General features: G+C 49.2%; 48 protein-coding genes (2 of these 48 only partly in view). 29 read left to right on the forward strand and 19 right to left on the reverse strand.

The annotated features are described in order from the left end of the window. The 3 genes from H164_RS0103890 to H164_RS0103900 form a co-directional block, all read left to right on the forward strand. A protein-coding gene (locus H164_RS0103890) for an RNA polymerase sigma-70 factor (RefSeq protein ID WP_019967406.1) crosses the window boundary here: on the forward strand, positions 1-443 show its 3' portion. The gene continues 256 nt to the left of window position 1, outside the view; only the last 443 of its 699 coding nucleotides appear in the window; its start codon lies off the left edge, out of view; its stop codon occupies positions 441-443. A gap of 113 nt (positions 444-556) precedes the next feature. Next, positions 557-2,311, forward strand: a complete 1,755-nt coding sequence (locus tag H164_RS0103895; RefSeq protein ID WP_025830331.1) for an ABC transporter ATP-binding protein — start codon at positions 557-559, stop codon at positions 2,309-2,311. Positions 2,312-2,332: 21 nt separating this feature from the next. Beyond that, entirely contained in the window at positions 2,333-4,057 is a 1,725-nt protein-coding gene (locus tag H164_RS0103900) for an ABC transporter ATP-binding protein (protein WP_026356226.1), read from the forward strand. Between the two features lie 539 nt (positions 4,058-4,596). Here H164_RS0103900 and pheS read toward each other — a convergent pair. Continuing rightward, a complete protein-coding gene (gene pheS / locus H164_RS0103905; RefSeq protein WP_019967409.1) occupies positions 4,597-5,637 on the reverse strand; it encodes a phenylalanine--tRNA ligase subunit alpha in 1,041 nt (346 codons plus the stop codon). 176 nt (positions 5,638-5,813) lie between these two features. On the opposite strand from pheS, the gene H164_RS0103910 reads away from it, so the two are divergent. Genes H164_RS0103910 through H164_RS0103920 form a run of 3 tightly spaced genes read left to right on the forward strand, consistent with a single transcriptional unit; the run spans position 5,814 to position 8,467 of the window. Further along, a complete protein-coding gene (locus tag H164_RS0103910) occupies positions 5,814-6,668 on the forward strand; it encodes a DUF4348 domain-containing protein (RefSeq protein WP_019967410.1) in 855 nt (284 codons plus the stop codon). Positions 6,669-6,686: 18 nt separating this feature from the next. Beyond that, positions 6,687-7,703: a UDP-N-acetylmuramate dehydrogenase gene (gene murB, locus H164_RS0103915; protein WP_019967411.1), complete on the forward strand. Its 1,017-nt coding sequence runs from the start codon at positions 6,687-6,689 to the stop codon at positions 7,701-7,703. Further along, positions 7,700-8,467, forward strand: a complete 768-nt coding sequence (locus H164_RS0103920; RefSeq protein WP_019967412.1) for an MBL fold metallo-hydrolase — start codon at positions 7,700-7,702, stop codon at positions 8,465-8,467. Before murB ends, H164_RS0103920 begins: the two co-directional genes overlap by 4 nt. Here H164_RS0103920 and H164_RS0103925 read toward each other — a convergent pair. From H164_RS0103925 to H164_RS0103935, 3 genes are read right to left on the reverse strand one after another with little or no spacing between them, the layout of a single operon-like run. Beyond that, positions 8,457-8,702, reverse strand: a complete 246-nt coding sequence (locus H164_RS0103925; RefSeq protein ID WP_019967413.1) for a hypothetical protein — start codon at positions 8,700-8,702, stop codon at positions 8,457-8,459. The two genes, H164_RS0103920 and H164_RS0103925, sit on opposite strands and share 11 nt — an antisense overlap. A gap of 3 nt (positions 8,703-8,705) precedes the next feature. After that, positions 8,706-9,056: a phage holin family protein gene (locus tag H164_RS0103930; protein WP_008565093.1), complete on the reverse strand. Its 351-nt coding sequence runs from the start codon at positions 9,054-9,056 to the stop codon at positions 8,706-8,708. Positions 9,057-9,060: 4 nt separating this feature from the next. Further along, complete coding sequence (locus H164_RS0103935; protein ID WP_008565094.1) at positions 9,061-9,282, reverse strand: YtxH domain-containing protein; 222 nt, start codon at positions 9,280-9,282, stop codon at positions 9,061-9,063. Between the two features lie 239 nt (positions 9,283-9,521). Between H164_RS0103935 and H164_RS0103940 the strand changes: the two genes are divergently transcribed. The 4 genes from H164_RS0103940 to H164_RS0103955 are packed head-to-tail and all read left to right on the forward strand — an operon-like array spanning position 9,522 to position 13,039. Then, a complete protein-coding gene (locus tag H164_RS0103940) occupies positions 9,522-10,010 on the forward strand; it encodes an SPOR domain-containing protein (protein WP_019967414.1) in 489 nt (162 codons plus the stop codon). Positions 10,011-10,053: 43 nt separating this feature from the next. Continuing rightward, entirely contained in the window at positions 10,054-10,482 is a 429-nt protein-coding gene (gene ruvX, locus H164_RS0103945; RefSeq protein WP_019967415.1) for a Holliday junction resolvase RuvX, read from the forward strand. Between the two features lie 15 nt (positions 10,483-10,497). Continuing rightward, entirely contained in the window at positions 10,498-11,061 is a 564-nt protein-coding gene (gene def, locus H164_RS0103950; protein ID WP_026356227.1) for a peptide deformylase, read from the forward strand. A 10-nt stretch (positions 11,062-11,071) separates the two neighbouring features. Next, entirely contained in the window at positions 11,072-13,039 is a 1,968-nt protein-coding gene (locus H164_RS0103955; protein ID WP_025830332.1) for a tetratricopeptide repeat protein, read from the forward strand. 646 nt (positions 13,040-13,685) lie between these two features. On the opposite strand, the gene H164_RS0103960 is transcribed toward H164_RS0103955, so the two are convergent. From H164_RS0103960 to H164_RS0103980, 5 genes are read right to left on the reverse strand one after another with little or no spacing between them, the layout of a single operon-like run. Next, positions 13,686-14,954 carry an ABC transporter permease gene (locus tag H164_RS0103960; protein ID WP_019967418.1) on the reverse strand — a complete coding sequence of 423 codons (1,269 nt, stop codon included), beginning with the start codon at positions 14,952-14,954 and terminating at the stop codon, positions 13,686-13,688. Further along, positions 14,954-16,123 carry an ABC transporter permease gene (locus H164_RS0103965; RefSeq protein WP_019967419.1) on the reverse strand — a complete coding sequence of 390 codons (1,170 nt, stop codon included), beginning with the start codon at positions 16,121-16,123 and terminating at the stop codon, positions 14,954-14,956. Before H164_RS0103965 ends, H164_RS0103960 begins: the two co-directional genes overlap by 1 nt. Next, positions 16,124-17,107 (reverse strand): HlyD family secretion protein, encoded by a 984-nt coding sequence (locus H164_RS0103970; protein ID WP_019967420.1) that lies wholly within the window; start codon positions 17,105-17,107, stop codon positions 16,124-16,126. Positions 17,108-17,130: 23 nt separating this feature from the next. Next, positions 17,131-18,630, reverse strand: coding sequence for a TolC family protein (locus H164_RS0103975; protein ID WP_019967421.1), 1,500 nt, complete (start codon positions 18,628-18,630; stop codon positions 17,131-17,133). Positions 18,631-18,647: 17 nt separating this feature from the next. After that, entirely contained in the window at positions 18,648-19,520 is an 873-nt protein-coding gene (locus H164_RS0103980; RefSeq protein ID WP_008565107.1) for a GumC domain-containing protein, read from the reverse strand. Between the two features lie 182 nt (positions 19,521-19,702). Between H164_RS0103980 and H164_RS0103985 the strand changes: the two genes are divergently transcribed. The 3 genes from H164_RS0103985 to H164_RS0103995 all read left to right on the forward strand — a co-directional run bounded on the left by H164_RS0103985 (position 19,703) and on the right by H164_RS0103995 (position 22,677). Next, the gene (locus H164_RS0103985; RefSeq protein ID WP_008565108.1) at positions 19,703-19,924 is read left to right on the forward strand and encodes a DUF4492 domain-containing protein; all 222 of its coding nucleotides are present in this window, start codon (positions 19,703-19,705) and stop codon (positions 19,922-19,924) included. A 63-nt stretch (positions 19,925-19,987) separates the two neighbouring features. Beyond that, positions 19,988-21,538, forward strand: coding sequence for a cytochrome ubiquinol oxidase subunit I (locus H164_RS0103990; RefSeq protein ID WP_019967422.1), 1,551 nt, complete (start codon positions 19,988-19,990; stop codon positions 21,536-21,538). After that, on the forward strand, positions 21,535-22,677 hold the full coding sequence (locus H164_RS0103995; protein WP_019967423.1) for a cytochrome d ubiquinol oxidase subunit II: 1,143 nt from the start codon (positions 21,535-21,537) through the stop codon (positions 22,675-22,677). Before H164_RS0103990 ends, H164_RS0103995 begins: the two co-directional genes overlap by 4 nt. 308 nt (positions 22,678-22,985) lie before the next feature. Here the strand turns inward: H164_RS0103995 and H164_RS14375 are convergent, their stop codons facing one another. The 5 genes from H164_RS14375 to H164_RS0104020 all read right to left on the reverse strand — a co-directional run bounded on the left by H164_RS14375 (position 22,986) and on the right by H164_RS0104020 (position 29,088). After that, positions 22,986-24,590: a hypothetical protein gene (locus H164_RS14375; protein WP_019967424.1), complete on the reverse strand. Its 1,605-nt coding sequence runs from the start codon at positions 24,588-24,590 to the stop codon at positions 22,986-22,988. Positions 24,591-24,607: 17 nt separating this feature from the next. Beyond that, positions 24,608-24,841, reverse strand: coding sequence for a hypothetical protein (locus H164_RS14380; protein WP_019967425.1), 234 nt, complete (start codon positions 24,839-24,841; stop codon positions 24,608-24,610). A 462-nt stretch (positions 24,842-25,303) separates the two neighbouring features. Then, positions 25,304-28,069 carry a methionine synthase gene (gene metH / locus H164_RS14385; RefSeq protein WP_019967426.1) on the reverse strand — a complete coding sequence of 922 codons (2,766 nt, stop codon included), beginning with the start codon at positions 28,067-28,069 and terminating at the stop codon, positions 25,304-25,306. A gap of 37 nt (positions 28,070-28,106) precedes the next feature. Then, complete coding sequence (gene smpB, locus H164_RS0104015; protein ID WP_008565116.1) at positions 28,107-28,586, reverse strand: SsrA-binding protein SmpB; 480 nt, start codon at positions 28,584-28,586, stop codon at positions 28,107-28,109. Next, entirely contained in the window at positions 28,579-29,088 is a 510-nt protein-coding gene (locus H164_RS0104020) for a DMP19 family protein (RefSeq protein WP_025830248.1), read from the reverse strand. Before H164_RS0104020 ends, smpB begins: the two co-directional genes overlap by 8 nt. A gap of 78 nt (positions 29,089-29,166) precedes the next feature. On the opposite strand from H164_RS0104020, the gene H164_RS0104025 reads away from it, so the two are divergent. The 7 genes from H164_RS0104025 (at position 29,167) to H164_RS0104060 (ending at position 37,864) form a co-directional block, all read left to right on the forward strand. Further along, a complete protein-coding gene (locus tag H164_RS0104025; RefSeq protein ID WP_025830247.1) occupies positions 29,167-30,111 on the forward strand; it encodes a glycosyltransferase in 945 nt (314 codons plus the stop codon). A 588-nt stretch (positions 30,112-30,699) separates the two neighbouring features. Next, complete coding sequence (locus tag H164_RS0104035) at positions 30,700-31,677, forward strand: glycosyltransferase family 2 protein (RefSeq protein ID WP_019967430.1); 978 nt, start codon at positions 30,700-30,702, stop codon at positions 31,675-31,677. Continuing rightward, complete coding sequence (locus tag H164_RS0104040; RefSeq protein WP_019967431.1) at positions 31,674-32,768, forward strand: glycosyltransferase family protein; 1,095 nt, start codon at positions 31,674-31,676, stop codon at positions 32,766-32,768. The genes H164_RS0104035 and H164_RS0104040 overlap by 4 nt, the downstream gene beginning before the upstream one ends. Then, positions 32,746-34,413, forward strand: a complete 1,668-nt coding sequence (locus H164_RS0104045) for a bifunctional metallophosphatase/5'-nucleotidase (RefSeq protein WP_019967432.1) — start codon at positions 32,746-32,748, stop codon at positions 34,411-34,413. Before H164_RS0104040 ends, H164_RS0104045 begins: the two co-directional genes overlap by 23 nt. Before the next feature lie 543 nt (positions 34,414-34,956). Next, positions 34,957-35,349 carry a DUF1573 domain-containing protein gene (locus H164_RS0104050; RefSeq protein WP_008565125.1) on the forward strand — a complete coding sequence of 131 codons (393 nt, stop codon included), beginning with the start codon at positions 34,957-34,959 and terminating at the stop codon, positions 35,347-35,349. Further along, a complete protein-coding gene (locus H164_RS0104055; RefSeq protein WP_019967434.1) occupies positions 35,349-36,125 on the forward strand; it encodes an EFR1 family ferrodoxin in 777 nt (258 codons plus the stop codon). The genes H164_RS0104050 and H164_RS0104055 overlap by 1 nt, the downstream gene beginning before the upstream one ends. A gap of 32 nt (positions 36,126-36,157) precedes the next feature. Then, positions 36,158-37,864, forward strand: coding sequence for a M6 family metalloprotease domain-containing protein (locus H164_RS0104060; protein WP_026356229.1), 1,707 nt, complete (start codon positions 36,158-36,160; stop codon positions 37,862-37,864). A 644-nt stretch (positions 37,865-38,508) separates the two neighbouring features. Here H164_RS0104060 and H164_RS0104065 read toward each other — a convergent pair. The 5 genes from H164_RS0104065 to H164_RS0104085 all read right to left on the reverse strand — a co-directional run bounded on the left by H164_RS0104065 (position 38,509) and on the right by H164_RS0104085 (position 44,673). Further along, a complete protein-coding gene (locus tag H164_RS0104065) occupies positions 38,509-39,153 on the reverse strand; it encodes a response regulator transcription factor (protein ID WP_019967436.1) in 645 nt (214 codons plus the stop codon). A 10-nt stretch (positions 39,154-39,163) separates the two neighbouring features. After that, on the reverse strand, positions 39,164-40,429 hold the full coding sequence (gene cls, locus H164_RS0104070; RefSeq protein ID WP_019967437.1) for a cardiolipin synthase: 1,266 nt from the start codon (positions 40,427-40,429) through the stop codon (positions 39,164-39,166). A 24-nt stretch (positions 40,430-40,453) separates the two neighbouring features. After that, positions 40,454-41,431 carry a KpsF/GutQ family sugar-phosphate isomerase gene (locus tag H164_RS0104075; RefSeq protein WP_019967438.1) on the reverse strand — a complete coding sequence of 326 codons (978 nt, stop codon included), beginning with the start codon at positions 41,429-41,431 and terminating at the stop codon, positions 40,454-40,456. A gap of 2 nt (positions 41,432-41,433) precedes the next feature. Then, positions 41,434-42,186 (reverse strand): 3-deoxy-8-phosphooctulonate synthase, encoded by a 753-nt coding sequence (kdsA, locus tag H164_RS0104080; protein WP_019967439.1) that lies wholly within the window; start codon positions 42,184-42,186, stop codon positions 41,434-41,436. Positions 42,187-42,294: 108 nt separating this feature from the next. After that, positions 42,295-44,673, reverse strand: coding sequence for a mechanosensitive ion channel family protein (locus H164_RS0104085; RefSeq protein WP_019967440.1), 2,379 nt, complete (start codon positions 44,671-44,673; stop codon positions 42,295-42,297). Between the two features lie 146 nt (positions 44,674-44,819). Here H164_RS0104085 and H164_RS0104090 point away from each other — a divergent pair, with 146 nt between their 5' ends. The 9 genes from H164_RS0104090 to H164_RS0104130 form a co-directional block, all read left to right on the forward strand. Then, positions 44,820-45,668: an ATPase gene (locus tag H164_RS0104090; RefSeq protein ID WP_019967441.1), complete on the forward strand. Its 849-nt coding sequence runs from the start codon at positions 44,820-44,822 to the stop codon at positions 45,666-45,668. 946 nt (positions 45,669-46,614) lie between these two features. Then, positions 46,615-49,215 carry a DNA gyrase subunit A gene (gene gyrA, locus H164_RS0104095; protein ID WP_019967442.1) on the forward strand — a complete coding sequence of 867 codons (2,601 nt, stop codon included), beginning with the start codon at positions 46,615-46,617 and terminating at the stop codon, positions 49,213-49,215. Between the two features lie 25 nt (positions 49,216-49,240). Further along, positions 49,241-50,464 carry a tetratricopeptide repeat protein gene (locus H164_RS0104100; protein ID WP_036887784.1) on the forward strand — a complete coding sequence of 408 codons (1,224 nt, stop codon included), beginning with the start codon at positions 49,241-49,243 and terminating at the stop codon, positions 50,462-50,464. Between the two features lie 65 nt (positions 50,465-50,529). Then, a complete protein-coding gene (locus H164_RS0104105; protein ID WP_025830246.1) occupies positions 50,530-51,594 on the forward strand; it encodes a tetratricopeptide repeat protein in 1,065 nt (354 codons plus the stop codon). Positions 51,595-51,598: 4 nt separating this feature from the next. Then, positions 51,599-52,786, forward strand: coding sequence for a tetratricopeptide repeat protein (locus tag H164_RS0104110; protein ID WP_026356231.1), 1,188 nt, complete (start codon positions 51,599-51,601; stop codon positions 52,784-52,786). After that, positions 52,783-54,102 carry a DEAD/DEAH box helicase gene (locus H164_RS0104115; protein ID WP_019967445.1) on the forward strand — a complete coding sequence of 440 codons (1,320 nt, stop codon included), beginning with the start codon at positions 52,783-52,785 and terminating at the stop codon, positions 54,100-54,102. Before H164_RS0104110 ends, H164_RS0104115 begins: the two co-directional genes overlap by 4 nt. Before the next feature lie 402 nt (positions 54,103-54,504). Continuing rightward, positions 54,505-55,578: a 3-phosphoserine/phosphohydroxythreonine transaminase gene (gene serC / locus H164_RS0104120; RefSeq protein WP_019967446.1), complete on the forward strand. Its 1,074-nt coding sequence runs from the start codon at positions 54,505-54,507 to the stop codon at positions 55,576-55,578. A 14-nt stretch (positions 55,579-55,592) separates the two neighbouring features. Then, a complete protein-coding gene (locus H164_RS0104125) occupies positions 55,593-56,510 on the forward strand; it encodes an NAD(P)-dependent oxidoreductase (protein WP_025830245.1) in 918 nt (305 codons plus the stop codon). A 90-nt stretch (positions 56,511-56,600) separates the two neighbouring features. Further along, positions 56,601-57,671 carry the 5' portion of a DUF1015 domain-containing protein gene (locus H164_RS0104130; protein WP_019967448.1) on the forward strand. Its footprint extends 177 nt past the window's final position, so 1,071 of the gene's 1,248 nt are visible here — the first part of the coding sequence; it begins with the start codon at positions 56,601-56,603; its stop codon lies beyond the right edge, outside the window.

Here is a 57,671-nt window from a genome sequence, read left to right on the forward strand (position 1 = left end):
TTGTGGAAGACGTGTTTGTCGCATTGTGGGAGCACCGTGATGAGATAGAGCCGGCAACCTCGGTCAGGGCATACCTTCAGACCGCTACAAGGAACCGATGCTTGAACGTTCTCAAACACGACGCTGTTCAGCAACGCTACGTGGAATATGTCAATTTGCAGTCGGCTGTGACGAAAGATACCGATGAACTTCTTGTGTACGAGGAATTGCAAGAGCAATTGAACAAGATAGTAGACTCCCTCCCCGATGCTTACAGAATTGCTTTCGTGATGGGCCAGCTGCAGGAAGAGAAGACCTCGGCCATCGCGAAAAGGCTTCAGGTTTCAGAACGAACGGTAGAACGCTTGAAACTTAAAGCCCGACAGATTATCTGTCATGAGATAGGTAAGCGCTATTCGCTTCTCCTATTGTATGTTTTGTATGTTGCCTTAGAATTGCTTTAAAATACTTATTTTAGGGTATTGCCGCTTTTCCAATCTCTTGCTATTTTTGGGTCGTAAACTTCTACTTGCTTCTCTCAACTTGTGGAGAAACAGCGAGTCTTAATGAAATGTATATGATAAAGACGCTCAAACGCATGAGAGCTTACATGGGAGGGCGCAGACTTCTGCTGCCTTGCTCCATCGGGTTGTCGGCGGTCAACGGACTGCTGTCGCTCGTTCCCTTTGTCTTCTTGTGGCTTGTAGTGCGCACGTTGCTCATGGCAGACGGCAATCTTTCCGATACACCTTTGTGGAATTATGCCATTGCTGCGTTGGTAGTGTCCGTAGTCAACGTGTTGCTATACTTTGCAGCACTCATGTGCTCGCACCTTGCCGCCTTCCGTGTTGAAACCAATATGCGACGCAGTGCCATGGAACGCCTGATGCGTATGCCGCTGGGCTACTTTGACACCCGTAACACAGGCCAAATGAGGAAGGTCATTGATGAAGACTCCGGACAAACGCACACCTTTGTGGCGCACATTCTGCCCGATGTAGCAGGAAGTATCGTCGCTCCTCTCGGTGTCCTTATCCTCTTGTTTACGGTTGACTGGCAGCTTGGTCTTGCTTCGATGTTGCCGATTGTTAGTGCCTTCGGTATCATGGGGTATATGATGAACCCGAAGAATAACGATTTCCAACGAATGTATCTCGACGCACAGGAGAAGATGAGTGCAGAGGCAGTGGAATACGTACGTGGCATTCCCGTGGTGAAAGTCTTTCAACAAACGGTCTTCTCATTCAAAAGGTTCTACGACAGTATCATCAGCTATCGCGACCTCGTCAGCCGCTATACCCTCCTGTGGCGCATACCCATGTCGGCCTACACCGTTGCTATCAATGCCTTTGCTTTCTTCCTCGTGCCCACAGGAATTATTCTGATAAGCCACGGCGAGCACCCGGCAATGGTCATAGCCGACCTTTTCCTCTATGTCGTGATAGCACCTGTTATAGCTGCCAATATAATGAAGGCTATGTATCTCAGTCAGAATCTCTTCTTGGCGAATGAGGCCGTAGACCGTTTGGAGAAACTTACCGCTACGCCTCCGCTGCCCGAACCTGCAGTGCCGGCCAAACCTCAAGGGTTTGACATTAGGCTGAACGATGTCTCTTTCCGCTATGAGGGAGCTGCGAAGGATGCCGTGAGCCATATCAACCTAACTATTCCCGAAGGTAAGACGGTGGCCCTCGTCGGTGCCTCTGGAAGTGGAAAGACCACGATTGCACGACTTATCCCACGCTTCCGCGACGTGACGGAAGGCAGTGTGACCATCGGCGGAACCGATGTACGCTGTATGGACAAGACCGATTTGATGCGCAGCGTGTCGTTCGTCTTTCAGAATACGCGCCTCTTCAAGACTTCCCTCTTGGAGAATGTGCGCTATGGAAGTCCGGAAGCGACGCTTGAGGAAGTGAACCGCGCCATAGATCTCTCGCAAAGTCGTGACATCATCGATCGCTTACCACAAGGACTGGATACCGTCATCGGGGCCGAAGGAACCTATCTGTCGGGTGGCGAACAGCAGCGCATCGCCCTTGCCCGTGCCATATTGAAAGATGCTCCCGTTGTGGTGCTCGACGAGGCAACCGCCTTTGCCGACCCCGAGAACGAACATCTCATACGCATGGCTCTCGCTAACCTTACCCAAGGTAAGACTGTCCTCATGATAGCCCACCGACTGACCACCGTAGTAGACGCCGATAACATCGTCGTCGTTGATGGTGGAAGTATTGTCGAACAGGGCACGCACGAAGAACTGCTGGCTCGAAAAGCCACCTATTATAATATGTGGAACGAATACCAAAGAGCGATAGCGTGGAAACTATAACCAACCATCAAAGATACAACTATGATCAGATACTTTCAAAACCGTTTCGCTCTTTCTGAGAAAGGAGCGAAGGACCTGCGGAGGGGCATCATCTTCTCCACGTTACTCAACCTTGCGTTGATGTTGCCACCCACTTACCTCTTCTTCTTTCTCATGGAATACCTTGACGCCCAGCCCGGCCTGCAACCCCATGCACTGTGGGTTTATCTGCTATTAGCCGGCGGTTTGGCCGTCGTGATGTTTGTCGTGGCCCGATGGCAGTATGATAGTACCTATACCACCGTTTATACCGAGAGCGCACGACGCCGCATCAACATGGCTGAGAAGTTGCGCCGGCTACCGTTGGCCTTCTTCGATGAGCGTAATCTCTCCGACCTCACATCGACTGTAATGGAGGATTGCACACAACTTGAACAAACTTTTTCACATGCTGTTCCACAGCTCTTTGCCTCTGTGTTAAGCATGATTGTCATTGCCGTCAGCCTGTTTTGTTACGATTGGAGATTGGCGACCGCGCTCTTTTGGGTAGTACCGATGGCGCTTGCTATGCTGTTGCTGTCGAAACGCCGACTCAATAAGGTCTTCAATAGCCATTATCTTAAGAAGCGCGGTGTCACCGAACAGATACAAGAAGGATTGGAATGCGTACAGGAAATCCGTGCTTACGGTGGGGAGCAGGCCTACTGTCAAAGCTTCGACCACAGACTGAAAGGCTACGAGTGCGAACTCATTCATGGAGAATTGGTGGCGGGCGTCTGCCTAAATCTCTCGGCCATGCTGTTGAAGTTGGGCCTGCCCACCGTTATTCTCTTGGGAGCTTTCCTGTTTCAGCGCGGCGACGTTTCCCTTTTCGTTTACATGGTGTTCCTCCTTGTCTCGGCCATGGTTTACAATCCGGTGCAAGAGGTGTTCGCTCATTTGGCCATTCTCTCGTTCCTCGACGTGCGCATCAACCGCATGAAGGAAATCGAGGCAATGCCCACACAAGAAGGTAACGAGGAAGCTTCGATGAAACGATACGACATTGAGTTTCGCAACGTTAGCTTTGCCTATGAAAGCGACAAGCAGGTGTTGCACAACGTCTCTTTTACGGCCCGGCAAGGCGAGGTGACTGCCCTTGTGGGACCATCGGGCGGTGGAAAGAGCACTGCTGCCAAGCTTGCCGCACGCTTCCGTGATATTGATGCAGGGGAGATACTGCTCGGTGGTTGCAACATCGCGACCGTCGATCCTGAGGAATTGCTAAAGAACTTCTCTATCGTTTTCCAAGACGTGCTACTTTTCAATGCTTCCATTGCCGATAACATTCGCATTGGCCGGCGCGAAGCAACCGACGACGAGGTACGACGCGCAGCACGGTTGGCACAGTGTGACGATTTCATCAGTCGCATGCCGCAAGGCTACGACACAGTCATCGGGGAAAACGGAGAGACACTCTCTGGCGGTGAGCGTCAGCGTATCTCCATCGCGCGTGCACTCTTGAAGAATGCACCCATCATCCTTCTTGACGAGGCCACCGCCGGCCTTGACGCAGAGAACGAAACGAAGATACAGGCCGGTATTTCCGAGCTTGTGCGCGACAAGACCGTCATCGTTATTGCCCACCGCATGCGTACCGTTCGCAATGCCGACCACATCGTGGTGCTCAAAAATGGTACTGTTGCCGAGCAGGGCACGCCCGATGAACTGATGGCGCAGAAAGGCGAGTTCGCCCACATGGTGGGGTTGCAACAAGGAAAAGCCTAACACCCATCCCAGCCCCCCGTTGTCGTGACGGGAGCGGCAGGAACCTTGAAGAGGTGACGGAACGAAGCAAAAGTTGTTTCCGCAGGTCCGTCACCTCTTTTTTTCGGGGGGGGTATCGATACATTTCTTAACGTTTAACTGTCAGAGTGCGGCACTCCTATACTTTTCTTAACGTTTAGCGGTTAGAGTACGGTACTCCTATACTTTTCTTAACGTTTGACTGTCAGAGTACGGTACTCCTATACTTTTCTTAACGTTTTACTGTCAGAGTGCGGCACTCCTATACTTTTCTTAACGTTTTACTGTCAGAGTGTGACACTCCTATACTTTTCTTACCGTTTAATTGTCAGCGTGCGGCACTCCTATGCATCTTTTGCCTTTTTAAACCCTGTCGGTGCTCCCGCTGATATGTATTTTACCCCCTTGGCTTCCGGCGGAGGTCCCGCTACGTATTTTTTTGTTTCTCGAAGTCTCGGCGGAGGCACCGAGGCTCTTTTTTGATTTTCCCCCATTGGGATTTATCCCGAACTCGCGTAAATTTAGTGTGCCGAAACGAATTCGTTCAAGAAGCGGGTGTCGTTTTCGGAAAACATGCGGAGGTCGCTGACACGGTATTTCAGGTTGGTTATTCGCTCTACGCCCATACCGAAGGCATAACCTGTGTATTCGTTACTGTCGATGCCGCAGGCTTCGAGCACGTTCGGGTCTACCATACCGCAACCGAGGATTTCGACCCAGCCGGTGTGTTTGCAGAAGCCACAACCTTCGCCACCGCAGATGTGGCAAGAAATGTCCATTTCGGCACTGGGTTCGGTGAAAGGGAAGTAGCTTGGGCGTAGGCGTATCTTAGTTTCGGGGCCGAACATCTCGCGGGCGAACGTGAGCAGTACTTGTTTCAGATCGGTAAAGCTGACGTTCTTGTCGACATACAGGCCTTCTACCTGATGAAAGAAGCAGTGGGCACGGGCGCTGATAGCCTCGTTACGATAGACGCGCCCCGGACAAAGAATGCGAAACGGCGGCTTGTGGGTTTCCATGAAGTGCGACTGGTCGCCGGAAGTGTGGGAACGCAGTAGAATGTTCTTTGTTACGTCGTCAGGATTGCTTTGTTCGATGAAGAATGTGTCTTGCATGTCGCGTGCAGGGTGATCGGCAGCAAAGTTGAGCATGGTGAACACGTGCTTGTCGTCATCGATTTCCGGACCGTCGGCCAACACAAACCCCATGCGTTGGAAGATGTCGATGATTTCGTTCTTGACGATGGTCAGAGGGTGACGTGCGCCTAACGGGATGGGGTAGGCTGTGCGAGTGAGGTCAAGGTCGTCGGTTTGGGTCTCGACTTGCGTGAGGCATTCTCTGAGGCTGTTGATTTTATCGGTGGCAGCCTGCTTCAGTTCGTTGATTTTAATGCCGATATTCTTCTTTTGATCTGCAGCCACGTTGCGGAAGTCGGCCATTAGTGCGTTTATCTCGCCTTTTTTACTGAGATATTTGAGGCGTAATTGCTCTACTTCATCTGCATTCTTGGCCGTCAGACTGCCTACTTCCTGCAGGAGAGTTTCTATTTTTTCTAAAAGCATATTTTTATCTTTTCGTTAGATGGTTGCAAAGATAAGGATTTTAATCGAGAACAAATAAGTGAAAATAATAATTTTGCTGTAGGTTCGTATTTTTCCGAAGGTTTATTGGGTCAATCAAAATTTAATTGTAATTTTGCAATGTGCTTGAGCGTGTATTATCACCTCGGCAAAAGAATATGAAAAAGTTTGCTATAATTCTTGTTTTCTCTATCATCTTTGTGACTGCATTCATTTCGACAACAGGTTGTACGGACAAGAGACCAACGCCTTCAGACAGTGCGGCCGTGGACTCGATACAGTCGGATTCGACTGCGGCCGACACGTTGGAAACACTGATAACGGAGCAGCCGATGCCAAAGTCAGCCGATGAACTATTTGATGATTTCTTCTTCAACTTCGCAGCAAACAGGAAACTGCAACGTAAACGCATTCATTTTCCGTTGCCAATCTATCGGGATGGAAAGGTTGAGAAGACGATTCGGAAAGGCGAATGGAAGACAGACAACTTCTTCATGCGACAGGATTTTTATACGTTGATATTTGATAATGCCAAGCAGATGCAGGTTGTCAAGGACACAACCATCGGACATGTCGTTGTGGAGAAAATCTACTTCAAGACAAAGACCGTCAAACAGTATCTTTTTAACAGGGTCAATGGTGAGTGGTTGCTGACTTCTATCAATTTCAAGCACATGTATCAGAATAGTAATGCCTCGTTTCTTGCGTTTTATCAAAGGTTTGCGGCAGACTCGGCCTTCCAGATTCAGAGTGTGAACGACCCGCTGAAGTTTGTCGGCCCCGATCCGGATAATGATTTCGCTACGACATCGGGAACGCTATTGCCTGAACAATGGTCTTCTTTTGCACCGGAATTGCCTCGCGACTTGATCTATAATATCATTTATGGGCAAAAATATGTGACCAGCGATCAAAAGATATTCGTCATTCGCGGTATTGCCAATGGCTTGGAAACGGAGTTGACGTTCAAACGTCGCGGTGGAAAGTGGAAATTGACAAAACTATCTATGTAGCGGGAAAGGCTTCGTGCGATGAAAGATTTGAAAGATTATAGGCTTCTGAAGCATAATACATTCGGTATTGATGTGTCGTGTAAACGTTTCTTGGAATATGCCTCTGTCGATGAAGCCATGGAATTGACTGCGTCTTTGACGGAGGAAGATGACCCTCTGCTGATCATCGGTGAAGGAAGTAATCTGCTGTTAAAGGGGGATTATCCGGGAACCGTGATTCATTCGGCCGTTCATGGTATTGAAGTGCAGCCAACCACCGATGGATATTGGTTGTTGCGTTGCGGCTCGGGTGAGCTTTTCGACGATGTCGTGGCTTATGCCGTAGCGCACGGATATTATGGAATGGAAAATCTTTCGCTGATTCCGGGCGAAGTGGGAGCAAGTGCGGTTCAGAATATCGGTGCATACGGTGTTGAGGCTAAAGACTTTATCGTCGAAGTGGAGGCTGTCGAAATTGTAACCGGAAGGATTGTGAAGTTCACGAACACCGAATGTGAATATGGTTATCGTCAAAGCAAGTTCAAACATGATTGGAAAGAGCATTTTCTGATGACCCATGTTACCTATCGACTGTCAAGCACATTCAATCCAAAATTAAGTTATGGCAACATTTGTTCCAAACTTGCAGAAAAGCATATTAAGAACCCGACAGCCGAGGAATTACGAAATGTAATTATTGAAATCAGACAAGAGAAACTTCCCGACCCGAAGATTATCGGTAATGCCGGTAGTTTTTTCATGAATCCCATAGTTGATGAAGCTAAATATAAGGAGCTGTCGGCCGTTTACCCACAGATGCCATTTTACCGTATATCCGAGAATGCATATAAAATTCCGGCAGGTTGGATGATTGAACAGTGTGGTTGGAAAGGCAAAACATTGGGAAAGGCCGGCGTCTATGAGAAGCAAGCATTGGTGTTGGTCAACCTCGGAGGGGCAACGGGAGAAGAAATTATTGCACTTTATCATGCCGTTCAGCATGATGTCAAAGCACGTTTTGGTATAGCAATAAATCCGGAGGTGAACATACGATGAAAGTCGTTTTATTGGGGACAGGTACTTCGCAGGGAGTTCCGGTGTTGGGATGTGATTGTGAAGTATGCAAAAGTTCCGACCTACATGACCAACGGCTGCGGTCTTCAGCTTTAATAGAAACAGCTTCCACACGTGTGTTGATTGATTGTGGCCCAGATTTCAGGACACAGATGCTGAAACAGCCTTTCCGAAAGATTGATGCTGTGTTGTTGACGCATATACACTACGACCATGTAGGAGGTATTGATGACTTGCGACCTTATTGTAGATTCGGGGATATCAATCTCTATGCTGATGCAAGTGTCGTTCAGGGTTTACGCCATAATATGCCTTATTGTTTCCCAACCGAAGGCACATTGTATCCCGGAGTCCCGAGATTGAATTTGCATGAGATAGAAGCCCATAAGCCAATATCTATCGGCGATATGGATATTATACCCGTAAGGGTGATGCATGGTCAACTACCTATCCTCGGATTTAGGATAGGGAAATTGGCCTATATTACGGATATGAAGTATATGGAAGAAACGGAATATCCCTATTTAAATGGGATAGAGGTTTTGGTTGTTAATGCCTTGCGGTGGAAACGGGAACATCACAGCCATCAGTTGGTAGATGATGCCATCGCTTTTTCCCAAAAAATCGGTGCCAAACGTACGTCTCTCATTCATATGACACACGAGATAGGCTTGCATGCGGATGCAAACCGTTTGTTGCCGGAAGGTATCAAATTTGGGTATGATGGAGAAATCATCACGGTCTGAACTTGCGATAGAGTTTCCAGCCTAAAATAATACCATCAAGCACACTAGCTCCGGTGTTGATAATTCCTGAGATACGCTGTGAAGGGCTTGTGTTCTTTGTACGGTTCCCTGACGAGTGAAAGAGATCGCCCCAAAGACTCCTTATCTTTTGGTCTTCTTTGAGGATATCATCGCGTAATTTTTCTCTACGCAACTTGATATCGTTAAGAGATTTATATTCAGCAACTGTTTCCATGAATTACTTGTTAAAAAAGAGAAGGGCTAAAAAACGAACTAAGGGCCGCTCAATCCATTGGTGCCTGAACAGTATACAAAGCATAAGCATCAATAGGTAGAAACCTCCCACAATACAGAACGCTGCTACGTTACCCAAACTCGAACTAAGTGCAAATGCGGCAGCAAAACTCAGATAAATGAGTGCCAGCATCAGCAGGACGACAAAGATTGCGGAGATAGTGATTGCCGTTAGTAATCGAACAATCTTTTCGAACACATCAAGCTTCAGAGATTCGGTCTGAAGCTCAATGTAGTGTTTCGACACCTCAATGAGTTGTCCTATGGTTTCGATATTCTTATCGTTAGAAAACATACAATCAATCTGTTACTGTTTCCGGTGCAGCATCTTTGATGTCGTCGACCAAATCTTCCACATCCTTTCGTGTGAGTTTGATGTTATGCCTTTTGCAGAAATCATCAACAGCATCTGTGATTTTACTACGTGTGTCTGTTCCCTTTTCCGGGGCCATCAGCAATCCAAGAGCAGCACCGGCTATAGTTCCGCCGATAAAAGCTCCAATGTAACCTAAAGTTTTCATACGCTCAATATTTAATTGTTAGACATAATAATATAATACATTGATCAATACAGACCAATATTAAGGCAAATATAATAAATGTTTTGTAAGTATGCAATGAAATCTATTTCCTTTTTGTTATTTTTTATGTATTTCTTTGATTTAACAAACTTTATGCGCGTTCTTCGCTATTTATTGTGATATATTTTGTACTTTCGCAACAATAAAATTTAAGTCTAATTTCAATAAATAGGAGAATTATGAAAAAAACTTTGGTATTATGTATAGGTCTTTGTTCTGCTTTTGTTTTCACGGGTTGTAAGTCAAGTGAAAGTGCATATAAGAAAGCTTACGAAAAAGCTCAAGCTCAAGCGAACACACAGCAAGCCGAAGAACCACAAACGACTGCTCCCGTTGTGACTCCCTTGGAACAAAGACCGGTAACCGAGACAACCGTTATGGATAATACGGATAATGCCGTTGTTCGTCAAGAAAACTTCTCGGTTATAGGTGGTCCTAATGTCAGAAGTTTTGGTGTGGTAGTTGGATCGTTCTCATTGAAAGCTAATGCAGAGGGACTTCAGAATACACTGAAGAGTGCAGGTTACGATGCCTCTATCATCTATAACAGCGAGCGTAACATGTATCGTGTTGTGGCAACTTCATTTGATAACAAGAACGATGCTGTCAGAAGTCGCGACGCTTTGCGCTCAAAATATGCTGACGCTTGGTTGCTTTTTAAGAAGTAGACCAAGTAAGTAGATATTCTCTGGAAACGAGAGGCATATCTATATGGCACGTATATTGGCCATAGATTACGGTAAAAAGCGTACGGGCCTGGCTGTGACCGATCCATTAAAGATTATAGCAAATGGGTTGGCCACAGTTTCTACAGCGGGATTGATTGATTATCTAAAGGATTATATCGCGAAAGAACAAGTAGAGCGTATCGTGATTGGGAGGCCTCTGCAATTGAATGGAAGTCCGAGTGAGAATCTTGCAAGAGTTGAACGATTTGTCAATCGTTGGCGTAAGGTGATGCCGGAGATACCTATCGATTATTTTGATGAACGCTTTACATCGTCATTGGCACATCAGGTTATTTTAGATAGTGGCGTCAAAAAGAAGGTGCGCAGGGAGAACAAAGGATTGGTAGACGAAATCTCTGCAACGATCATACTGCAAGACTATATGCAGTACAGAACCTCGGTACTTAAATAAGAAGAAGATAACAGAATGATATTACCTATATATATATATGGACAGCCTGTCTTGCGAAAAGTGGCGAAGGATATAACTCCGGACTATCCCAATCTCAAGGAACTTATCGCAGATATGTTTGAATCATTGATGGCGAGTAATGGTATTGGATTGGCTGCCCCACAAATAGGCAAGGACATTCGGTTGGTCGTTATTGATTTAGATGTCTTGAGCGATGATCTCCCCGAGTATAAAGGCTTCCGAAAAGCGTTTATCAATGCACACATCATAGAATTTGATGAATCTTCTCCCAAGGAAACAATGGAAGAAGGTTGTCTTTCGTTACCGGGACTCTCTGAGCGTGTGACGCGTCCGACACGTATCCATGTGAAGTATCAAGATGAAGATTTTGTCGAACATGACGAGTGGGTCGAAGGTTATTTAGCACGCGTCATGCAACATGAGTTCGACCATTTGGATGGAAAGATGTTCATCGACCACCTCCCACCTTTCCGCAAACAGATGATTGTCGGCAAACTGAAAGCCATGTTGAAAGGAAAGGTCAGCTGTGCTTATCGCACGAAAGTCGTGTGCAAGTAAGTTTCCGACAATGTTGAGGCGCCTACTAATTCTAATCACCTTTTCTTTTACTGTGCATGCTGTAGGCCTTGCACAGTACAACACACAGCGTTTGCTTGACGTAAGTGCGACGGCCTTAGACAATAAAGACTTTGTGGTCGTTATCCAATATTGCAACAACATCATTTCCAACCGCCCCAATCTCTACAAGGCATGGTTTTATCGGGGCGTAGCCAAGCATTGCTTAGGCGATTATACGGGGGCCGAAGAGGACTACAATCAGGCTGTAAAACTCAATCCTTATGTGCACGAACTCTTTCGTGAACGGGCCAATAACCGAATGTCTCTGAAGACATACGACCTTGCTACCGAAGATTACAGTCGTGCCATTGCGCTGTCCCCCGACAATAAGGAATATTGGTTCAACCGGGCCTTGTCGCGCTATTATCAAAAGGACGTGAAACAGACTCGCCAAGACCTGCAATACATTCTGAAGCGATGGCCCACTTTGCCCAACACCTATGCCCTGATGACAGAAACCTATCTGAATGCCAACGACACACTGAATGCGCGTCGATGGGTGGAGAAGACATTGAAAGTCAATCCCTACGATGGCAACTCTTGGTCGATATTGGGCCGTCTTTGCCTGCGAAGGAATAATTGGAACAAGGCCGAACAGGCTTTCAGTCAGGCCATACACTATACGCCCAACGTGGTCAACAACTACACCTATCGGGCGATGTGCCGGGTAAACCTGAACCGCTTGGGGCAGGCGATGGACGACTTCGACAAGGCTATCGAAATGGACCCCAACAGTTTCCTTGCCCACTACAACCGCGGACTGTTAGGTGTTACCGTAGGCGACGACAACAAGGCCATCAGAGACTTCAGCTTTGTCTTGCGCTTGGAACCCAACAACCTTCAGGCCTTATACAACCGTGCCCTGCTGCTTGACAGGGTGGGGAACTATACCGAGGCCATAGCCGATTATTCCCGCGTCATCAATAAGTTTCCCAACTTTTGGGCAGGCCTGTTGAACCGTGCCAAGTGCTATCGCCATTTGGGCATGACGGCCAAGGCCGAGCTCGACGAGTTCCGTGTGCTCAAGGCACAGATGAACAAGCATCTGGGCATTCAGCAACGCTGGAGCAAGGAGAAGTTGCGTCAAGTAAGGAAGATGAACGACTTCGACATCGAGAAATACGACCGCTGGATCGTCCTTGGCGAAGAAGTTTCGACCCCGCAGTATTCAAGCAATATCCGGGGATATATCCAGAATCGTCGGGTGTCTACCGATTACATGCCGATGTATTTCCTGTCCTATCAATCCTACACCAACGGGGTGAACGATTATCAGGTGTCGAGTAAAGAGGTCGATGGGTTCAACGAACGGCAGGCACCCTTGTACAAGCTCTACGTCACTTGCCGTACGGTTCCGGCCAACGAGCAGCAAGCCAAGCAATATTTCCGTTTGATAGAGCGTCTTTCCGAGCGCATCAATAAGTTCTCCGACCCGAAAGCACTGCCTTCACTGTTGTTGCAGCGGGCTGTGGCCTATACGGCAACCTACGATTACGCGGACGCCTTGAACGACCTTTCTGCCTGCATCGAGCAAGACTCCACCCTCTCCATGGCCTATTGGCAACGGGCGGCCTGCCTCATCCTGTCCGCCAATAACGAAAATACCACAGCATCGGACGAGTTGGTCATCAAGAAAGCCATCGATGATTTGAAAAAGGCGATGGCACTCAATGCCGATAATCCCTACCTGCACTACGATTTAGGCAATGCCTATGCCTTGCAGAAAGATTATGCCCGTGCGATGGTCTACTACGACAAGGCCCTAAAGCTCGATAGTCGTATCGCCGAGGCCTATTACAACCGTGGCCTCGTCAAGATAGCCCTACAGCAACAGATCGAAGGGCTCAAAGACCTTGGCAAAGCAGGTGAACTTGGCCTCTACGATGCCTATGGAGTGATAAAGCAGGTAGAAAAGTGAGGTCCTAAAAGCCCCCGGCCTCCCCAAGGGAGGGGGGAAACACCCACCCCAGCCCTCCCCAAGGGAGGGAGTCCGAGCTTGCGGGCAAATCATAATTATGAATTATAAATTAAAAAAGGACGGGCCTTGCGGATAGTTATCCGCAAGGCCCGTTCTTTATGTAGGAGAAGGGGTGTACTTAAAGCCTCTGAGGACTTATACTTAAAGGTGTCGAGGACTTATACTTAAAGTCCTTAAGGAGTTATACTTAAAGATGTCGAGGACTTATACTTAGGGTCCTTTGGGAGTTATATTTAAAGATGTCGAGGACTTATACTTAAGGTCCTTTGGTATAGATAGTATGTATATGGAAGGATAGATACTATATATAGGAAAGGATAGATACTATATATAGGAAAGGATAGATAGTATGTATAGGAAGCTATAGATACTATATATAGAGGAGGATAGATAGTATCTATACAATAGGATGTCCATTGGAGGTATGAGAGGACTTCCAGTGGGGGTCGGGGAGGACTTCCATTGGAGGTACAAGAGGACTTCCAGTGGAAGTCGAAGAGGATGTCCATTGGAGGTAGGAGAGGACTTCCAGTGGGGGTCGGGGAGAGGACTGGGGGAGAGGCTTTTGGGAGAGTTGAGTTTGGTGTTACTCTTTGATATTACGATTGGATTTGGCTTCCACGGCTTTGCGCTTGAGCATATCGAGGCGGTCGAAAGCCTGTTGGCGAGTGTGGTTGATTTGGAAACGATAGACGGCACAGGTGGCGAAGAAGTAGAGGGCGGCCTGTATCCAAAGGGCAATGAGTTCGGGGCGGATATCGTGAAGATTGCCGCCCATGCTACTGAGGCGCAGGAAGCCGCGCACGCCAAAGGTTGATGGGAACACACTGGCCACGTATTGCCAGATGGCAGGCATGTTGGTCTGCGGCCACGAGATGCCGGTCATGAAGAGTAGCGGCAGAGAGGTGAAGACGACGAGGAGCATCACGTTTTCCCGGTATCTCACAAGGGCCGAGAGGGCCATTCCGAAGAAGATGACGGCCAGGAGGAAGGGCGTCAGCAGGGCAACGAGTTCTGGTCCGCCTGCCATGGTAGTGAAGCGGAAGAAATGGGGCACGCAGCGTGTGAGGTAGGCTGCCATAAGGGCGAAGACCATGAAATAACACAGGGCCTTTCCGAAGACAATACGGAAGACGCCGACGTAGTGCTTGCTGATGGGAATGAGTTCGCGGTAGCGGTTGTTCTCGCGTGCTGTTCCGGCGGCAAGTCCGATGCCGAGCAGGAGGGTTTGCTGTAGAATAAGGATGAGCACGCCGGGGATAATGGCATTGCCATAGCCGCCCGTGGTGTTGAAGAGGGGCACTTCTTCAACATCGAGCGGCTGGGTGGTCAGCTCTTCGTCGCGGTCGGTGTAGTTGGTCGACCGGGCTATTTGTATGCCGGCGTTGATGTCGGTGGCTACGGATTGGGCAGTCTGATAGATAGCCTTGTAGGTGAGCATGAGGCTCATGTCGCAATAGACGCCGATGTGGGCCTGTTCTCCCCGATTAAGTTTATGGCTGAAGTCGCTCGGGAAGTAGAGCACGCCGCGCACCACTTGTTTGGCCACGAGGTCTCGGGCTTCGTCGATGTTGTCGCAGAAGTAGGCCGTCTTTGTCTCCGGACTTGCATCGAAGGCGCGGATGAAACGGCGGGAGGTTTGACTGTGGCTTTGGTCGACGATGGCCACGGGCACGTCGCGGACGACCTCGTTGTTGTAGATCCACGAGTAGAGCAGCGGGTAGGCTATGGGGACGAGTATGAAGAAGATGAGCACGCCTTCGTCGGTGACGGTGGAGCGCATTTCCTTGGCCCAGATATAGCACATGTCTTTGAGGCCGTTGACGATTTTCTGTAGCAAACTGTGTTTCTCCATTAGGGAATGTAAACGTATAAGAGCATGGAACGCTTGATGTTCCACAATGTGAAGAGGGGTAGCAGGCTGAAGCACACGAGGGCGGCGATGTTGAACCATGCGTCGGCGAGTGGGAAGCCATTGAAGATGCCGATTTGATAGATCATGTAGTAGTGGCGCAAGGGGAAGAGCTGTGCGACTCCCTCAAGGAAAGGACTCATGGCGAAGGCGGGATAGGTGGCGCCGCTGGTTGAGAAGCTGATCATGGCCCAAAGCGAACAGACACTCATCGACATGCGGAGGCTGGGCATGAGTCCGAAAGCAAAGATGCCGAAGCCTTGAGCTGAGGTGACGGCGAGAAGCCCCAGCAGGAGGATGGGGAATATACCGCCGGGATGGGGGAATTCCAACACGTAGTAGATATAGAACTCAAAGGCATAGAAGATTGTGAGAAAGAGCATCAGCTGTGGCAGAAGTTTGCCAAGTAGGGCGACCCATGTTCTGTTGTCGGCCATGGCCATCCATTCTCTTGAGCGTTTGAACTTAAGTTCTGTCCCGATGGAATAAGGCGTCATAAGGAAGACGAACAGCATCAGGAGTCCGGGCACCATTGCAGTGGTAAGGTAAACGTTGTAGTTGGCCCACGGGTTTCCGATCATATGAAGGTCGAGGGCTATCGGTTGCAAGAAGGTGCGTATCTCGTTACCAGTCTTCCCCACGGCGGCGAGCTTTTGTTGGCCGACGGCTGCCGAACCTAACGCGGCCACGGTTTTAAGGTCTCGGTAGAGCATGGACCCGGCAACGAGGGTGACGTTGCTGTAGTAGAAGGAAATCTTGGGTTGGCTTGCAGTGGCAAGTCCTGTTGTTGTGCCTCGGGGAATGTAGAGAAAGGCGTAGATTTTGTTTTCTTGTATAGCCTTCCGGGCTTGGTTCACGTTGTCGTAGGTGGCGGCGACCTTAGTGGTTTGGAAAGCGTCGAGCCGGCGAATCATGGCCCGGGTTGTTGTGGTGTTGTCAAGGTCGACCACTCCGACGGGCATGTCGGTCGGTACGCCGGCCTGCATCATCGAGGTGAAGAACCAGATGATGAAGATGGGAAACAGCACCATGCAGAACCAGTAGATGGGGTTCTTGATGATGATGCCGCATTCGCGAAGGGCAATCCTGTATATCTGTCGGAGGATATGCATTTATTTCTTGATCAAACTCATACCGGGACGCAATCCGTCGAGCTTGTCGAGGGGGCGTGCTTTCACTTCAAAGGTTTTAAGGTCGTATGCTCCGGTGGTCTTGGTGGCCTTCCACACGGCGTAGCTTCCTTGATCCTTGATGTAGAAGACTTTCATTCTTATTGTTTTGTTGAAGGCAGGAACGAAGGCCTTGAACGTGTCTCCGAGTTTCATGCCGTTGAGCCTGTCTTCGCGAATGTTGAAGGAGCCCCACTGGTCGTCCAAGAGGGATATGCTCATGATGGGCGAGCCGAGTCCTACGAGTTCGCCAACCTTCGGATAGACGTCGCTGACTTCTCCCTCCACTTGTGCCACTTGGACAGTTTCTTTCAACAGGGAGTTGACGACATCTACGGCACCCTTTGCTGCTTGTGCGTTGTTGGCAACGATTCGCTTCTCTTGTGTCCTTGCTCCGTTCTTTGCCATTTCATACTGGCTTTCAGCGGCTTTGACTTGCGCCTCTGAAGCCTTGAAGGCAGCGAAAGCCTCGTCACGCTTCTGTCCGCTGATGACGCCTTCGTTGTAGAGGTTCTGCATGCGGTTGTAGGTCTTCCGCGTTATCTCGGCGGCGGCCTTCGCCTGCTGCACCAGTTCGAAAGCCCCTTGTATCTGTTCCTTTCGTGCTCCGGCATCGGTGAGGTCCTGCAAAGCTTGGGCTGCAGCTCCTGTTGCTTGGACGACTTTCTTCTGTGCGTCGATCTCGGGGATTTCGAGAATAGCCAAAGTGTCTCCTATGTGTACGAAGTCGCCTTCTTTCACGCGAAGCTCAACGATGCGGCCGGGCAACTTGCACGATACCCGGTATTCAGAAACCTCGACTTCGCCCTGAATGGTGTCGTCTCCTCTGTCGAGCGTAAGGAAGCCGATGAGTCCGACAACGACAATGACGAGAACGAAGCCGATGATGGCAAGTAGAATGTTGTTATGCTGTGATTTTGCTGACATGATAGGTTTGTTTCCTTTAGATGTTAATAAACTAATACGCCGAGGGCCTTTTGCAGGTTCACTTGTGCCAGTTTAACCTCGACTTCCGCGTCAATCTGTTGGCTTTGGGCCTGCTGCCATGCTGTCTGTGCTGCCATAACGTCTGTTGTCTCCATGACTCCTTCTTTGAAGCCGATGTTGGCGCAACGCAGGTTCTCTTCTGCACTCTTGATGTTCTTGCGGGCCATCATCAGGCGTTTGTGGGCCTCTTTCACCTTGAACCGGCTTTGCGTAACCTGAAGATCGATTTTTTCTTGCGCGTCGGAGAGTTCCATTCGGGCCATGCTTGTAGCAACCTTCGATGCTCTTATTTTATAGGCACCGTCGAACCAGTTCCACACGGGGACATGCACGATGACGCCTACGTTCCATGTCCCGGCAAACTTGCGCTCGAAGCTATTGAAAAGGTTGGGATTGCTGATAAGGTAGCCGCCTGCGAGCATGACATGGGGCAGGTAGGCGGCGCGGACGAGTCGGGTTACCTGTTGGCTGATGTCGACCATGTTCTGCAGCGTTCGAAGTTCGGGACGGTTGTTGTTGGCCGATGATTTGTCTGCAACGTCGGTCGAAAGCTCTTCAAGGTTGACGTTCAATTGCTTTCTGTCTTCATCGGCCAAGACGATGTCTTGCTCCATCGGGAGTCCGCAGAGTTGACAGAGCAGCATCTTTGCTAAGGCAAGGCCGTCTTCGACCTGTGTCACCTGCATCTCGGCTTCGTTCACCTTGACATCTACCTTCAAACCTGCAGCCCGTGTGGTTATCCCTTGACGGATCATCTTCTTCACGTCGCTGTCTAACTTCTTCACCAAGTTGAGATAGCTGTTCGCAAGCACTTGTTTCTGCTTCAGAGAAACGACGAGCCAGTAAGCTTGGTCAATGCTGTAGAGCGTTGCCTGTGTCTTTGTGTCGGCATCGTTGGCCGCTAACTGCTCGTTGATGGTTGCAATAGTATTGATGGCCGTTATGGCTCCGCCCATGTAGATGGGCTGCCGAACCATGACCGCTCCACCCCAAATATGATGGGTGTTGGTCTCCAAGGCCTTGGTGATGGATTGTCCTATTTCATTGCCTGTTGCCGCCATAGGAGCACCGACTTGGTTTACCATACCATTGATTTGTTGTGCAACGGCGGGAGTGATGATGCCTTGCCGCACAAGTCCGGTAATCATGCCGGTGAGGCTTCCGCCTGCTGCAGTTGCGAGGTTGGTGCCCAAGTTGTTGAGAGCCGCCTGCTGGTCTTTGCTCAAGAGCGAAATCGATTCACTGAAGTATTGATAGCCCCCCGCCGCATCCACTTTCGGCAGATACTTCGTTCTGGCAGCCTTTCGGATATTCAGTGCCATCTCCTGCTTCAACTTGGAGACGTTGATCTGTTTATTGTTGTGCAAAGCCAACGCACGACAACTGTCGAGGGTCAGAACCTTCTGGGCCGCGATAGGAAGACCAACGCTACAAAGGATTAGTATGAAAAATATCTTCTTCATCTCTTATGACTGATGTCTTATTTTAGCGTAAAGCTTCGGGAACCGATCATGTTACCGTCAGCAAAGATGCTGACGTTATAAGTGCCTTCCATTAATGCTTGGTTAACGTTCCAATACAAGGTGACGGGGATTTCCTGCCCTCCGTATTCAATGGTTTTCTGCATAGAACTTGCAAGACTTTTGTTCTCATATTGGAACGACCCTCCGCCTGCAAGTAGTGTGCCCGTTGGCGAAGTGATACGCACGTAAATGGTCTTCGTGCCGTTTCCTGCAGTGACATTCTTGGTAATAGTGAAGTTCAGTTGCAAGGCTGTACATTTCTTTATCTTATTCGTTGTCTTGCCATGTTTGTCCTTTGCCTGCAGACTAATGCCTGTAGCATCAAGTTGTGAAGCAATGGCAACCTTTTCAGAGAGTGTAGCCTTCTCACTACTCAAACCTTCTATCTGACGGGTAGCCTCGGCATATTGTCCTTTGATTTGTGTGTTTTCTGCAGTCAAATTCTGGTTCAGTCTGTTGAGCGAATCAATTTCAATGATATAACTTCTCAGAACTTCTCTTACCGTAGCCAATTCTTTTTTGAGTCGTGCTATCTCTGCAGCATCGGTGGTTTTGACGTTTCTAAGTTCAGCCAGCAGACGTTGTGTGCGCTCCTGCTCCGCTGTTAGTTGGGCAATGATAGAATCATTGCTGATTTTCGTCTTCATCTCGCTATATTGGTTGGCAAACTGCTGATATTCGTTTTCCATTTCCTTTTTGTCGAGTTCAGCCAACTCCTGCATCGCTTTGTTTTCTTTCTTCTGGTTATCTAGCGTGACCCACAGATAAATAACTCCGGCCACAAGGAACAATCCAATGATAATCATTGGAATCAATAGCTTCTTATTCATATTGCTGTTTAGCTTCTAACGTTGATTAACAACGCAAATTTACCTATTAAATCTTAATTGGCAAAGGTTTTTTAATGTGTAAACTTTAATAGTATGCTTTTTTAGCATTTTTACCGAAAAAAAGGACAACATTAAAATATTTTTCTTAATTTTGTCGCCCCAAACAATAGCGAACAAATAAGATGAAGACAAGAGGGTTCTTTAAGAAAGCATTCTACCTCTATTATGATGGCTTCCGACAGATGACTTTGGGGAGAACATTATGGTTGATTATCCTGATTAAACTGTTTGTCATCTTTGCGGTGTTGAAGTTGTTCTTCTTTCCTGATTTTATCGGGACTCGAGCAAAGGTTGGAGGTGAAGCCGACTTTGTCAATTCGCAGTTAGAACAACGTATGCCTTGAAAGCATCGCCTTCACAGCTTGATTTACGAAATATACATTTAATAAATACTCAAAAATTACATTATGATGCATCAAATATTGGATGTCAGTGCAGCCACAATAGACTGGTCACGGGCACAATTTGCATTGACTGCCATTTATCATTGGCTGTTTGTTCCATTGACGTTGGGACTGGCTGTGATCATGGGAATTGTCGAAACCTGTTATTACCGTACACGGAAGCAGTTTTGGAAAGACGCTTCCATGTATTGGCAAAAACTCTTTGGGATAAACTTTGCTATGGGAGTTGCTACGGGTATTATCCTTGAATTCGAGTTCGGAACCAACTGGAGCAATTACTCGTGGTTCGTGGGCGACATCTTCGGAGCGCCACTTGCTATAGAAGGAATCCTTGCCTTTTTCATGGAAAGTACTTTTGTAGCTGTAATGTTTTTCGGGTGGAAAAAAGTATCGGCCGGCTTCCATTTGGCTTCAACATGGCTTACAGGTATCGGGGCGACCCTCTCGGCTTGGTGGATATTAGTGGCTAATGCATGGATGCAATATCCAATTGGGCAGGAGTTTAATCCCGATACCATGCGTTTCGAAATGAATTCCTTTTGGGAGGTAGCCGTTTCTCCTTTTGCCGTAAACAAGTTCTGTCACACCATTACTTCCTCATGGATTATTGGGGCAATCTTCGTTGTCGGAGTGAGCAGTTGGTATCTCTTGAAAGGTCGCGAAAGGAAGTTGGCTGTCAACAGCATGAAGATTGCTACGGTTGTCGGTCTTTGTGCTTCACTCTTGGCAGCGTTCACCGGTGACGGTTCTGCTTATCAAGTGGCAAAGGTTCAGCCGATGAAACTCGCAGCCATGGAGGCACTCTACAACGGAGGCCACTCACAGCCTCTGACAGCTGTCGCTTGGGTATCGCCTTTCGGGCAACCAGATTATCAGAATGGACAGGAACCACCTTTCAAGATAGGTATTCCCAAGGCGCTCTCTTTCTTGGCCACACGCGACTTCGACGGTTATGTGCCCGGTGTGAACGACATTATCGCCGGTTACACGAAAGCAGACGGGACCAGAGAGCCTTCCGTGACCGAGAAGATGCAGCGCGGACGTAAGGCAATCTTGGCATTGCAGCAATACCGTACAGGGAAGAAAGACGTGACCACACGTAAGACTTTGGCAGACAATATCCGATACTTCGGCTATGGCTACGTGAAGTCGGCCGACCAAATCGTGCCGAATATCCCCATTAGCTTCTGGGCATTCCGTGTCATGGTGGGACTGGGTTGCCTCTTCATTCTCTTTTTCCTTGTTGCCGGCCACATCACATGGCGCAAGGACATCACGCATCGTCGTTGGCACTGGCTCCACATTGCAGCCATTGTGCTTGTGCCTTTGGCTTATGTGGCCAGTGAAGCAGGCTGGATTGTAGCAGAAATGGGGCGTCAGCCATGGACCATTCAAGACATGCTGCCCACATGGGTTGCCGTGAGCGACCTCCGTTCGGGCAGCATCATGCTGACATTCTTCCTGTTCCTCGTGCTCTTCACGACCATGCTTGCCGTCGAAATCAACATTCTTTTGAAACAAATCAAGAAGGGGATGGAGGCCCCGAACGTATGACATACACATTCTTACAGCATTATTGGTGGTTGCTCGTTTCCGTGTTGGGTGCCTTGTTAGTGTTCCTCATGTTTGTGCAGGGGGCAAATTCTTTACTCTTCAATCTGGGGCATACGCCCGAAGAGCGCCGCTTGGTTATCAACTCCACCGGTCGCAAGTGGGAGTTCACCTTCACCACACTTGTCACCTTCGGCGGCGCATTCTTCGCCTCGTTCCCGTTGTTCTACAGCACAAGCTTCGGCGGAGCCTACTGGTTGTGGATGATTATTCTTTTTACATTTGTGTTGCAGGCCGTGAGTTATGAGTTCCAGAACAAGCTCGGCAATCTGCTCGGCCCGCGCACCTTCCAATGCTTCCTTGTCATCAACGGAATCCTTGGCCCATTGCTCTTGGGCGGAGCTGTCGCCACGTTCTTCAACGGCAGCAACTTCCTCGTCAACAAGATGAACATCACCGACACGCTGCAGCCCGTCATCAGCCGTTGGGCCAACGCAAGCAACGGGCTCGATGCGCTGCTCGACCCATGGAACCTCGTCTTCGGACTGTCGGTCATGTTCTTGGCCCGCGTCTTAGGGCTGTTCTATATCATCAACAACGTGGCCGACGAAGCCATCAACACCCGTGCCCGCCGCCACCTTATATATAATGTGGTGCCTTTCCTCGTGCTGTTCCTCTCGTTCCTTGTGCGCACACTACTGAAAGATGGCTTTGCCTACAATCCCGAAACGGGCACGATCTTCATGGAACCGATGAAATACCTGCACAACATGACCGTGATGTGGTATGTTTCGATCGTCTTCCTCACGGGCGTCGTCCTGTTGCTCTTCGCCGTCGTACGAACAATGATGAAGCCCGATTATCTTCGTGGCATCTGGACTGCAGGCATCGGCGTCGTTCTCACGGTGATAGCCCTCCTGCTCCTTGCCGGTTGGAACAACACGGCCTATTATCCTTCTACGGCCAACCTACAGAGCAGCCTGACCATCGTGAACAGTTGCAGCAGCAAGTTCACTCTGAGTGCGATGTCCGTTGTCTCATTGTTGATACCCTTTGTCTTGGCCTACATCTTCTACGCTTGGCGCGCCATCGATAGTAAGAAGATAGACCGTGAGGAAATCAAAAACGGCGAAGCGTATTAAGAATACCTAACATACATATAAATGAAATAGACCTTGCAAACTAAAGTGTTCGCAAGGTCTATTTTCCTTTATTGCCCGCAAGTTCGTAGCCTCCCTTTTTTTGATGGGCTGGGGAGGCTTCCGTGGCGGGACTTTATCTAAAGTAGGACTACACGTGATGTAAAGTAGGACTACACATGATGTAAAGTAGGACTACACATGATGTAAAGTAGGACTACATCACGTCTAAAGTAGGAGTAGATTGCGTCTGCCTTACGACGAGCTTGCCTATTCTTCTTATACTATAAGGGGATAATGAATTAATGATATTATTTGAACATGGTTGCCCCATCTTCGTTCATCGCATAGCCTCTTGACCTTGACTCTGTTATCTTAATTTCATTCTCAAAGATTTCAAGGGGAACCGCACCCATATAGTCATAGGCATCTTTATTAGTATTTGTCCAATAGAATCCTTTTGTGCCCACGTCTTCCAATGTGCCATGATAATAGGTGCCAAGGAAAGGTAAGGCAAAGTAGTTATCGCGGTCAGAATAGGTAAGCGGAGTTTTAGATGTTGGAAAGGAGATTGTTTTCGGAAAGGTACCTGTACCTACATCAAGGAATGTATTTAGAATGTCCAATTTGTCATAAGACACTTTCGTCTTTCCATAAGCATTAACCGTGGTGTTCCAATGTCCTTCGGTCTGTAATACGGTGCTCTTTTTCATTAACACACGTCCTTTGTAAAGATGCCCCATCACTGTAAAGAGTTCTTCGTCGTAAGTAGGGTTGCCGTATCGCATATACCATGTCATATCTCCAAAATAAGGCATATTTTTCGTTGGAGGTTCCCAGGCATAGTCAAGTGTTAGTGAATAACTTCTCCCTCCATACTCAAATTGATGCGGAGGAGTAAGATCACCATAACCTCCTGGATAATGCTCGTCATGTCCACCGTTTACTTTAGGTTGTACACTTTCAAAGCCATCCCAATAATGTTTCTTTGCACCAAATTGATAATATATACTGCTATGATTGGCAATGTCAAGGTTAGCAGTAATAGGACTCACCGTGTTAGCGACAAATGCGCCGGAGAAGTATTTGGTAACCGTGCCTTCAATGGTACCGGATGGATTGTCTACGGTATTCCGCAACCAGTAGCGTATCACAAGGTTGTGTGTACCTGGAGCTATCACGGCATAAGCGGCATTGAGGGATTGATTGGTAGAGGTGTTGTTCACCTCGAAACCGCTACCTGTAGTCAGTGTGATGGTTTTACTACTGCCCGTTCCCGTAAGGCCGGTCATACCGAGTGTGTAGGTTCCGGCAATGTTGTCTTCAGATATGATTTCTATCTTAAAGATTTTACTACGTTGGATATAAGGGTTGGAAGACCGGGGTAGCAGACAGATGTAGGCTGCATGATGGTCGAGATTGAATTGATAAGTACCGTCGAGCTGCTGATGCGCTGTGGCCGTCCCACAGTCACCTGCAGCACCGAGATGCTGTGTGTTGTTGGGTGCAGTTTGTGTCTGTGTGGTGGCAATGATTACTTCATTGTATTTCGTGGCATTCTTGCCCGGATAGTACAGCGCAACAGTAGGCGTGAAGTAATCCTTTCCCATTTGGAACTTAGCAGTTGGCGATGTTGTCGTTATCTGAGCCTCACCGTTTGCGTTGTCAGCAGTCCAAATCTTGTCGCCTTTCTCCCAGAAATAGTCCACGGTAGTGCCACTCGGCAGAACGACATTGAGCGATGTGCGAGTGCCAGACTTAGCACCAGCGTTGGGCGCAATACCTCCCACGAAAGTCGTTCCCTGCAGGGGCTCCTGCTTTCCCTGTGTGTTTCCGTCTGTCGCTTCATTGTTGGTGCAGCCTACTGACAGCAGGACTGACATTACAAGCATCAAGAATTTCTTTATTGTCTTCATTGTTCTTTCTTTTTGGTTTATTCGTCCCACGGATTGTAAGTCGTGGAGGCTTCGCTGTTTTCTGTTTCTTCTTCAAAGTCGTCTTCGTCGAACCATGCCCGCTTGGCATCTCCACCACCGCCACCTACGTGGCCTTGGTTATGTCCGCCGTTCATCGTTGAAGTGTTTACCAACATGTTGTCCGTTTCTGTTTTTATCACCGCTATGCACGGATATACATAAGGGCGTTTCTTATTCTCCATTTTGTCCATATTTATTGTTTTATCTTTTTTGCGCTGTTGGTATGTAGGGACGCACGGTTCGTGCGTCCGTTCCAAATGGTATGTTTACTCGTTCACTCATTTACTTGTCCACCGCATTGAGCGGACGCACGAGCCGTACGTCCCTACATGCAAAAGCTGTTCATCTTTGCTCATTATGGGACACGAGTTATGGAACAAAGGAAACTCCGCGGAAGTCCTTTGTCTATATGGGTTACGAGGCTTGCCTCGCGCGCGTACGCGTAAGTATTTATAGGTCGCTCGCCTGTGTGTGTGTGTGTGTGTGTGTTAGCAAATTATTTGGATTAACCAAATAATAAGCGTTAAAAGATGCAGAGAAATCAAAGTTTCTTTGCATCACCGTACACATCTTATTATCGTTGATTGAAAATATCATCTTGGCGGCAAAGGTAAGGCTTTATTTTGAAACAACCAAAGAATTGAGCAATGAATTTATGAAAACAGGTCGAGCTTGTTCTTGCGAGCCTCTTCCAAGGACAGGAGTTTCTGTTGTTCTTGGTTGTAGCCTTCGCGCAGGTCGGCATACTTCGCATTCAGGTCGTTGGTCAGCGTTTGTCGCTCAGCGTCGTTCAGCAGTTTGGCAGCAATCAGTGCGTTCTGTGAGGCATCTTTCATCCAAACCACAGGGCCGCCGTAGACGGGGGCTATTTTCAAGGCCACATGGAGCTGGCTTGTCGTAGCACCACCAATCATAATCGGAATGTCAAGCCCGGCTTTCTTCATCTCCTTGGCCACGTTGACCATCTCTTCCAGCGACGGGGTTATCAGTCCGCTAAGGCCTATCATGTCGGCCTTTTCAGCGATGGCTTTTCTCACGATCTGCTCCGCGGGCACCATTACGCCGAGGTCTATCACGTCATAGTTGTTGCAGGCCATCACCACGCCCACGATGTTCTTCCCGATGTCGTGCACATCGCCCTTCACCGTGGCTAAGACAATCTTGCCGGCTTTATAGGAATCTCCGGTCTTCTCGGCCTCGATGTGGGGTTGGAGAATGGCCACGGCCTGCTTCATGGTGCGTGCCGTCTTCACCACCTGCGGCAAGAACATCTTTCCTTCGCCAAAGAGCTCGCCCACCTCGTTCATTCCGTCCATCAGCGGTCCCTCGATGATGTTCACGGCATGGGGATATTGCCGCAAGGCTTCGGCAAGGTCTTCTTCCATGTAGTTGCCGATGCCTTTCCTCAATGCGTAAGCCAGCCGCTTGTCCACAGGTTGTTCCCGCCAAGCTTCGTGTTGTTCTGCATTACCGCTCCCAACGGAGGCCCCGTTTGCCTTGGCTTCCTCCGCTTCGGCCTTGATGCGGCCAGCCAATTCGATGAGTTCTTCGGCCGCACCCGGCTTTCGGTTCAAGACAACGTCTTCGATGATGCGCAGCCGGTCGGCAGGAATATCGGCATAGGTCACCTTTGTCGCCGGGTTCACGATACCGAAGTCCATTCCCTCATGTATGGCATGGTAGAGGAACACGGCGTGCATGGCCTCTCGGATATAGTCGTTTCCGCGGAAAGAGAACGAGAGGTTGCTGACACCACCGCTGATGTGCGCTCCCGGCAGATGCTGCTTTATCCACGCCGTAGCCTTGATGAAGTCGACGGCGTAGTTGTCGTGCTCCTCGATACCGGTCGCAATGGAAAGTATGTTCGGGTCGAAGATGATGTCGAGTGGGTTGAAGCCCACCTTATCGACAAGGATACGGTAGGCCCTTTCAGCGATTTCTATCTTGCGTTCGTAGGTCGTAGCCTGTCCTGTTTCGTCGAAACACATCACCACGATGGCTGCCCCATATCGCTTGGCATCGCGGGCATGACTGACGAACTCGGCCTCTCCGTTCTTCAACGAGATGGAGTTGATGATGCACTTTCCCTGCATACACTTCAGTCCGGCCGTGATAACGTCCCACTTACTGGAGTCGATCATGACCGGGACTTTGGCGACATCGGGCTCGGAGGCAATCAGATTGAGAAAGTTCACCATCTCCGTTCGGGCATCGAGCAGGCCGTCGTCCATGTTGACGTCGATCACCAAGGCACCGTCGGTCACCTGCTTTCGGGCGATGGTCAGGGCCTCTTCGTAGTTCTTTTCTTTGATCAGGCGCAGGAACTTCTTGCTTCCTGCCACGTTGCAACGCTCACCGACGTTCACGAAACGCACTTCCTTGCTGACCTCTAACAGCTCAAGTCCACTCAACCACATGCTTTCGGGCTTCTCAATCGGTTGACGGGGCGGCTTTCCTTCGGCCATTTCGGTGTATCGCCGTATGAATTCATCGGTCGTTCCACAGCAACCTCCCACGATGTTCACCAAGCCTTCGTCCATGAATTCGGCGATTTGTGGTGACATACTCTCGGCAGTTTCGTCATATTGCCCCATGGAATTAGGAAGCCCCGCATTGGGGTAAGCGGATATATAATAAGGTGATTTCTTGCCGAGTTCTTTCAGATAAGGTTTCATCTGACGTGCTCCGAAAGAACAGTTCAGGCCCACGGAGAAGACGGGATAGCTGCTGATGCTGCCCAAGAAGGCCTCTAATGTCTGCCCACTCAATGTCCTACCGGCCAAATCGCTGACGGTGACGCTCAACATGATAGGCAAGTCGAGCCCACGTTGCTCCATCAGTGAAACAGCGACGTCTATCGCAACCTTGGCATTCAAGGTGTCAAAAATCGTTTCAATGAGCAAGGCGTCGACTCCGCCGTCTAATAGTCCCCTTATCTGCTCTTCATAGGCCGCAAAAAGCGCGTCGTATGTCAGGTCGCGTGCAGCAGGATCGCTCACATCGGGACTCATCGAGCAGGTCTTGTTCGTTGGTCCTACGGCCCCAGCCACAAAGCGTGGCTTCTCTTCCGTGGTGAATTCGTCGGCGGCTTGACGGGCCAAGCAGGCCCCTTCATAGGAAAGTTCATAGCAAATGTCCTGCAATCCATAGTCAGCCTGCGAGATGCTTTGTGCCGAAAAGGTGTTGGTTTCGATGATATCTGCCCCAGCTGACAAGTAGCGTCGGTGAATATCAAGGACCACATCGGGCCGTGTCAGGCAAAGCAAGTCATTGTTTCCTTTCATTTGCCGGCCGTTTTCCTGCTTGAAGCGCAGCCCCCGGAAGTCGCTTTCTGACAGCTGATAAGACTGAACCATCGTACCCATGGCACCGTCTAATATCAATATTCTCTCCTTAACGAGCTCTCGTAGTCCTTTCATATTCAAGCAATGGTATATAAAAAGCGCTTCTAACGGCTTAGAAGTGCTTCATTGCGCGGTCCATTTCACGCTTGTCTTGTTTCTCACGCAGGGTCTGACGCTTGTCAAACTCCTTCTTTCCTTTCGCCAAAGCGATATCAACCTTGGCCCGACCATGAGGGTCTATGAAAATCAATGTCGGCACAATCGTGAAGCCCACTTGCTTGGCATCCTCCTCTAATTTGCGGAGTTCGCGCTTGGTCAGCAGCAGTTTGCGGTCGCGTTTGGCTTCGTGATTGCTGTATGAACCATAGAAATAGGGACTGATGTTCATGCCCTTCACCCACAGTTCGCCTTTGTAGAACACGCAAAAGGCGTCCACCAGCGAGGCCTTCCCGTTGCGAATGCTCTTGATTTCGGTTCCCGTCAGCACGATACCGGCCGTATAAGTGTCGATAAAGAGATATTCAAACGACGCTTTCTTGTTCCTTATCCTGACAGGACTCTTCTTTCTGCGTTCTTGTTCCTCTTTATTCATGCGTTATCGTTGCAAAATTCTCAATGTGTTCATCAATGTAATGGGCAATCTTACTGGTGAACTGCTCTTCATTCTCTATGAACTTATCATCGAATTCGTCGAATTCGGGATACTTCTCAAACATGGCCATGAACTCATCATCGGTGCAATCGCGTTCAATTTCCTCGTGGTATTTTGCGTAAAGGCGATGACTCTTGTTGATGATTTGGTAAAGTTCCTGAATGCCCCACTGGCGGAATGCCTTGCCCGTTGGGTTCTTATAGATGAAAGCTCCCAGTCCGTTGTGAATCAGTTGCACGAATCCGCCGTCCATCACCTCTTCGTGGAGATAGTGATAGGCCAAAAGCGTGATTTGATCGGCATTCAATTCGGCCATATTATGGCTGTTCAGACTGCCGCCGATGGCCGCTGTTATCGCATCGACGAACACACCTACGAATGCGTCCATGCCCTTTTCGGCCGCTTGTTGCAGTAGCCGGTCGTTGATTTTTACTTCTTTCATCATCTGTTTATGGTTGCAAAAATAGCAAATTTAACCGAAAACACAAAGTTCTTCCTTTTTTTTATTACTTTTGCAGCCATGAAACTATCGGTCATCATTCCCGTATTCAATACCGAAGACACACTGTCAAGATGTCTTGACTCGGTCATTGGGCAGCAGATTGCAGGCATGGAGATTGTCTTGGTTGACGATGGTTCGATGGACAACAGCCCGAATATTTGCAGTATCTACGCCAAAGAGCATGCGAACATCAGCCTTTTGCATCAGCCCAACAAGGGATTGAGCGAGGCCCGCAATGCCGGACTGCGGATTGCCCACGGGGATTATGTGACGTTTGTTGATAGTGATGACGATTTGAACCCCAGCACTTACCGCCCCTTGATGGCAAAGCTGACGGCCCGACCCGACATCGATTTCTTGGAATATCCGGTCGAAAGGCGAGGCGGAACAACGCCTTTCCGACTGCAATTGACTGACTGTGTGTATACCGATTGGCAGACTTATTGGTTAAAAACGCACGCCTATACGCACGCCTATGCATGGAACAAGATTTTCAGAAAGGCACTGTTCGAACAAGAAATGTTCAAGCCGGGTATCGTGTTTGAGGACTTGGAACTGATGTCGCGGCTGTTATTCCGCTGCCATTGCATCATGACTACCGCGCAAGGTTGCTATCATTATCGGTTCAATCCACATGGACTGACGGCTTCGGCGGGTGCCCTGCAAATGGAAGCCATGCTCCGTTCCCATCGTGAAATCATGAAACGGTGTTGCGATGCCGATTATTTCAGGCACGTGCTCAACATTCAATTGGATGTCTACAGGCTGGGAGGGCCCCTCTTGCTGGCTGACGGAATGCCTTATAAAGGCGGCCTGAAGCCGACATTGTATCGTCTTTTCGGACTTAAAAGCCTGTGTATTGTTCACAAATGGTTTTGGAAAATCAGGAGAATATGGGCCTTGGAGGGATGCAAGGTCTGCGCCTCCACCCAACGCAGAATAAGAGAAAGCGTGAGCGAGTAGCCGAGTTGATGGCCCGTTTGAATGGACGCACGAGCCGTGTGTCCCTACATGGTTTCTCGATATTCTGCAAGTGCGGGACCCTTTTCCGTGAAAAAGGTGGAAAGGGGCATTGTGATAGTTTAACAAAGTTTTCTGAAAAGCGAACAAAACAAAAAGACATCGATTACTGATAAACGCCATTTCGCTTTCTTGTTTCAATCATTTTACGTCTCAAAGTAGGTCATATCGGCTGGCAATATGCCTCATTTCGCCGCGCAATATGATAGGTTTTGGCGTGCGAAATAACATGCGTTTGCAGCTATTTTCAACCATTTTGTATACTTTTGTATGCTTATCTACAAGAAAAGGGAACGCATTTTCATGCATTCCCCGACACAAAGATAATGATTTTTACAGCCGAAAGCAAATCCGTTATGAATTTAATTGACAAGAATAGCCCCAAAGATAGCGGCCATGAATGATGAATATCAGCTTGCCATTCGCTTTATCTTTTGCGACTTTTGCTGCGGATTGGTTTCTGAACGACAAAATAAACGGCGTTATTCTTGGTTGGTGAGGGATTTATGCGTAAATTTGTTGGAATTAAAAATGATGATGCTTCGCCCACAAAATACACCAGACAGGCCTTTGGTCAGTTTCATTATCACGACGTTCAACACCGAACCGACGATGCTTCGCTGCTGTATCGACAGCATACGCAGCCTGTCGTTCGGCCGTGAAAGGCGTGAAATCATTGTCATAGACGACGGAAGCGACCGGCCGGCCATCAACGAATTGCTCGATATCAGCGACGATATCATCTATCTGCGGCAGCGCAATCAGGGCATAAGTGTGGCGCGTAACCGTGGAACGGACATGGCAAGCGGTCGCTATATCCAATTTGTCGACAGCGACGACAGCCTGCTTCGCCCGGCATACGAGCATTGTTTGGACGTGGCACGCAGGCTTCAGCCAGACATGGTCGGCTTTGCTTTCACGCATCGGCAGTGCGCCTCCGTGCAGGAAGACGTGAACGGGCCGTTCGATGGCGCGGATTACATGCTTCGGCACAGCATCAAGGGAGCCGCTTGGGGCTATCTGTTCAAGAAAGAGTTGTTGAACGGGCTGCGTTTCCGGCCCGACTTCGACCGCTATGCCGAGGACGAAGAATTCACGGCCCTGCTGGTTCTCCGTGCCAAACGACTCTTTACGACCTCGGCAAAGGCTTATTTCTATCGGCAGCACCCGCACTCTGTCATTCATCATTTGGGCAAACGGGACCTCGTTAAAAGGCAGGTGAATACCGAACGGGCCGTCCGTCATTTGCAGGAAAGGCTCGCTTCCTTGCCAAACCCTGAGCGGCTGGCACTGAAACGCCGCATCGCGCAGCTCTCGATGGACTATCTTTACAACACGGCACGCCTGACGCACAGCCTTACGCGGCTGGACAAGGCTTGCGAAAGGCTTAGGACGCACGGACTGTTCCCGCTCCCCGAGCAGCGATATACGCGAAAATACGCGCTGTTCCGCCGATTGTGCAACACGAAGTGGGGACGTGGAATCATCATTGCAGCGACTTTCAGATGAGAATACTCTTGTTGGGTGAATACAGTAACGTGCATGCAACCTTGGCAAAAGGGCTGCGTAGGCTGGGACATCGGGTGAGGGTGGTCTCCAACGGAGACTTCTGGAAAGACTATCCGCGGGACATCGACGTCAGCAGGCACGGAACGTTCGGGGGATTGCGGCTGTATCTGCGCCTGCTTTCGCTGCTGCCGAGGCTCAGGGGCTATGACATCGTGCAACTCATCAACCCGATGTTCTTCGAAATCAAGGCCGAACGGCTCTACTTCTTCTATCATTATCTGAGGCAACACAACCGCCGTGTCGTCCTTGGTGGCTTCGGCATGGACTATTATTGGGTGCACGAGTGCATCACGCGCTTTCCGTTGCGCTACAGTGACTTCAATTTCGGCACCGAAATCCGCCAAGACCGCGAGGCACAAAAGTACATTCGGGAGTGGATTGCTACACCGAAGGGCGACTTATGCCAATATATTGCAAACGACTGCGACAAAATCATCACCGGACTCTACGAATATTGGGTCTGCTACCAGCCCGTTTTCCTCGACAAAACGGCCTATTGTCCTTTCCCGATTGTGCCGCGTGACAATCCGCCGCGCCCGTTCGACGGCACATTGCGCCTCTTCCTCGGCATCAATCGCGAGCGAAGTGCCTACAAAGGTACGGACATCATGCTGAAAGCGGCGCAAAGAATAGCGGCCGAATACTCCGGAAAGGTAGACCTTAAACTGGCAGAAAGCCTCCCCTTCGCGGCCTACACGCAATGTATGGACCATGCAGACGCTATCCTCGACCAGCTCTACAGCTACACGCCCGCCATGAACGCCTTGGAAGCAATGGCTCGCGGACTGATTTGTATCGGTGGGGGAGAGGAGGAACATTACGCGTTGTTGCAGGAAGAAACGCTCCGGCCAATCGTCAACGTCAGACCGAGCGAAGCCGACGTCTGCGAAGCTTTGCGGCGATTGCTGGCCCGTCCCGAACGTATCGACGTGCTGAAGCGGGAAAGCATGCTTTACGTCCGGCGGCATCACGACTACCTGAAAGTCGCACGACGCTATATCGAAATCTATGAAGCCCTCCTTCGACATTAAAATCCTCCACACGACCGACGTGCACGGCTGCTTTTTCCCCTTCGACTTCATCGAACGGAAGCCCTGCAGCGGCTCCATGGCGCGCGTCTCCTCCTACGTCAAAAGGCTACGCAAGAAGTATGGCAGGCGACTGCTGCTCGTCGACGGCGGCGACGTGCTGCAAGGACAGCCCGCCTGCTACTACTCCAACTACGTAGACCCGTCATTGCCCAACGTCGCCGCCGAGGTATTGAACTACATGCGCTACGACGTTCAGACGATAGGCAACCACGACATCGAGACAGGCCGTGCCGTTTACGACAAATACGTGGGCGAGGTCCACTGCGAAGTCCTTGCGGCCAACGTAGTCGACACGGCCACATTGCAGTCCCGTTTCAAGCCTTATGCCATTCGTGAAGTCCACGGAACGCGCATAGCCTTCATAGGAATGCTCACCCCGACAATCCCTTATTGGCTCCACGAAACGCTGTGGCAGGGCATGACATTCCTCGACATCGTCGCAACGACACGCAAGTGGGTCGCCCATGTCCGCCAAACGGAGCAGGCAGACGTCGTCGTCGGCCTCTTCCATTCGGGCTTCGAAGGCGGCATCGCAGGCAACACGGGAAACGAGAACGCCGCGCTCGAGACGGCAAGAAGCGTCGCCGGCATCGACCTTATACTCTGCGGGCACGACCATCGTCTGCGAAAAGCAACCGTATCCGCAGGCGGAAAGCACATCGACGTCATCAACCCGTCGAGCAACGCCCATTACCTGAGCGAAAGCACGCTCCACATGGCACGCGACGCGCACGGCCGCTCACGCCTGACCAGCATCGACACGCAACTCGTCTGCATGGACAACGAACCCGTCGACGCAGCCTTCATGCGCCGTTTCGCCCCCACCATAACGCAAGTGCGCCGCTACGCCGACCGCGAAATAGGAAGCCTCGCACGCACACTCTGCACCCGCGACTGCTTCTTCGGCCCCGCACCCTTCAACAGCCTCATACACGACATACAACTCGACTACACCAAGGCCGACATCTCGCTCAACGCGCCCCTGAAGTTCGACGTCTGCATTCCCAAAGGCCCCGTCCGCGTCAGCGACCTCTTCAACCTCTACACCTACGAGAACCAACTCTACGTCCTCCGCATGACGGGCCGAGAAATCCGCTCACTGCTCGAACTGAGCTACGACCAATGGATTGCCACCATGCGCTCGCCCCGAGACCACATCATGCTCATGCAGCAAGCGCCCGGCGGGCAGTGGCACTGGCGCAACCTCGCCTTCAACTTCGACACCGCCGCCGGCATCGACTACGAAGTCAACGTCGCCCGCCCCCACGGCAGCCGGATAAACATTCTCCGCCTCTCTTCCGGCCGTCCATTCTCCGACGAATCCCACTACCGCGTGGCCATGAACAGCTACCGCGGCAACGGCGGCGGCGAACTGCTCACGCGCGGTGCCGGCATTCCCTTAGCCGAAATCCCGAGCCGCATCGAAAGCATCAGTCCCGAAGACCAGCGAACCATCATCATGGCCTACATCGAACGCCTTCACACAATCCCTGCCACGATCCACCACAACTGGTGCTTCGTCCCCGAGTCCCTGGCTCTCCCCGCCTTAGCGCGCGACCGCCGCCTGCTCTTCCCGCCATCCTGACCCCCGTTTCCCCTTTCCTTTCTTATCAGAACGGGAGAAAAAGAACCGCTCTCCCGTATGTTCCAAAATTTACGTCCCTATCTTCTGTGATTTACAACCGCACGGAAACGTATTTACATCCGTATGTCCCGTGATTTACATCCGTATCTAATCGGATTATCTCCACGGTGATAAGACCTTATCTCCATGGTGATAAAACCTTATCACCATGGTGATAAACATTTATCTCCATGGTGATAATCCGATTAGATACGGATGTAAATGGTAAAAGATACGGATGTAAATACGTTTCCGTCCGGTTGCAAATCATAGAAGATATACACCTAAATCATAAAAGATGCGGATGTAAATCACAGAAGAAGCCTGTCTGAGAAAATTTATATACCTATTTAAATAGGTTCATGTCCTCATGTAAAAGCGCTTTCATACCTATTTTAAAACGTTTGCAACGGCTTGTTCTGAAAAAAAATCCGGCGAAAAAGGGCGAGTATTCAAAATACTTTATTACTTTTGCCTTTGATTTATCAAAAGAAAGGAACGAAAATGAAGAAGTTATTAACGATTGCATTCATGCTTACGACCATTCTCACGGCGGCCTACGGCCAGAAACAGGCAGAGATAAAGTTCGATAAAGTGACGCAAGACCTTGGGACGTTCTCCGAGAGCAATCCCGTTCAGGAGGCTACGTTCGTGTTCACCAACGTGGGCGACGCGCCGTTGGTCATCAATCAGGCTATCGCCAGCTGCGGCTGCACCGTTCCCACCTACACCAAGACGCCCGTTCAGCCGGGACAGAAGGGGCAGGTGAAGGTGACGTACAACGGCGAGGGCAAGTTTCCCGGCCATTTCAAGAAGAGCGTCACCGTGCGCACGAATGCCAAGACCGAGATGACGAGACTCTATGTGGAGGGCGTGATGACGGAGAAGAAGAAATAATGATCTTCTATTTCTCGGGAACAGGAAACTCGAAGTGGGCGGCCTTGCGGCTGGCCCGGGCAACGGGAGAGACGGCGCGTTTCATCCCGACCGCAATGAAAGACCAATGCGCTTATACCTTGAAGACGGCTGAGCGCATTGGCTTTGTTTTTCCGGTGCATGGCTGGCGTCCGCCGCTCATTGTCCGCAGGTTTGTCCGTGGGTTGAAGCTTGACGCCGCCGACTTGCGGTCGCATTATTGCTATGCACTTTGTACGGCGGGCGACGATATCGGACTGACGATGGACTGCCTGAACGAAGACCTTGCGTGCGTGGGGCTGCAGACCGATGCGGCTTTCTCGCTGAAAATGCCCAACAGCTACGTGGGCCTTCCCTTTATGGACACGGACGGTAAGGCCGCCGAAGCAGAAAAGTTGCGGCAGGCTGCGCTGCAGGTGCAGGACTATGCGGAGCGGATTGTGCGTCGGGAGAAAGGCGCTTCGCCCGTCCATCTGAGCCATTGGCCGCGTACGAACAGCCGCTTCTTGGGGGCCGTGTTCGCCAAGTGGCTCGTCACAGACAAGCCTTTTAGAGTGGACGAAGCCCGTTGCGTGAAATGTGGGATATGCGCGAACGTGTGCCCCGTGGGCAACGTTGAAGGCGGCTACAGGCTCCGTCCCCGCTGGAAGCACGACGGCTCGTGTGTCAGTTGCTTCGCCTGCTATCACCATTGCCCGCACCATGCCATCGAATATGGCTGGGCAACGCGCCGTAAAGGGCAATATTTCTTGAGATAAAACTTCACACAATAACACTAAAACAATACGATATGAAGAAAATACTACTTCTTGTTGGTTTGCTGGCAGTCGCGTTTGCGGCATCGGCAGACGATAACAGCGAGCTGCTTGTCAGAAGAAACGACGGAAAGATGGTGCCCGTTCCCGCATGGGGAAGCCCGGAAGCCCAACTGATTACGCCGCGCAAGCATCCCGATAACTTTCAAGAGCCTACGCATACAAGGGCAGTCAATCCTTCTGTGCACTATACGCCGCATACGGGTTCGCCCCATATCCTCGTCATTCTTGCTAACTTCAAGGACCGAAAGTTCCGCGTGGAGAACCCGAAAGCCGCGTTCAACGACTTCTTTAATGCCCCCGGTGCCATTGTCAACCGCGGCAACGGCAACGACAAGAACCACGGAAGCGTGGCCCAATATTTCAAGGCTTGCAGCCGGGGTGTCTTTACGCCGGTCTTCGATGTCTATGGTCCTGTTGACCTTCCGCAGAACATGGAATACTACGGCGGAAATAATGCAAACTCCAATAATGACGAGCGGCCGGCAGAATTGGCACGCGACGCCGTTAACTTGGTGAAGACTTCGATTACAAATCCCGCGCTTTACGACTCGAACAACGACGGATACGTCGACTGTGTCTATGTTGTTTATGCCGGTTTGGGGCAGAACAACGGTGGCGGTGCCAAAACGGTGTGGGCTTGTGCGAGCAGGTTCACGGACCCTTCTCTGAAATTAGGGAACAAAATATTGGGAAGGTTCAGCATCGGGGCAGAACTCTTTCCTGCTTATGCTGATGCAACCAAGACAAAAATGCAAATCAACAGCATCGGTGTCACCTGTCATGAGTTTTCCCACACCATGGGATTGCCCGACATTTATCCGACAACCAGCTCTGCATATGTGCATAATCAAGAGATGGAACTTTGGGATTTGATGGACGGTGGCGAGTATGCCGGAGACGGAGGCTTCGTTCCTATGCCTTATACGGCATGGGAAAGGCAGCAGATGAACTGGCCCCTTAACATTCAACCGCTGACGGCAAACACCAATATAACAATGGACAAGACGGCCAATGAGGGCGGTGTGGTTTACAAAATGGCCAATCCTAATGATGCCAACGAATACTTCTTGTTGGAGAACATCAAGAAGAACGGTTGGTATGGCGGTGCACCCAATGGCGGACTGTTGGTGTATAAGGTCGTTGACTACGATCCCGTTGACTTCTTCTCTCACCCGAATAACACGGCAGGCGAGCCGGGCATGGCCGTTGTTCCGGCCGACGGGCTCTGCTTCTCTTCCTATCTGAAAAAACGTTATAACAAGTCTGAACCAAAATATAAGGAACTTAACGCGCAAGAGGAACTGAAATATCAGACGCAACTCAAGGGCGATGTGTTCCCGGGGACTGGAAGCGTGAACAAACTGAATGATATGATGGGCCTACCCAACTTCTGTTGGTACACGGAAGGGGCCATCAACGAACACTCTTCCTACAACACGAACTTTTTCAAAGTGAATCAGGCGCTCGAAAACATCAATGTCGCGGCCGACGGCAAGATAACTTTGAAGTATATTGCCGACTATAAGAAGCATACCACGGGCATTGATGCCATTCAAATGGATAATGTTCAGACCGATAACAGGATATTCTCGCTCGACGGAAGATATATGGGAACAGACAAATCGCGTCTTTCAAAGGGCGTGTATATCATCAATCACAAGAAAATCGTCGTGCAGTAAAAGCATAAAAAGATAGCATTTTCGTAGCTTTATCAATGAATATAATTAACGTTTTTCAATGTTTTTATTGAAAAAAGGCGCAAAATGTTTGGTAATTCAAAAAAATATCTTATCTTTGCATACGTTATCCTGAAAACAATCTTTTTACCTTAAAGGACTAATACCTATTGAAGATTTGGAGCGGTTACCTGTGAAGGTCATCGCTTTTTTTTCGTTTAGCAAGTAGGGGACATACGGTTTGCGCGTCCTTTTAAGTGGAAATGAAAGTAAATTTGCGTGGCCGTAGGAGTGGATATATGTGCCGTGCGTCCCTACAGCCATTTAAGCGAAACGCAACATAAGTCCTATTGAAAATCAACCACTTGCACCTTGCATTTCAATTCCAGCCATTTTACCGTGCAATCTCAGCCATATTAAGCGATAAAATGGGTTATATTGCGCGGTGAAATGGCTGAGATTAGAACGTGCTATGGCTGATGTGAAAAACCGTTTGGGCGAATGTAGGGACGCACGGGTCTGTGCGTCCGCTCAAACGAACATGCTTTTATGTTTCTATTCCTGTGGAGCAGGCGCACGAGCCGTGCGTCTCTACAAATCCATCACAACCCTATTGTGTGGCAATAGGACCGAGAAAGACTTTCACCTTAAATCTTATTGATGTCCACATAGCCGTGCATGACGGCATAGATGGTGAGGGCACTGACGCTTCTCATACCGAGTTTGTCGACAATGTTCTTGCGGTGGCTGATGACCGTGGTGAGACCGATGTTGAGTTGGTCGGCTATTTCCTTGTTGATGTAGCCTTGTGCAATCAGTGAAAGCACTTCGATTTCGCGGTCGCTGAGCAGTTTGGCCTTCAAAGCCTTTGGCATGGCGGGCAGATTTCGCCCACCTGCGTGTCCATGCTGCTCTAATTGCAGGATAGACTTCACCAATTGCTCTTCCGAAGTGTTGATGCAAATGCTCTTAAAGCCCGTGAGTTGTGCGTTGGGGTTGGTAGATGTCGTGAGAACGAAGGTCTTGTTTTTGTGCGCAAGAAAGAAGTTTCGTTGCTCAAGCACAACCTTCAGTGCGACAAAATAGTGCATGAAGCTGTCGGGACCGGCTGCTTCCATCTCGCAGAACGTGCAGAATGTGTTGATATCCGCAATAGGCATCACGTTCAAAAGAATTGTTTTCAGTCCCATCATGGCCAACATATTGTTGTCAATGATGGCAATCTTGGGCCTGTCGCCTGTATGTTTGCCCATTGTATGAGCCTGCATCGGATTTGTTTTGTTCTCTTCCATATTGCTTTCTTTATAAGAATGGGGCCAATAGGTGGCTGAGTCGGCCGCGGAGTCGCTGCCATGGCGTGCGCCATTGCCTCCATTGCTTTTCGGTTAGGTAGAAACAATCTTTCTTTTCGCTGTCGAAGAGGTCGTCTAACTGCTGTGTGGTGCACCGATCAAGGATAACAGCGTTCTCTTCATAGTCCCAACTGAGGCTTCGGGCATTGAGATTGGCACTCCCGACAGTGCATACGCGCCCGTCTACCATGATGATTTTCGTGTGATGGAAGCCAGCTGTGTACATCCATACATGGCAACCGGCTTTCATAAGTCGGTGGGCATTGTAGAAACCGCAGTCGGGTGTCAGTGGAATATCGCTCCTTGTGCTCAGCATGATTTCCACTTTCACACCTCTTTTTGCAGCTTCTTTCAAGGCTTTCATCAGCTTATGGTTCAGCGTAAAATACGGATTGATGATTTTGATGCTGTCTTTTGCGCGGTTGATGGCCGAGAGATAGAACCTTCGGATGATTTCATTGCTCGTCCTTGGCTCTCGGTTGACGATGCCTACACACTTGTTGTGGGCCGTCGGACACGTATCTTGCTTCAGTCCTTTGATATAGTCGGCATCGTGTATGCCGCGGAAATATTGTGCACCATGCACGTTTTGGCCGGACACTTTGTTCCATATACGGAGGAAGATTGCCTGCAATTGGTTCACTGCATCGCCCTCAATGCGGCAATGCATATCGTGCCATTCGCCCACAACCTTCGTGCCTTTGATGTAGTAGTCGGCCACGTTCATGCCACCGGTGTAGGCAGTTCGGCCGTCAATGACAACGATTTTGCGGTGGTCTCTCGCAAAAACATGGTTGACCCATGGGAAGGTTATCGGGTCGAACTTATATATCTCGATGCCCGATTCTCGGATTTTTTGCAAGTGATGGGCCTTTAATGGTCGGTTATTGGAGGCGTTTCCGAAGGCATCGAACAAGGCCCTCACCTCCACACCTTCCTTGACTTTCTGTTCCAACAGGCTGAACAAGAGGCCTGCAATGGAGTCGTTGCGGAAGTTGAAATACTCTAAATGAATGCTTTTCCGGGCTTGTCGGATAGCTTTGAACATGTCGTCGAACTTCTCTTGTCCGCTCATGAGCAGTGTCACGGCATTGTTATTGGTGAACGTGACGCCATGACTTCTCAGGTCTTTTGCTATTAATGAGTCGGAAGTTTGGGCGGCACAAAGCGTCGTGCCGCCAATCCATAGCCCGATAAAAAGTATAAGTTGTTTCAATCTCTCAAATCTCTTGTTTTCTGTTCACACCATGCAAGCGTAGTGATCTACTACACCTAAGAGACGTTTCTCCTCGTCTACGACCAATACCGTGTGTATCTTGTGTTGGTTCATGATGCGTTGTATCTCGCTGATCTTGGTGCTTGGCAACACAAGTTTCGGCGTTCTTGTCATAATATCGCTTACTGTATGGTCGAAGAATTTGGCTTGCCAGCGTTCCATGGCACGGCGAATGTCACCGTCGGTAATGAGTCCTATCACCTGATGGTCGTCGGTCAGGGACACACCGAGGCCGAGTTGACCTTTGCTGACGCGGATAATCGCTTCGCCCAAGTGCATCTCTTGCGGGATAATAGGCAGGTCGTTGGTGCGCATCACGTCGGCCGCGGTGGTCAAAAGCCGCTTCCCAAGCTCGCCACCCGGGTGGAACTGCGCGAAGTCCTGCGGACGGAAGTCGCGCATCTGCATCAAAGCAATCGCCAAAGCATCGCCCATAGCCAGCGCAGCGGTTGTGCTGCTTGTCGGAGCAAGGTTTAATGGGCAGGCTTCTTTCCTGACATAGACCCGTATATGGGCGTTGCTGTATTTGGCTAACAAGGAATTGGGGTTCCCGGTCATAGAGATGATGGGAATATTCATGTGGAGCACCATTGGAATGAAGCGCAACAACTCATCGGTCTGCCCCGAATTGCTCAGCGCCAGCACCACATCATCGGCTGTCATCACGCCCAAATCGCCATGATAGACGTCCAATGGATTGATGAAAAAGGCCGGTGTGCCCGTCGAAGCAAGTGTGGCTGCAATCTTAGCCCCGATGTTTCCGCTCTTGCCTACGCCTGTCACGATGATTTTCCCATGACAGTTATACATGATTTCGACGGCTTTCGTGAAGTTGTCATCAAGCTGTGGCAGGAGTTCCAAGATGGCTTGGGCTTCCTCTTTCAATGCCTGTCCGCCCCAATCGCAAACCTTTTCGAGCCTTTTTTCTATCGTTTTGTCCATTTCTACAGTAGTTTCTCAATGAGTTGTTCCAGTTTTCCGAGTTCAAGCATGTTCGGTCCATCGCTCAATCCCTTGTCGGGATCAGGGTGTACTTCAAAGAAATAGCCCGTTGCTCCAAAGGCCTTGGCAGCCAAAGCCATGGCCGGAACGAATCTACGGTCGCCGGATGTCGAGCCGTTTCCTGCTCCCGGACGCTGCACACTGTGCGTACAATCCATGATAACCGTGGGGACTATCGTTTTCATATCAGGGATATTGCGGAAGTCGACCACCAGATTATTGTAGCCAAAGCAGTTACCCCGTTCCGTGAGCCACACTTCCTTGGCACCGCTTTCCATGGCTTTCTCGACCGGATACTTCATATCTGTCCCGCTAAGAAACTGTGCTTTCTTGATGTTGACCACCTTTCCCGTCTTTGCAGCAGCTATTAATAAGTCGGTCTGCCGACAAAGAAAGGCCGGTATCTGAAGCACATCGCACACCTTACCTGCTGCTTCTGCCTGATAACTTTCATGGATATCCGTGAGGATTTTCAGTCCGTATTTCTGCTTTATGTCGGCAAGCATCTGCAAACCTTTGTCCAATCCGGGGCCACGGAAGGCGTGGACGGACGTGCGGTTGGCCTTGTCGAACGAAGATTTGAAGATGATATCAATGCCGAATCTTCGATTTAGCCTCACCAGTTCTTGGGCAACAGCATCCAATAAGGCTGCCGATTCAATGACACATGGGCCTGCAATAAATAAGGGTTGCATAATATTATCGTTTCTTGACACTTACTTGGAGATGCAAAGTTACGCAAAAAGGGAGAAAAGTGCAAACATTTCTCTCTTTTTATGCGGCTGCCAAGCTTTCGTTTCCACTTATTCTTCGGCTTCGGCAGTAGCCTTCTCGGCTTGTTCGGGCGTGGCATGAATGATGCGTACGTCGCGTTGTGGGAACGGAATCTCTATACTGTGTTTGTTCAATGTGTCGTAAACACATTCGAGAATACGACCATCATCGATGCCTTGTGTCATGACAGAAACCCACACTAATATCTTTAATGTGATGGAACTGTCACCAAATTCCTTCAAAACAATCTTCACATCGCGGCCCGGCTCCGTGATTTCAAGGTCAACGATGGCGTCGTGCAGCAGTTGTTTCACTTTCTTGATGTCGCTTCCATAGGCCACGCCGACTTCCAAAGCGTCGAGTTCGTAACCGTGGTTCTTGGTCATGTTCTTATAGTTTTTCGTGAACAGCTGACTGTTTTGGAAGGCAATCACCGACCCGTCCACCGCTTCAACGATGGTTGATGTGTAGTTGATGGAGCTAACCCGGCCGCGCATGCCGTCGCAAATGATGTAATCACCGATCTTAACTCGGCCAGCCATGAGTGATATTCCATAGTAAATGTTCTCCAAAATGTCCTTCATAGCGAAGCCTATACCCGTTGAAAGACCACCCGAAATGACCACAAGCCAAGTATTATCTATGTGGAAAACGGCCAGCGACACCATCAACCAAATGCCCCAAACGGCCACTTGAATGACGTTCTTTGCCATCGTATAGCGACTTGCGGCAGTGCTAAGGTCGGATTGTTCGAAGTGTATTTTGAGCAGTGCTTTCAGCGTTCGGTTGACATATGCAAAGATAAAGTAGAACGCAATGACCTCCGCTACAGAGAGAATGCTGGCAGCGAACCATTTAGTATTGATGTATTGCTCGCGGTAGATGTCCCATATCTTATCGCTTAAATTGAAAACATCGGCCGCCCAATAGAGGGCCAAGAGGAACGAGATCACGGCAAGCACGGGCAATACCACTTGATAAACGAGGTGGAAGAACCATGTCTTCGTGATTTCCTTGTCGGCATAGCCCCGCTTTATAGCCCATTTCTTAATCCAACCACGCAAACATGTAATCGTCAGTATGCAGGTTAGCTGCATGATCCACCAAATCAGCAACTGCACACTGAGCAATGTATAGCCCAACCACGCGCAAATCAGCGAGCCGACAAAGACAGTGAGCGACACATAAGTATAGGTTACGTCGCTCTTGGGAATGCTTTTGTTGTCGTGACGTATGGCGAACCATTGCCAAACTGTGCAAACCAAGAGGATTGGAGACAGCACAATGTTGACCAGATTGTCGGGAACGAGAATGATGCGGAATGAAATCACGATGAACCCCATGGCCATCAGCGGCAGATAGATGCGGAATGCGCTCTTGATCTGGTTGCCGGTGAGGCGCAACAGCAATGAAATGAGGATTACTCCCAGCAACCATGTGTAGCTGACAAGCAGTCCGCTGGCCATGATAATGAAGTTTTGGTCGGAAAAGACAATGCGTATCAGGCCCAGAATAAGTGCCAACGTGACCACCGACGAGGTCATGATGATGCAAGTGCGCCGGGTCATGAAGGCAGGTGTGCGAAACCTTTTCGGAATAAGGAACCGAACGGCTATGATATTCAGCAGTCCTGCGAGGAGTGCATAGAAGCCGATGAGGGCAAAAAGACCGATGATATACTGCGAATCCCATTGCGAGCGCACCTTGGTCTTCACGAAATACTTGGTCGAAATGGTCTCTTCGGTATCCTGAATGTTGGCACGTAGCCGGGCAAGGATATGGAAATAGTTCTCTCCGGTGTTGCTGAAGATGTGGCTTTGTATGTCCTTGTAGCGTTTGTTTGCATAGTCGTTGAGCGATTTCAGCTGGGCTTCGATGGCTTGATAGTAGCCGATGTAGTCTTTGAACTGGTTGATGTTGTCGTTGAGGGTGTGGCGAATATTCACGGCAAGTGTCAGACATACGCTCTTATCTGTTTGTGCTTTCCGGTTCAATGCCATGACGTTCATCGTGCTCAATGAGTTGATCAGGTAGTCATAGCGGGCTATTTCGGCATTGTTTTTCTCAATGAGAAGGCGGAAAGGTTGCACGTTTTGCTTGAAGTCGGCATATTGTTCAGTGGCCTCATGGCAGGCATATGCCAAGTCAAAAACATATTCTGGCTTCTGCGAATAGAGCATCAATGCGTTCTGATTGCTCTTGCCCATGATGTTGAAAAGCTTGTCGCGCACGGCCGATTGCTGCTCTCTCATGTAGCCCGATTGGCGTTCCAGCTCGGCATGATAGTTGGTTAACTCGGTGCGAAGGATAGATAATGTACTCTCAATGTTTTGTTCTTTCAGCACAGCATGCGTGGGCGAAAGGGCGAATATGGCGAGTAGGAAGAATAAGATTGACCTCTTGTTCATGTCGTTTTTATCGGTTTATTGCGCTTACAAAAGTAATAAAAAGTATAGATACGACTGGTTTCGGCTGCCGTAATTTTGAAATATTTATCATTTTCGGCTCTTGTTTTCGCTTTTTATTCCTACTTTTGTCTGGCAAAACAAGCAATATGAGATTGATAGCAGACAGTGGAAGCACGAAGACCGACTGGCTTTTGGCCGAAGGCAGTGTCCTTTCCGCTTGGAAGACGCAGGGCATCAACCCTTGTCACCAGCAACCGGCAACGATACGGCATATCCTTCAAACCGAGTTGTTGCCTTTTTTGAAGGGTAAAACGACTCCCGAACTGCGGCTTTCCTTTTACGGAAGTGGCTGTACGGCAGGCCTTGTCCCCGGTATGACAGCCCTATTGGCAGATGTTTTCCATCTTCCTGACGGTCAAATAGAGGTGGCCGGCGACCTCTTGGCGGCTGCCCGCGCAATCTGTGGTCACGAAGAAGGCATCGCTTGTATACTCGGAACGGGGGCCAATAGCTGTGTTTATGACGGGCAAAACATCGTGGATAACACTCCACCCTTGGGCTATATCCTCGGCGATGAGGGTAGCGGTGCGGTGCTTGGAAAGCGTTTTTTGAATGGCATTTTTAAGGGAAGTCTGCCCCCATTTGTCCGTGATTTGTATCTGAAAGAGACCGAACAATCCTACGAAGACATCATTCATAGGGTCTATAGTGAGCCACTTGCCAACCGCTATTTGGCTTCCGTGGCCCTGTTCATCGGCCGGCATCAAGACGAAAAATGCCTGCAACAGTTGGTTAAAGACAACTTTTCTGATTTCATTCGGCGCAACATTCAACCCTACAAACAACGGCTTCCCATTGGCTTTGTCGGCAGCATTGCCCATGCGTTTTCCCCGCTTCTGATTGAAGTATGCCACGAATCGGGTTACGAAGTGAGCCGTATCGAGAAGCGTCCCATAGAGGGTTTGTTGCAACGTTACTATGTTAACGGGCGTTGAACGTTGCGGTCAGGCAATAAGAAGACTTGATGAGAAAGGTGGAAAAGCCTTTGTCAGGAAACGACACTGCGTCAAAAAAAATGGAAGGTCTGCCTCTTTGCTCCCGAAGAGAGGGTGAATGAGTTTGCAAATAGATAGGAATTTTCTCTTTCAAAGGGGTAGTGGAGTTTCAAAACACAGCATCTTAGGCGTTGTTTTGCTTCGGAATAAATCTTACAAAAAGGGCTTTGTATTTTGCGTGTAGCAAAATGGGGGAGTGAATTCTGCGAATTTGCGCGTTTTATGGGTTATTCTGTAAGTTGTTGGCCATGAGATGGTTGCGTTGACTGATGGAGTTTCCTTTGTATTTTGCCTTTTAATAGTGAGTGGCTTGTGCATCAAAAGTGGGTGAGTTACGCTTTTCTAGTGGCTTGTTTCTACTGTTTTGTCATACAATTTGGGCCGTTCTACGTTGCAAAATGAGGCATTCTGCGTGCCAGAATGGGTCGTTTTGTAATACAACCCGACTTGGATGGCGGGAAAACCGCCTTGATTTTATTCGTGAATTTCATTTTCATTGTTTTTCATTTTCTATTTGTCGGTCTTTAAAGATGTGCTTTTTTGTGATATAAAATTTACAAAATGGCACAGCGGTTCCTTTCTTTTTTGTAGGAATAAGTGGCTTGTTTGTCCGCTTATTTCGGCCTTTTAAAAATGTGTGTACACGATATGTTGATAGCATAGGGCTTGAGCAGGCGCACGAACCGCGTGGCTCTACAAATACAAATAAATCTAAATTTGGCGATTTTAAGGCTCGTAACGGCTTTTATATCAAAAAAAAGTAGTAAATTAGCACCCTTGAAAAACGATGGAAAATGGCTTAGAACGAAAATAAACGGCCTTTGGGACGGTTTTGCTTCACAGCTTTTCTGTGGTTGAACAAAATAAATCATTATCAAGAATATCAATGGACGAAAATCAGACAATTGACAATGACAGAATCTTAAAGATTAACATTGAGGAAGAAATGAAGTCTTCGTATATCGACTATTCCATGTCGGTTATCGTGGCACGTGCGCTTCCTGATGTTCGTGATGGGTTCAAACCGGTGCACCGTCGCATTCTTTATGGAATGTTAGGCATCGGTAATACCAGTGATAAACCCTATAAGAAGTGTGCCCGCGTCGTGGGTGAGGTGCTCGGTAAGTATCATCCTCATGGCGATTCCTCGGTTTATGGTGCGCTTGTCCGCATGGGGCAGGACTGGAATATGCGCTATACGTTGGTTGACGGGCAGGGAAACTTCGGTTCTATCGACGGCGATTCGCCGGCCGCCATGCGTTATACGGAGTGCCGACTCAGCAAGATGGGCGAGCACGTAATGGACGATTTGGAGAAGGAAACCGTTGATATGGCCAACAACTTCGACGACACTTTGGTCGAGCCGAGCGTCATGCCGACGAAGATTCCCAACTTATTGGTGAACGGAGGTAACGGTATTGCCGTGGGAATGGCAACGAACATACCGACACATAACCTGTGTGAAGTAATCGATGGTTGCTGTGCTTATATCGATAACCCCGACATTGCGCTCGATGATTTGATGCAGTATATCAAGGCTCCCGACTTCCCTACGGGTGCATATATATATGGTATACAAGGCGTACGTCAGGCATATGAGACGGGAAGAGGACGCATCGTGATGCGTGCCAAGGCTGAGATTGAAAGCGGAGAGAGCCACGATAAGATTGTCGTAACGGAGATTCCGTATGGCGTCAACAAGCAGATGCTGATCGAATATATCGCTGAACTCGTGAAAGAAGGCAAGATCGACGGTATCAGTAACGCCAATGATGAGTCGGGACGACAAGGAATGCGCATTGTCATCGACGTGAAACGCGATGCCAATGCCAATGTCATTCTGAACAAACTTTTCAAGATGACGGCCCTGCAAAGCTCGTTCTCGGTGAATTGTATTGCCCTTGTGAAGGGTCGTCCACGCCTGTTGAGCCTGAAAGAATGTGTGAAGTATTTCGTGGAGCACAGGCATGACGTGACCATTCGCCGCACGAAATACGACTTGAAAAAGGCACAGGAGCGTGCCCATATTCTTGAAGGTCTGATTATTGCTTGCGACAATATCGACGAAGTTGTGCATATTATTCGTGGCAGTAAGACCCCGGTTGAGGCCCAGCGCAACTTGGAAACGCGTTTCAAACTCGACGAATTGCAGAGTAAGGCCATTGTCGATATGCGCCTGAGTCAGCTGACCGGCCTGCGTATGGACCAGCTCCATGCTGAGTATGAAGAGTTGGAACGCCAGATAGCTTACTTCCAACAGATACTCGACGACCCTGAACTTTGTAAGAAAGTGATGAAGGATGAGTTGAATGAAGTAAAGGAAAAGTATGGTGATGTACGCCGAACTGAAATCAAATATTCAAGCGAAGAGTTCAATCCCGAGGACTTCTATCCCAACGATCCGGTTGTAATTACGGTGAGTCACATGGGATATATCAAGCGAACACCGCTGAGCGAGTTCCGCGAACAGGCCCGTGGTGGGGTGGGAGCTAAGGCAGCTCGTCACCGCGAACAGGACTTCACGGAGTTCATCTATCCTGCAACGATGCACCAGACGATGCTTTTCTTCACGAAGAAAGGGCGTTGCTACTGGCTTAAATGCTATGAGATTCCAGAGGGAGATCGCAACAGTAAGGGGCGTGCCATTCAGAATATGCTCAATATAGAGAGCGATGATGCCATCAATGCTATACTGAGATTGACGACGTTGAACGATGAAATTTTCAACAACAGTCACTATGTTATCTTCGCAACCAAGCATGGAACAGTGAAGAAGACCAGCCTCGAAGCCTACAGTCGTCCGCGTGCCAACGGTGTGATTGCAATAAACATTGCAGACGAAGATGAGGTGGTAGACGTTCGCTTGACCAATGGAAAGAACGAGTTGATCATGGCAAATCGCAATGGAAGAGCCGTGAGATTCGATGAGAATACCATTCGAACAATGGGCCGAACAGCTACAGGTGTGCGTGGAATGCGGCTTGATGGGGGCGACGATGAGGTCGTGGGTATGATCACGGTCAACGATGCCGGGGCCGAAACCGTAATGGTTGTGAGCGAGCAGGGCTACGGAAAACGCAGTCAGGTTGAGGACTATCGCATTACGAACCGCGGCGGTAAGGGTGTCAAGACGCTGGCTATCACCGACAAGACCGGTCGACTGGTGAGCATCAAGAACGTGACCGATGAGAACGATTTGATGATTATCAACAAGAGCGGCGTGGTTATTCGCTTGGCAGTTGCCGATGTTCGCGTTATGGGACGCGCCACCCAAGGTGTGCGCCTCATCAATCTGGCCAAGAAGAACGACGCCATTGCCAGCGTTTGCAAGGTGATGAGTTCGGAGTTGGAGGCTACCGTTGAAGAGGAAAGTCGTGCACAATGGGCCAATAAGTCTGAAGAAATCAAGAGAGGCGCCCAGGGTGAAGGCAGTAACGTGGCTGAAGACGCATCGCTCGCAGACTCAGAAGACAATGAAACTGAATAACAAACCTTTTAATACATAACAGAAAATGAAAAAGTTAATGCTTGCAGCCGTGATGCTACTCAGTACATCTGCTGCTTTTGCCGGTGACAGTGAGCCTTTGAAGGCCATTCTGAAGGCTAAGACATATGCCGAGGCCCAAGACTTGATAAAAGCCAATTTGGATCAGCTTGCCAATGATGCAGAGAAGGCCAAAGCCTACAACAAACTTGTAGACCTTGCCATGGAAAAGGTATCGAGGGAGCAGGGAACGATTACTTCCAACCAAATGGCCAAACAGTTCGGGCAGGGTAAGGAAGTACCTTATGACACGTTGGGTTTCAATAAAGCTATCTATGATGCTATCAGCAATGCGTTCCTTTGTAACGAATATGACCAGAAGCCGAACGAGAAAGGTAAAGTAAAACCTAAATATGAGAGCAACAACGCCACTCGTCTTTACGGTTTGCGTCCTAATTTGATTAATGCCGGTCAGACTGCTGCCCAGCATAACAATCAAACTGAAGCCTTGAAGTTCTTTGGGATGTATGTGGAAAGTGCAAAAAATCCATTGTTCAACAGCGTTGACAAAGGTAAGAACCCTGATACCTACCTTGGAGAAGTGGCCCGTGTTGCTGGTGTTTATGCTTTCCAAGCAAATAATATGGAACTTGCCAACAAGTATGTGGACGTTGCCCTGCAGGACACTGCGGTTTATAAAGACGCATTGAACCTCAAACTCTACATCATGCAGCAGGGTCTGAAGACCAAGGAAGACTCCGTGCAGTATGTGAACAAGCTGAAAGACCTCTATGCAAAGAATACCAATAACGACCAAATTTTCTCTACATTAGTTACGATGTACGGCAGTCTGAAGATGATTTCGGAGCAAGACAAAATGCTGAACGATAAGTTGGCTGCTGATCCCACGAATGCTTTGGCATGGGCTTTGAAAGGTCAGATCTACATGAATGAGAACAAACCTAAGGAAGCCGTGGACTGTTTTAAGAAGTCCGTAGCGAAGGATGGTAAGAATGTTATCGTCTTGACCTACCTTGGTTTCTGTCTCAATGCACAGGCTGGGGCTATCAACGGCAACAAGGACGAGCAGCAGAAGCTGTATAAAGAGAGCGAAGGATTCCTTGAGCAGGCCCGCAGTCTCGATCCCAATCGTGAGAAAGCAAACTGGAGCTATCCGCTTTATGCCGTGTACTACAGTCTCTATGGTGCTGCTGACAGCCGCACCAAAGAGATGGAAGCGTTGACGAAGTAATATCTTTTATAAGGGATAGCATGCAGTCTTTGGCTGCATGCTGTCCTTTTTCTTTATTTTTCCTTATGAAGCGTTGTGTCATCTTATCCTTTTTGTTACTCTGCACACTGTTTTCTCCGCCGTGTGTGGGGCAGAATGCAAGGCGCACAGCCAAGACGATGAACGCCGAAATCGATGGATTGTTGCAGGAACTCCCTGCTGTCAAGCATGATACCACGGCTTATTATAAAGGTGTTGTGCAGTTGATGAAAGACGCAGTGATATGCGATTATTTCGATTCCAAACCCGATAAGAAGGGAAAGAGCAGTCCCCGCTATCGCATGACCAATGGGAAAAGGCTCTCACCTTACCTCTCTGTGTTGGTAGATGCGGGGATGTATGAATACAGCCGAAGGAAAAATGAAGAGGCGATGGAGATTTTCAAACTCTATTTGGACTGCGTTGAGCGGCCTCTTTTCCAAGGGAAAGACAATAACATGGGGCTGGTGGCCTATTATGTCAGCCTGCTTTCCTATGGAAAAGAGGATTTTGCAGAAGCGGAACGCTATGCCGATGTGGCCTTGAAAGACTCCAATTATGCTAAAGATGCGGCTGAAATAAAAATCAATTGCATGAAGACGCATCTCGAATCGCAGCAGGACTCCGCAAGATATATCACGGCTTTGGTTGAGCTACACGATATGGCACCCACCAACGACGTGTATTTCAAAATGTTGATAGACTATTTTTCGGGATTGAAAGACAGGACGCAGCTGGCCGAATTTGCTACAGAAGAAATCAAGAAACGGCCCGACAACAAGCGTGCATGGGCCTTGAAAGGCGAAATCAGTATGCAGAATAAGGAATGGGACGAGGCCATAGAGTGCTTTAGAGAGGCTGTAGCGATTGATAGCAGCTATGTGCAGGCGGTCTATGATGTGGGCATTTGTTATGTCTCGAAAGCCGAAGAACTGCGTGACAGCTTGGAGGATGACCAGCATAAATTGACCAAAAGCGATGCCAACCGGATAAAAGCGCTGTATCAGGAGGCAAGAGATTGGTTGCTCAGGACTGCCGGTCTTGATGAGAACCGGCAGTTGATTGAATGGAAGAAGATACTTGATCAAGTGAATAAGGTATTAGGATTGTAGAGGAATGAAGAGAGTTATCATTAGTATTTTAATTTGTTTTCCGCTCGTTGGCATGGGACAGAAGAAGATTATCGCCCAAGCCAAGGACTATATCAAAAGCGGAAAGAACTTCGATAAGGCCGAGGTATTGATGGCAGACCTGCTGAAAGACTCTGTTTCAAGAAAGAACGAGCAGGTGTGGCTATTGCTTTTTGAGGCCCAACAGAAGCAATATGAGCAAGGAAATGAAAAACTCTACCTGAAAGAGAAGTATGATACAGCGGCCCTGTTCCTTATGGGCAGGCGAATGTTTGCAACGCTCGAAGGGCTTGATTCGCTGGAAATGATTCCCGATGCGAAGGGAAGAGTGAGGCTAAAGAATCGCGAACATAGTGCGGAAGTGCTGAACCAATATCGCCCGAATCTGTTCAACGGCGGTGTGTTCTTTCTGAAAAAGCAAGACTTTGCACATGCCTTTGATTTCTTCGACACTTATATTGCCTGTGCTTCAAAGCCGATGTTTGCCCGCTTCCGGTATGGCGAGTGGGACAAACTGATGCCACAAGCGGCTTATTGGGCCACGTATTGCGGTTATAAAATGCGGCAACCGCAACTGACTTTGCGCCATGTTTATTTGGCATTGAAGGACACTGCCCACGAAGTTTACCTGCTGCAGTATCTGGCTGAGACCTATAAACTGGAGAAAGACACGGCAAGATATGTACAGACGCTACGCGAAGGTTTCGAGAAATTTCCTACATCGCCTTTCTTTTTCCCGCATCTGATAAGCTATTACGGCCAAGAGAATGCATACGAAAAGGCATTGGAGACTTGTAACCGGGCTTTGCAGGTGGATTCTACCAATAGGATATTCCGTTTTGCCAAGGGCTCGTTGCTGCTCACAATGGGCCGCTATCAGGAGAGTTTAGACATCAATAAGGCGCTGATAGCTGACAACGACACCTTGCCCGACATTTATCTGAACGCGGGATTAGCCCTCTTTAATCAGGCCATAGAGCTGGACAAGAACGTGCAGGTGAGCCAGAAAGCGCGCAACCGGATATTGGATTTCTACCGCAAAGCCTTGCCCTATCTTGAGAAATACCGCGCTTTAGCCCCGCAACAAAAGGAGAAATGGGCCCTGCCACTCTATACCATTTACCTCAATCTGAACATGGGTAAGCAGTTTGATGAAATAGACAAGTTGCTATGAAGACAGAAAACATTATCGCGAAGCTGGGCATCCAGCTCAACGAAATGCAGCAGAAAGTAATCGAAGGTATGCTACACGGCAAGGAAAACCTGATGATTCTTTCTCCGACAGGCTCTGGAAAAACGTTGGCTTATCTGCTGCCTTTGACCGAATTGTTGGACGTCCAGTCCGATGAAGTGCAGGCTGTCGTCGTCGTTCCCGGGCGCGAATTAGCCTTGCAGTCGGCCACGGTGTTGAAGAACATGGGCAGTGGTTTGCGCGGAATGGCCTGCTATGGTGGGCGAGCCACGATGGAGGAGCACCGCAAACTGCGCGAGGTAAAGCCGCAGATTGTCTTTGCCACGCCGGGAAGATTGAACGATCATCTCGATAAAGCGAATATATTGGCTGGCAGCATTCGCTATCTTATTCTCGATGAGTTCGACAAATGCTTAGAGATGGGCTTCCATGAAGAGATGAAAGCTTTGTTGGATAAGCTCCCGAAAGAGGTGCACAGCGTGCTCCTTTCTGCTACTCCTGCCGAAGAGTTGGGCGACGCACACGTCGTTGAAAAGCATTTCCGACGGCTCGACTTCCTGCCCATTGAGGCGCAAGTCCCTGAGCGTGTATATATATATAAGGTGAAAAGTCCGCAAAAGGATAAGCTCGAAACGTTGGAAAAGCTGTTACTCTCGTTCGGCGAGCAGCGCAGCATTGTGTTCCTGAACCACAGGGAAGCCGTGGAGCGGACAGCGGAATTCCTGAGCGCAGCGGGCTTTGGTGTGAGCGTGTATCATGGTGGTATGGAGCAGAAGCAGCGTGAAGCAGCACTTTATAAGTATGCCAATGGCAGTACAAACATTCTTGTCAGCACCGATTTAGCGTCGCGTGGCTTGGATATCCCAGACATTGACAATATCGTCCACTATCATCTTCCCGAGAGCGAAGACGGCTATATCCATCGCGTCGGGCGCACTGCGCGGTGGGATAAGAGCGGGCGGGCGTTCTTTATCTTGAACGATAGCGAGGCCATTCCGGCCTATGTCGACGCTAAGGTCGAAGACTTTGTTATCCCGTACGAACTTCCTCGGCCGGCACAGCCGAAGAACGTGACGCTGTATATCGGGAAAGGCAAGCGCGACAAGGTGAGCAAGGGAGACATTGTCGGTTTCCTTTGTAAGAAAGGCGGCCTGCACGCCGACGAGATCGGGCGCATCGACGTCAACGAACGCTATTCCTATGTGGCCGTGAGTCGCCGAAAGGCGGGGCAGGTGCTGGCGCTTACCAAGGGCGAGAAGCTCAAAGGTATCAAGACTGTTGTTGAGGAAGTGCGCTAAGGTAGTGGCGAACGCATGGAATTCCAAGGAAAGTAAAGAATTTTCATGTTTATTTAAGGCCAAAAAATCGCTTTTATAACTTATTGATAATCAGTAGTATATAGCGTGCTAAAATTCGCTTATAAGAGAATTTGAAAAGAATACGCAGCAAATTTGAATTCTCTGCTATATTGTAAAGATTTATTCAATGTTTCATTTCGGCTGTCGTCGTGAGCCGACAGAGCCGGACGCAGGTCTTGTTTTCTGTGACGTGTCGGACATGTGTGCTGACATAATGAAAGAATTATGCTTAAAATAATGAATTCGTGACAAATAATTTGTTTATATGAAAATAAAAGTGTAAATTCGCAAGCGTGGAATTCAGACACAAGATGCTATAAACAACTTAAAAAAAATATCCAAATGAAGAAGTATAACTTTAATGCGGGCCCGTCAATGCTCCCTCGCGAGGTGATCGAGAACACCGCTAAGCAATTATTGGATTTCAACGGCAGCGGGCTTTCGCTGATGGAAATCAGTCATCGCGCCAAAGACTTTCAGCCCGTTGTTGATGAGTGTGTGGCCTTGTTCAAGGAGTTGCTCGATATTCCTGCGGGCTATTCGGTCATCTTTTTGGGCGGCGGCGCGTCGTTGCAGTTCATGCAAATACCCGCCAACTTCCTTGTTAAGAAAGCGGCTTACGTGAATTCGGGCGTGTGGGCTAAGAAGGCTATGAAAGAAGCCAAGCTCTTCGGCGAGGTCGTCGAGGTGGCTTCGTCTGCCGATGGCGGCTATACTTCCTATCCGAAAGGCTTCGAGGCGAACGTCCCGGCTGATGCCGACTATCTGCATGTTTGTACCAACAACACGATTTACGGTACCGAGTGCCGCAAGGACTTTGATGTGAAAGTTCCGTTGGTTGCCGACATGAGCTCGGATATTATGAGTAGGCCCGTAGATGTGGCCAAATACAATGCCATCTACGCCGGAGCACAGAAGAACCTCGCCATGGCTGGCGTGACGGTTATCATCGTGAAGGACGATGCCTTGGGCAAAGCACCGCGCGAACTGCCCACGATGCTTGATTACCGCACGCATGTGGAGAAGGGTTCTATGTTCAATACGCCTCCCGTTGTGCCCATTTATTCGATGTTGGAGAACCTGCGTTGGCTGAAAAAGAATGGAGGTGTGGAGGCTGCTGATAAGCGGGCACATGAGCGCGCAGCGGCACTTTATGCCGAAATCGACCGCAATAAGCTCTTTAAAGGTACGGTTGAAGAGGCTTCACGCTCGGTGATGAACCTCTGTTTCGTGATGAATGAGGACTATGCAGAGCTTGAAAAGCCGTTCTTGGACTTTGCTACCGAGCGCGGAATAGTAGGCATCAAAGGGCATCGCTCCGTGGGTGGCTTCCGTGCAAGCTGCTACAACGCACAGACCATGGAGGGTGTGAACGCGCTCATTCAGGCAATGAAAGACTTTGAAGCTAAACATTAAAAGACGAAATGACGATGAAAGTATTAGTCGCTACAGAGAAACCTTTTGCTGCCGAGGCTGTAGAAGGAATCAAAAAAGAAGTGGAAGCTGCGGGACACGAGTTGGTTCTGCTTGAAAAATATACAGAGAAAGCGCAGTTGCTCGCTGCCGTTAAGGATGCAGACGCTTTGATTGTCCGCTCGGACAAGGTGGATTCCGAGGTGTTTGATGCTGCAAAGCAGTTGAAAATAGTGGTTCGTGCCGGTGCAGGCTATGATAATATCGACCTTGCCGCTGCCACTGCACATCATGTCGTGGCGGAAAACACACCGGGACAAAACTCGAATGCCGTTGCCGAACTGGTATTTGGATTGCTTGTGTTTGCCGTTCGCAACTTCTATAATGGCAAGTCGGGCAGTGAACTAAAGGGGAAACGTCTCGGCATTCTGGCCTTTGGAAACGTCGGACGCAACGTGGCTCGCATCGCAAAAGGCTTCGGAATGGAAGTCTGTGCCTATGATGCTTTCTGCCCGACCGCCGCAATCGAGACCGCTGGTGTACGGGCCTGCGCAAGTGTGGACGAGCTTTTCCGGAGCAGTGATATCGTTAGTTTGCACATTCCGGCAACGCCTGAGACCCTCAAGAGCATCGACTATCGCACGGTGAATCTGCTGCCAAAGGGCGGTATTCTTATCAATACGGCCCGCAAAGAAGTTATCAACGAACCCGAATTGCTGAAACTTCTTGCCGAAAGAACCGATTTGAAATACATCACAGACATTAAACCCGATGCCGATGTTGACTTCCAACAGTTTGAAGGCCGCTATTTTTCTACGCCCAAAAAAATGGGTGCACAGACTGCCGAAGCCAATATCAATGCCGGTATTGCGGCAGCCAAGCAGATTAATACATTCTTTGCCGACGGTTGCACGACGTATCAAGTGAACAAATAAAACCGGCTATTCGGAACCTTCCAAGCCACCTGTCTTGTCACAGTCGGCTTGGAAGTTTTTTGTTTCAGCCTGTTTAATCCCATTTTTATCATGCCGAAAATCAAACCTTTCAGGGGATTGCGCCCCCCAAAAGCACTCGTCGAGGCGGTCGAGTGCCGACCTTACGACGTGTTGAGCTCTGAAGAGGCACGCGAGGAGGCCGGAACCAATGAGAAAAGCCTGTATCATATCATCAAACCCGAAATCAATTTCCCCGTTGGAACCAGTGAATACGACCCTCGTGTCTATGAAAGTGCTACCGAGAACTTTGCGAAATTCCAACGCAACGGCTGGCTCGTGCAGGACGAAAAGGAGCAGTATTACCTCTATGCACAGACGATGAACGGCAAGACGCAATACGGTCTTGTCGTCGGAGCAAGCGTAGATGATTACATGAATGGGGTTATCAAGAAGCACGAACTGACGCGGCGTGACAAAGAGGAAGACCGAATGAAGCATGTGAGGGCCTGCAATGCCAATATTGAACCCGTCTTTTTTGCCTATCCCGACAATGAAGTTCTGAACAAACTGATTGCGCGTTACGCCCAAACCACACCTGAATATGATTTCATTGCGCCGATAGACGGCTTTCGTCATCGCTTTTGGGTCATCGGTAATGATGTGGATATAGCGACAATCACGGCCGAATTTGCCCGTATGCCCGCTCTTTATATTGCCGACGGACACCACCGTTCGGCCGCAGCCGCATTGGTAGGGGCAGAGAAAGCCAAGCAAAATCCGCAGCATACCGGCACAGAAGCCTACAATTACTTCATGGCCGTGTGCTTCCCGGCCGGCCAGTTGACCATCTTGGATTACAACCGTGTGGTGAAAGACCTCAATGGATTGTCATCAGAAGCGTTTCTGCATGCACTCGAAAAGCACTTTTTGGTGGTGCCGAAAGGGGCCGAAGACTATCGCCCCCGCCAGCTTCATGAGTTCTCACTCTATATAGATAAGCAGTGGTACAGCCTGAAAGCGAAGCTCGGAACCTATGATGACAGCGACCCCATCGGCGTCTTGGACGTAGACATCTCCAGCAGATTGATTCTCGATGAACTGCTCGGTATTAAGGACTTGCGGTCAGACAAGCGCATCGACTTCGTGGGTGGACTGCGCGGT

Source organism: Segatella maculosa DSM 19339 = JCM 15638 (genome assembly GCF_000382385.1).
GTDB classification, from domain to species: domain Bacteria; phylum Bacteroidota; class Bacteroidia; order Bacteroidales; family Bacteroidaceae; genus Prevotella; species Prevotella maculosa.

Excerpts from the sequence above, each read along its gene's own strand:
- H164_RS0103970 (WP_019967420.1), bottom strand. The coding sequence starts at position 17,107 with ATGTCAGCAAAATCACAGCATAACAACATTCTACTTGCCATCATCGGC.
- H164_RS0104105 (WP_025830246.1), top strand. The coding sequence starts at position 50,530 with ATGAAGCGTTGTGTCATCTTATCCTTTTTGTTACTCTGCACACTGTTT.
- H164_RS0104055 (WP_019967434.1), top strand. The coding sequence starts at position 35,349 with ATGATCTTCTATTTCTCGGGAACAGGAAACTCGAAGTGGGCGGCCTTG.
- H164_RS0103910 (WP_019967410.1), top strand. The coding sequence starts at position 5,814 with ATGAAAAAGTTTGCTATAATTCTTGTTTTCTCTATCATCTTTGTGACT.
- H164_RS0104065 (WP_019967436.1), bottom strand. The coding sequence starts at position 39,153 with ATGGAAGAGAACAAAACAAATCCGATGCAGGCTCATACAATGGGCAAA.
- H164_RS0103955 (WP_025830332.1), top strand. The coding sequence starts at position 11,072 with ATGTTGAGGCGCCTACTAATTCTAATCACCTTTTCTTTTACTGTGCAT.
- H164_RS0103895 (WP_025830331.1), top strand. The coding sequence starts at position 557 with ATGATAAAGACGCTCAAACGCATGAGAGCTTACATGGGAGGGCGCAGA.
- H164_RS0103920 (WP_019967412.1), top strand. The coding sequence starts at position 7,700 with ATGAAAGTCGTTTTATTGGGGACAGGTACTTCGCAGGGAGTTCCGGTG.
- H164_RS0103940 (WP_019967414.1), top strand. The coding sequence starts at position 9,522 with ATGAAAAAAACTTTGGTATTATGTATAGGTCTTTGTTCTGCTTTTGTT.
- H164_RS0103990 (WP_019967422.1), top strand. The coding sequence starts at position 19,988 with ATGATGCATCAAATATTGGATGTCAGTGCAGCCACAATAGACTGGTCA.
- H164_RS0103935 (WP_008565094.1), bottom strand. The coding sequence starts at position 9,282 with ATGAAAACTTTAGGTTACATTGGAGCTTTTATCGGCGGAACTATAGCC.
- H164_RS0104020 (WP_025830248.1), bottom strand. The coding sequence starts at position 29,088 with ATGAAAGAAGTAAAAATCAACGACCGGCTACTGCAACAAGCGGCCGAA.
- smpB (WP_008565116.1), bottom strand. The coding sequence starts at position 28,586 with ATGAATAAAGAGGAACAAGAACGCAGAAAGAAGAGTCCTGTCAGGATA.
- H164_RS0103900 (WP_026356226.1), top strand. The coding sequence starts at position 2,333 with ATGATCAGATACTTTCAAAACCGTTTCGCTCTTTCTGAGAAAGGAGCG.
- H164_RS0104045 (WP_019967432.1), top strand. The coding sequence starts at position 32,746 with ATGAAGCCCTCCTTCGACATTAAAATCCTCCACACGACCGACGTGCAC.
- H164_RS14375 (WP_019967424.1), bottom strand. The coding sequence starts at position 24,590 with ATGAAGACAATAAAGAAATTCTTGATGCTTGTAATGTCAGTCCTGCTG.
- H164_RS14380 (WP_019967425.1), bottom strand. The coding sequence starts at position 24,841 with ATGGACAAAATGGAGAATAAGAAACGCCCTTATGTATATCCGTGCATA.
- kdsA (WP_019967439.1), bottom strand. The coding sequence starts at position 42,186 with ATGCAACCCTTATTTATTGCAGGCCCATGTGTCATTGAATCGGCAGCC.
- H164_RS0103985 (WP_008565108.1), top strand. The coding sequence starts at position 19,703 with ATGAAGACAAGAGGGTTCTTTAAGAAAGCATTCTACCTCTATTATGAT.
- H164_RS0104025 (WP_025830247.1), top strand. The coding sequence starts at position 29,167 with ATGAAACTATCGGTCATCATTCCCGTATTCAATACCGAAGACACACTG.
- metH (WP_019967426.1), bottom strand. The coding sequence starts at position 28,069 with ATGAAAGGACTACGAGAGCTCGTTAAGGAGAGAATATTGATATTAGAC.
- H164_RS0104035 (WP_019967430.1), top strand. The coding sequence starts at position 30,700 with ATGATGATGCTTCGCCCACAAAATACACCAGACAGGCCTTTGGTCAGT.
- pheS (WP_019967409.1), bottom strand. The coding sequence starts at position 5,637 with ATGCTTTTAGAAAAAATAGAAACTCTCCTGCAGGAAGTAGGCAGTCTG.
- H164_RS0104085 (WP_019967440.1), bottom strand. The coding sequence starts at position 44,673 with ATGAACAAGAGGTCAATCTTATTCTTCCTACTCGCCATATTCGCCCTT.
- H164_RS0104075 (WP_019967438.1), bottom strand. The coding sequence starts at position 41,431 with ATGGACAAAACGATAGAAAAAAGGCTCGAAAAGGTTTGCGATTGGGGC.
- H164_RS0103975 (WP_019967421.1), bottom strand. The coding sequence starts at position 18,630 with ATGAAGAAGATATTTTTCATACTAATCCTTTGTAGCGTTGGTCTTCCT.
- H164_RS0103980 (WP_008565107.1), bottom strand. The coding sequence starts at position 19,520 with ATGAATAAGAAGCTATTGATTCCAATGATTATCATTGGATTGTTCCTT.
- H164_RS0103995 (WP_019967423.1), top strand. The coding sequence starts at position 21,535 with ATGACATACACATTCTTACAGCATTATTGGTGGTTGCTCGTTTCCGTG.
- H164_RS0104100 (WP_036887784.1), top strand. The coding sequence starts at position 49,241 with ATGAAAAAGTTAATGCTTGCAGCCGTGATGCTACTCAGTACATCTGCT.
- H164_RS0103925 (WP_019967413.1), bottom strand. The coding sequence starts at position 8,702 with ATGGAAACAGTTGCTGAATATAAATCTCTTAACGATATCAAGTTGCGT.
- def (WP_026356227.1), top strand. The coding sequence starts at position 10,498 with ATGATATTACCTATATATATATATGGACAGCCTGTCTTGCGAAAAGTG.
- H164_RS0103930 (WP_008565093.1), bottom strand. The coding sequence starts at position 9,056 with ATGTTTTCTAACGATAAGAATATCGAAACCATAGGACAACTCATTGAG.
- H164_RS0104060 (WP_026356229.1), top strand. The coding sequence starts at position 36,158 with ATGAAGAAAATACTACTTCTTGTTGGTTTGCTGGCAGTCGCGTTTGCG.
- H164_RS0104125 (WP_025830245.1), top strand. The coding sequence starts at position 55,593 with ATGAAAGTATTAGTCGCTACAGAGAAACCTTTTGCTGCCGAGGCTGTA.
- H164_RS0104050 (WP_008565125.1), top strand. The coding sequence starts at position 34,957 with ATGAAGAAGTTATTAACGATTGCATTCATGCTTACGACCATTCTCACG.
- ruvX (WP_019967415.1), top strand. The coding sequence starts at position 10,054 with ATGGCACGTATATTGGCCATAGATTACGGTAAAAAGCGTACGGGCCTG.
- serC (WP_019967446.1), top strand. The coding sequence starts at position 54,505 with ATGAAGAAGTATAACTTTAATGCGGGCCCGTCAATGCTCCCTCGCGAG.
- H164_RS0104040 (WP_019967431.1), top strand. The coding sequence starts at position 31,674 with ATGAGAATACTCTTGTTGGGTGAATACAGTAACGTGCATGCAACCTTG.
- H164_RS0104090 (WP_019967441.1), top strand. The coding sequence starts at position 44,820 with ATGAGATTGATAGCAGACAGTGGAAGCACGAAGACCGACTGGCTTTTG.
- murB (WP_019967411.1), top strand. The coding sequence starts at position 6,687 with ATGAAAGATTTGAAAGATTATAGGCTTCTGAAGCATAATACATTCGGT.
- H164_RS0104115 (WP_019967445.1), top strand. The coding sequence starts at position 52,783 with ATGAAGACAGAAAACATTATCGCGAAGCTGGGCATCCAGCTCAACGAA.
- H164_RS0104110 (WP_026356231.1), top strand. The coding sequence starts at position 51,599 with ATGAAGAGAGTTATCATTAGTATTTTAATTTGTTTTCCGCTCGTTGGC.
- H164_RS0103965 (WP_019967419.1), bottom strand. The coding sequence starts at position 16,123 with ATGCATATCCTCCGACAGATATACAGGATTGCCCTTCGCGAATGCGGC.
- H164_RS0103960 (WP_019967418.1), bottom strand. The coding sequence starts at position 14,954 with ATGGAGAAACACAGTTTGCTACAGAAAATCGTCAACGGCCTCAAAGAC.
- gyrA (WP_019967442.1), top strand. The coding sequence starts at position 46,615 with ATGGACGAAAATCAGACAATTGACAATGACAGAATCTTAAAGATTAAC.